The sequence below is a fragment of the Aquirufa sp. genome, from assembly GCF_044239315.1.
Taxonomy (GTDB): domain Bacteria; phylum Bacteroidota; class Bacteroidia; order Cytophagales; family Spirosomataceae; genus Aquirufa.
The window spans coordinates 1-57,671 of record NZ_JBIIBQ010000011.1 but is presented as its reverse complement, the minus strand read 5'-3'; the positions used below and the strand labels follow the sequence as shown (position 1 = coordinate 57,671).

Annotated in this window: 49 protein-coding genes and 2 tRNA genes (1 of these 51 running past the window's edge); 18 read left to right on the top strand and 33 right to left on the bottom strand. The window is 40.3% G+C overall.

Annotation, left to right across the window (positions count from 1 at the left end; all coding sequences use genetic code 11):
• The 4 genes in view from ACILP5_RS05725 to ACILP5_RS05710 are tightly spaced (at most 5 nt apart) and all read right to left on the bottom strand, a layout consistent with a single transcriptional unit that may run on beyond the window.
• Positions 1-425 carry the start of a hypothetical protein gene (locus tag ACILP5_RS05725; RefSeq protein ID WP_395617694.1) on the bottom strand. 448 nt of this gene lie to the left of the window's left edge, so only the first 425 of its 873 coding nucleotides appear in the window; the start codon lies at positions 423-425; its stop codon lies off the left edge, out of view.
• A gap of 3 nt (positions 426-428) precedes the next feature.
• Entirely contained in the window at positions 429-1,412 is a 984-nt protein-coding gene (locus ACILP5_RS05720) for a hypothetical protein (RefSeq protein WP_395617693.1), read from the bottom strand.
• A 2-nt stretch (positions 1,413-1,414) separates the two neighbouring features.
• Entirely contained in the window at positions 1,415-3,079 is a 1,665-nt protein-coding gene (locus tag ACILP5_RS05715) for a hypothetical protein (protein WP_395617692.1), read from the bottom strand.
• A gap of 5 nt (positions 3,080-3,084) precedes the next feature.
• The gene (locus tag ACILP5_RS05710; RefSeq protein ID WP_395617691.1) at positions 3,085-5,949 is read right to left on the bottom strand and encodes a tetratricopeptide repeat protein; all 2,865 of its coding nucleotides are present in this window, start codon (positions 5,947-5,949) and stop codon (positions 3,085-3,087) included.
• A 157-nt stretch (positions 5,950-6,106) separates the two neighbouring features.
• Between ACILP5_RS05710 and ACILP5_RS05705 the strand changes: the two genes are divergently transcribed.
• Positions 6,107-7,870: a M61 family metallopeptidase gene (locus tag ACILP5_RS05705; RefSeq protein WP_395617690.1), complete on the top strand. Its 1,764-nt coding sequence runs from the start codon at positions 6,107-6,109 to the stop codon at positions 7,868-7,870.
• Here ACILP5_RS05705 and ACILP5_RS05700 read toward each other — a convergent pair.
• On the bottom strand, positions 7,867-8,070 hold the full coding sequence (locus ACILP5_RS05700) for a hypothetical protein (RefSeq protein WP_395617689.1): 204 nt from the start codon (positions 8,068-8,070) through the stop codon (positions 7,867-7,869). The two genes, ACILP5_RS05705 and ACILP5_RS05700, sit on opposite strands and share 4 nt — an antisense overlap.
• Positions 8,071-8,102: 32 nt before the next feature.
• Positions 8,103-8,540, bottom strand: coding sequence for a peptidylprolyl isomerase (locus ACILP5_RS05695; protein WP_395617688.1), 438 nt, complete (start codon positions 8,538-8,540; stop codon positions 8,103-8,105).
• 74 nt (positions 8,541-8,614) lie between these two features.
• Between ACILP5_RS05695 and ACILP5_RS05690 the strand changes: the two genes are divergently transcribed.
• Entirely contained in the window at positions 8,615-9,358 is a 744-nt protein-coding gene (locus tag ACILP5_RS05690) for a tetratricopeptide repeat protein (protein WP_395617687.1), read from the top strand.
• Here ACILP5_RS05690 and menD read toward each other — a convergent pair.
• The 6 genes from menD to ACILP5_RS05660 form a co-directional block, all read right to left on the bottom strand.
• Entirely contained in the window at positions 9,344-10,951 is a 1,608-nt protein-coding gene (menD, locus tag ACILP5_RS05685; RefSeq protein WP_395617686.1) for a 2-succinyl-5-enolpyruvyl-6-hydroxy-3-cyclohexene-1-carboxylic-acid synthase, read from the bottom strand. The two genes, ACILP5_RS05690 and menD, sit on opposite strands and share 15 nt — an antisense overlap.
• A gap of 33 nt (positions 10,952-10,984) precedes the next feature.
• Positions 10,985-11,848 carry an RNA polymerase sigma factor RpoD/SigA gene (locus ACILP5_RS05680; protein WP_109323139.1) on the bottom strand — a complete coding sequence of 288 codons (864 nt, stop codon included), beginning with the start codon at positions 11,846-11,848 and terminating at the stop codon, positions 10,985-10,987.
• Positions 11,849-11,908: 60 nt separating this feature from the next.
• The gene (gene pnp / locus ACILP5_RS05675; protein ID WP_395617685.1) at positions 11,909-14,062 is read right to left on the bottom strand and encodes a polyribonucleotide nucleotidyltransferase; all 2,154 of its coding nucleotides are present in this window, start codon (positions 14,060-14,062) and stop codon (positions 11,909-11,911) included.
• A 116-nt stretch (positions 14,063-14,178) separates the two neighbouring features.
• Positions 14,179-14,454: a 30S ribosomal protein S15 gene (gene rpsO, locus ACILP5_RS05670; protein ID WP_395617684.1), complete on the bottom strand. Its 276-nt coding sequence runs from the start codon at positions 14,452-14,454 to the stop codon at positions 14,179-14,181.
• 74 nt (positions 14,455-14,528) lie between these two features.
• Complete coding sequence (locus tag ACILP5_RS05665) at positions 14,529-15,968, bottom strand: LptF/LptG family permease (RefSeq protein ID WP_395617683.1); 1,440 nt, start codon at positions 15,966-15,968, stop codon at positions 14,529-14,531.
• Position 15,969: 1 nt separating this feature from the next.
• A complete protein-coding gene (locus tag ACILP5_RS05660; protein WP_395617682.1) occupies positions 15,970-16,362 on the bottom strand; it encodes an START-like domain-containing protein in 393 nt (130 codons plus the stop codon).
• 146 nt (positions 16,363-16,508) lie between these two features.
• Between ACILP5_RS05660 and ACILP5_RS05655 the strand changes: the two genes are divergently transcribed.
• A tRNA-Met gene (locus ACILP5_RS05655) sits at positions 16,509-16,582 on the top strand.
• 33 nt (positions 16,583-16,615) lie between these two features.
• Positions 16,616-17,083: a deoxycytidylate deaminase gene (locus ACILP5_RS05650; protein WP_395617681.1), complete on the top strand. Its 468-nt coding sequence runs from the start codon at positions 16,616-16,618 to the stop codon at positions 17,081-17,083.
• A 161-nt stretch (positions 17,084-17,244) separates the two neighbouring features.
• Here ACILP5_RS05650 and ACILP5_RS05645 read toward each other — a convergent pair whose 3' ends face one another.
• Positions 17,245-17,757, bottom strand: a complete 513-nt coding sequence (locus ACILP5_RS05645; RefSeq protein ID WP_395617680.1) for a peptidylprolyl isomerase — start codon at positions 17,755-17,757, stop codon at positions 17,245-17,247.
• Between the two features lie 98 nt (positions 17,758-17,855).
• Here ACILP5_RS05645 and holA point away from each other — a divergent pair, with 98 nt between their 5' ends.
• Positions 17,856-18,902 (top strand): DNA polymerase III subunit delta, encoded by a 1,047-nt coding sequence (gene holA / locus ACILP5_RS05640; RefSeq protein ID WP_395617679.1) that lies wholly within the window; start codon positions 17,856-17,858, stop codon positions 18,900-18,902.
• On the opposite strand, the gene ACILP5_RS05635 is transcribed toward holA, so the two are convergent.
• Complete coding sequence (locus tag ACILP5_RS05635) at positions 18,899-19,636, bottom strand: hypothetical protein (protein WP_395617678.1); 738 nt, start codon at positions 19,634-19,636, stop codon at positions 18,899-18,901. The genes holA and ACILP5_RS05635 overlap by 4 nt on opposite strands.
• A 137-nt stretch (positions 19,637-19,773) precedes the next feature.
• Between ACILP5_RS05635 and ACILP5_RS05630 the strand changes: the two genes are divergently transcribed.
• Positions 19,774-19,846: transfer RNA gene (locus ACILP5_RS05630), tRNA-Lys, on the top strand.
• An 85-nt stretch (positions 19,847-19,931) separates the two neighbouring features.
• Here the strand turns inward: ACILP5_RS05630 and bamE are convergent.
• The 3 genes from bamE to ACILP5_RS05615 are packed head-to-tail and all read right to left on the bottom strand — an operon-like array spanning position 19,932 to position 20,991.
• Positions 19,932-20,183 carry an outer membrane protein assembly factor BamE gene (gene bamE / locus ACILP5_RS05625; RefSeq protein ID WP_395617733.1) on the bottom strand — a complete coding sequence of 84 codons (252 nt, stop codon included), beginning with the start codon at positions 20,181-20,183 and terminating at the stop codon, positions 19,932-19,934.
• Positions 20,184-20,235: 52 nt separating this feature from the next.
• Entirely contained in the window at positions 20,236-20,700 is a 465-nt protein-coding gene (locus tag ACILP5_RS05620; protein WP_395617677.1) for a hypothetical protein, read from the bottom strand.
• A 33-nt stretch (positions 20,701-20,733) separates the two neighbouring features.
• Positions 20,734-20,991 (bottom strand): hypothetical protein, encoded by a 258-nt coding sequence (locus tag ACILP5_RS05615; RefSeq protein ID WP_395617676.1) that lies wholly within the window; start codon positions 20,989-20,991, stop codon positions 20,734-20,736.
• 497 nt (positions 20,992-21,488) lie between these two features.
• Here ACILP5_RS05615 and ACILP5_RS05610 point away from each other — a divergent pair, with 497 nt between their 5' ends.
• On the top strand, positions 21,489-21,971 hold the full coding sequence (locus tag ACILP5_RS05610; RefSeq protein WP_395617675.1) for a DUF3237 domain-containing protein: 483 nt from the start codon (positions 21,489-21,491) through the stop codon (positions 21,969-21,971).
• An 85-nt stretch (positions 21,972-22,056) separates the two neighbouring features.
• Here ACILP5_RS05610 and ACILP5_RS05605 read toward each other — a convergent pair whose 3' ends face one another.
• The 6 genes from ACILP5_RS05605 to ACILP5_RS05580 all read right to left on the bottom strand — a co-directional run bounded on the left by ACILP5_RS05605 (position 22,057) and on the right by ACILP5_RS05580 (position 28,330).
• Positions 22,057-23,202 (bottom strand): PQQ-dependent sugar dehydrogenase, encoded by a 1,146-nt coding sequence (locus ACILP5_RS05605; RefSeq protein WP_395617674.1) that lies wholly within the window; start codon positions 23,200-23,202, stop codon positions 22,057-22,059.
• Complete coding sequence (locus tag ACILP5_RS05600; protein WP_395617673.1) at positions 23,177-23,470, bottom strand: DUF3817 domain-containing protein; 294 nt, start codon at positions 23,468-23,470, stop codon at positions 23,177-23,179. Before ACILP5_RS05600 ends, ACILP5_RS05605 begins: the two co-directional genes overlap by 26 nt.
• Positions 23,471-23,505: 35 nt before the next feature.
• Positions 23,506-24,126, bottom strand: a complete 621-nt coding sequence (locus tag ACILP5_RS05595) for a pyridoxamine 5'-phosphate oxidase family protein (RefSeq protein ID WP_395617672.1) — start codon at positions 24,124-24,126, stop codon at positions 23,506-23,508.
• A 49-nt stretch (positions 24,127-24,175) separates the two neighbouring features.
• Positions 24,176-26,677, bottom strand: coding sequence for a LamG-like jellyroll fold domain-containing protein (locus ACILP5_RS05590; RefSeq protein ID WP_395617671.1), 2,502 nt, complete (start codon positions 26,675-26,677; stop codon positions 24,176-24,178).
• Between the two features lies 1 nt (position 26,678).
• Complete coding sequence (locus ACILP5_RS05585; RefSeq protein ID WP_395617670.1) at positions 26,679-27,344, bottom strand: hypothetical protein; 666 nt, start codon at positions 27,342-27,344, stop codon at positions 26,679-26,681.
• A gap of 269 nt (positions 27,345-27,613) precedes the next feature.
• The gene (locus ACILP5_RS05580) at positions 27,614-28,330 is read right to left on the bottom strand and encodes a DUF4197 domain-containing protein (protein WP_395617669.1); all 717 of its coding nucleotides are present in this window, start codon (positions 28,328-28,330) and stop codon (positions 27,614-27,616) included.
• Between the two features lie 209 nt (positions 28,331-28,539).
• On the opposite strand from ACILP5_RS05580, the gene ACILP5_RS05575 reads away from it, so the two are divergent.
• Genes ACILP5_RS05575 through ACILP5_RS05565 form a run of 3 tightly spaced genes read left to right on the top strand, consistent with a single transcriptional unit; the run spans position 28,540 to position 31,110 of the window.
• Entirely contained in the window at positions 28,540-29,910 is a 1,371-nt protein-coding gene (locus ACILP5_RS05575) for a M20/M25/M40 family metallo-hydrolase (protein WP_395617668.1), read from the top strand.
• Positions 29,907-30,710, top strand: coding sequence for a ThuA domain-containing protein (locus tag ACILP5_RS05570; RefSeq protein ID WP_395617667.1), 804 nt, complete (start codon positions 29,907-29,909; stop codon positions 30,708-30,710). Before ACILP5_RS05575 ends, ACILP5_RS05570 begins: the two co-directional genes overlap by 4 nt.
• A gap of 46 nt (positions 30,711-30,756) precedes the next feature.
• Positions 30,757-31,110, top strand: coding sequence for a hypothetical protein (locus tag ACILP5_RS05565; protein ID WP_395617666.1), 354 nt, complete (start codon positions 30,757-30,759; stop codon positions 31,108-31,110).
• Here the strand turns inward: ACILP5_RS05565 and ACILP5_RS05560 are convergent.
• Positions 31,099-32,055: a zinc-dependent alcohol dehydrogenase family protein gene (locus ACILP5_RS05560; RefSeq protein WP_395617665.1), complete on the bottom strand. Its 957-nt coding sequence runs from the start codon at positions 32,053-32,055 to the stop codon at positions 31,099-31,101. The two genes, ACILP5_RS05565 and ACILP5_RS05560, sit on opposite strands and share 12 nt — an antisense overlap.
• Positions 32,056-32,129: 74 nt before the next feature.
• Between ACILP5_RS05560 and ACILP5_RS05555 the strand changes: the two genes are divergently transcribed.
• Genes ACILP5_RS05555 through ACILP5_RS05540 form a run of 4 tightly spaced genes read left to right on the top strand, consistent with a single transcriptional unit; the run spans position 32,130 to position 35,922 of the window.
• Entirely contained in the window at positions 32,130-32,888 is a 759-nt protein-coding gene (locus tag ACILP5_RS05555) for a glucose 1-dehydrogenase (protein ID WP_395617664.1), read from the top strand.
• Between the two features lie 3 nt (positions 32,889-32,891).
• A complete protein-coding gene (locus ACILP5_RS05550) occupies positions 32,892-34,082 on the top strand; it encodes an acyl-CoA dehydrogenase family protein (RefSeq protein WP_395617663.1) in 1,191 nt (396 codons plus the stop codon).
• The gene (locus ACILP5_RS05545) at positions 34,082-35,071 is read left to right on the top strand and encodes a phosphotransferase family protein (RefSeq protein ID WP_395617662.1); all 990 of its coding nucleotides are present in this window, start codon (positions 34,082-34,084) and stop codon (positions 35,069-35,071) included. The genes ACILP5_RS05550 and ACILP5_RS05545 overlap by 1 nt, the downstream gene beginning before the upstream one ends.
• On the top strand, positions 35,068-35,922 hold the full coding sequence (locus ACILP5_RS05540) for a 3-hydroxyacyl-CoA dehydrogenase (RefSeq protein WP_395617661.1): 855 nt from the start codon (positions 35,068-35,070) through the stop codon (positions 35,920-35,922). Before ACILP5_RS05545 ends, ACILP5_RS05540 begins: the two co-directional genes overlap by 4 nt.
• Here the strand turns inward: ACILP5_RS05540 and ACILP5_RS05535 are convergent, their stop codons facing one another.
• The 7 genes from ACILP5_RS05535 to ACILP5_RS05505 form a co-directional block, all read right to left on the bottom strand.
• Positions 35,923-37,980: a penicillin acylase family protein gene (locus tag ACILP5_RS05535; protein ID WP_395617660.1), complete on the bottom strand. Its 2,058-nt coding sequence runs from the start codon at positions 37,978-37,980 to the stop codon at positions 35,923-35,925. It abuts the gene before it with no gap.
• On the bottom strand, positions 37,980-40,442 hold the full coding sequence (locus ACILP5_RS05530) for a PIG-L family deacetylase (RefSeq protein WP_395617659.1): 2,463 nt from the start codon (positions 40,440-40,442) through the stop codon (positions 37,980-37,982). Before ACILP5_RS05530 ends, ACILP5_RS05535 begins: the two co-directional genes overlap by 1 nt.
• A complete protein-coding gene (locus ACILP5_RS05525) occupies positions 40,442-41,806 on the bottom strand; it encodes a Gfo/Idh/MocA family protein (protein ID WP_395617658.1) in 1,365 nt (454 codons plus the stop codon). Before ACILP5_RS05525 ends, ACILP5_RS05530 begins: the two co-directional genes overlap by 1 nt.
• Positions 41,803-43,110 (bottom strand): glycoside hydrolase family 30 beta sandwich domain-containing protein, encoded by a 1,308-nt coding sequence (locus tag ACILP5_RS05520; protein WP_395617657.1) that lies wholly within the window; start codon positions 43,108-43,110, stop codon positions 41,803-41,805. Before ACILP5_RS05520 ends, ACILP5_RS05525 begins: the two co-directional genes overlap by 4 nt.
• Positions 43,111-43,243: 133 nt before the next feature.
• A complete protein-coding gene (locus tag ACILP5_RS05515; RefSeq protein WP_395617656.1) occupies positions 43,244-44,833 on the bottom strand; it encodes a SulP family inorganic anion transporter in 1,590 nt (529 codons plus the stop codon).
• Positions 44,834-45,008: 175 nt separating this feature from the next.
• Complete coding sequence (locus tag ACILP5_RS05510; RefSeq protein WP_395617655.1) at positions 45,009-48,362, bottom strand: HEAT repeat domain-containing protein; 3,354 nt, start codon at positions 48,360-48,362, stop codon at positions 45,009-45,011.
• Positions 48,363-48,370: 8 nt separating this feature from the next.
• Positions 48,371-50,770: a TonB-dependent receptor domain-containing protein gene (locus ACILP5_RS05505; protein WP_395617654.1), complete on the bottom strand. Its 2,400-nt coding sequence runs from the start codon at positions 50,768-50,770 to the stop codon at positions 48,371-48,373.
• 104 nt (positions 50,771-50,874) lie between these two features.
• On the opposite strand from ACILP5_RS05505, the gene ACILP5_RS05500 reads away from it, so the two are divergent.
• From ACILP5_RS05500 to ACILP5_RS05490, 3 genes are read left to right on the top strand one after another with little or no spacing between them, the layout of a single operon-like run.
• Positions 50,875-52,980: a penicillin acylase family protein gene (locus ACILP5_RS05500; RefSeq protein WP_395617653.1), complete on the top strand. Its 2,106-nt coding sequence runs from the start codon at positions 50,875-50,877 to the stop codon at positions 52,978-52,980.
• A 32-nt stretch (positions 52,981-53,012) separates the two neighbouring features.
• Positions 53,013-53,162, top strand: a complete 150-nt coding sequence (locus tag ACILP5_RS05495; RefSeq protein ID WP_395617652.1) for a hypothetical protein — start codon at positions 53,013-53,015, stop codon at positions 53,160-53,162.
• Positions 53,143-53,343 carry a hypothetical protein gene (locus ACILP5_RS05490; protein ID WP_395617651.1) on the top strand — a complete coding sequence of 67 codons (201 nt, stop codon included), beginning with the start codon at positions 53,143-53,145 and terminating at the stop codon, positions 53,341-53,343. The genes ACILP5_RS05495 and ACILP5_RS05490 overlap by 20 nt, the downstream gene beginning before the upstream one ends.
• A 60-nt stretch (positions 53,344-53,403) precedes the next feature.
• On the opposite strand, the gene ACILP5_RS05485 is transcribed toward ACILP5_RS05490, so the two are convergent.
• Positions 53,404-54,210, bottom strand: coding sequence for an SDR family oxidoreductase (locus ACILP5_RS05485; RefSeq protein ID WP_395617650.1), 807 nt, complete (start codon positions 54,208-54,210; stop codon positions 53,404-53,406).
• A 91-nt stretch (positions 54,211-54,301) separates the two neighbouring features.
• Between ACILP5_RS05485 and rlmD the strand changes: the two genes are divergently transcribed.
• Positions 54,302-55,723: a 23S rRNA (uracil(1939)-C(5))-methyltransferase RlmD gene (gene rlmD / locus ACILP5_RS05480; protein ID WP_395617649.1), complete on the top strand. Its 1,422-nt coding sequence runs from the start codon at positions 54,302-54,304 to the stop codon at positions 55,721-55,723.
• 217 nt (positions 55,724-55,940) lie between these two features.
• Here rlmD and dnaB read toward each other — a convergent pair whose 3' ends face one another.
• Positions 55,941-57,533 (bottom strand): replicative DNA helicase, encoded by a 1,593-nt coding sequence (dnaB, locus tag ACILP5_RS05475; protein WP_395617648.1) that lies wholly within the window; start codon positions 57,531-57,533, stop codon positions 55,941-55,943.
• Between the last annotated feature and the right edge of the window lie 138 nt (positions 57,534-57,671).

The following is a 57,671-nucleotide window of genomic DNA, read 5'->3' as shown; positions in this document are numbered from 1 at the left end:
TCATCGATTTTTTCTTCCGGTTCTGGTGTTGGTTTGGTTGAAACAACCGCTGTCTTTTTCGTATTTTCTGAAATACTCACAGGGCTTTTGACTACAGAGGAGATAACTGTCTCTTTCGAACTAGGTGTAGGTTTAGCTTTCGTTACCGCAGCGACTTCTGTTTCTTTTTCAGCTGGCTGTGATTCATCGTTGTTAGGCAAATCACTGGCTTGGTTATAAGACTGTACATTTCCACCACCTTCATCATCTGTTCCATAATTTACTTCGAATCCTGGTTCAGGTAATTCTAGTTTCATTTCTTCTGCAGACCAGATCTTTGCATACCAAAATAACAAAAACAACAAACCTTGTATCACGATCGTGATTGCCAAGGCTTTTCTTTGGTTTTTGCGTTCTAATTGCTGTTGTTCTATGCGTTGATCCATTTCTTATAGTGCCTTATACACCCAAATGTCTACTTTCTTAGACGTCTTTAATTCACTTGCTTTAGCATATCCAAATTCCATCGAATGTTCTGTGCCTAAGCTTATTCGGTAAAATTTCGTCTGGTCGTTTTTTAAAATAATTTCTGCCTGGTCAAAACCTCGTGATTTGAACTCCTTTAGCCCTTTTTCAGCTTGAGATAAGGTTTGAAAACTGGCAGCTATTAAGTAAATAACATCTTGATCCTCTCCTACAGTTACTTCTACAGGTGCATCGATGGTATTTTTCTGAACTGTATCTATCTGCACTGGCTTAGCAGGAGCTGCTGTAGCTTTAACTGAAACCGTTTCTTTTTTCTCGATTTTAATCGGATTTAAAGAACTTTGCGCCTGATTACTAGCGGGCTCGGTTAGGAAAAAAGCACCTAAACCACCCAATATGAATGCAATTAAGGCATATACATATATTGATTTACTTAATTTTACAGGTTGATAATCTTCTGAAACAGTAGTCGGTAAGTCTTCTGCAGTTGGAATTACTTCAAGAGTTGGTTTAACTTCTTTAGGTTGGCGATTATAACCTAGGCCAACAGGAAAAAGACCAAATACACTTAAATCTGCATTAAAATCTGGATTGGGCGTAAAGGATAAACGATTTTCGGAATTTAAAGTAAATGTACCTAGTTCACCGAAAGTCAAAGAGCCTTGTGATACGATTAGAGACTTTAAGTCTTTAGAGATGGCTGCTATTTCAATGGAGGCCTCTTTATGGGAAAGCGATTTATTTATAGCCCATTCTGTCGTTAAGAAACGGTCATCAGTTTTAAGTTTTTCATTAAATGCGACACATTTTCTTTTAGGATATATTTTATTCTCTTTCGCATTGAATTGATAATCTTGTGCATTTACGACGAAACCACCGAACTGTGGTATAATTACACATTCGTGATCGTATAGTAAATGCTCTAGAAAGGTATAAAATTCAGTCATTCTTAAAATGAATATGCGAGAGTTGCTGTAAAGTTAAAACCTTGTGTTGGATAAAATAAATATCGTTGGTAATTTTTTCCAAGTAAGTTATTTGCAGATAAAGCGGCTGTAAATTTATCTGTTATTTGGTATTCTCCTTTTAAGTTGAGATCCAGGATATTATCTAAAACAATCGCCTTTTTTGTTGCTGAATTGTATCCATAAAGTCCTCCCACAAAATACAATTGTGGTAAAATACTGACTTTAGGGTGTACTTTGATTGTATTCATCCAAGTGATTTGAATGTTAGGACGGTGGTAAGCATATAAAAAAGAGCCAAGGTTTCCATAATTAGTATAATCTACTTGAAGATCAGACTGGATTTTATCAGTGACAGACATCTTTACATTAGCTTGTAAAGAAAGTACAGAAACGGCATTATTAGCACTCGAATATAGGATTTCGTATTGAGAAAGATCTGCCGCTGAAGAAGTAAAGAATGCCATGTTAGCGTATTCACCATAGCTTGCTTTTAACTCATAATGTACATTGCGTTCATTAGTGCCTATTAGCCCACCTGATACTATCCATTTTTGTTGGGTATTTTGTAAGTTAATGGTTTGAGATAGCCAAGGATTTAGTAGTAAACTGCTGTGGTATGAATTGAATTGTGTGTCTCCTTCGAATCCAGCGAATAAACGAATAAAGTCATTTGCTCTATACTTTAGTTGTATACTCGGGTAGATTCTTAATTCCTCCTCATTAATTGCATTAATTCCCGCTTGCAGATTTAATCGAGGCAAAAGGTCATAGGAAATGCTAGGTTTCAAACGGAAAAAATTACGATTTATGGAGGTATTGCTGGTGAAGTTTGATAAGACGGCATCTCCATTAATACGTAGCATTAATCCTTCTGAAATGTCATAATTCGCTTTCAAGTAAGAAGATGACATCCACTCTTTCGGAGCTAAATTCCCTGATAAAGAAGAGAATTCAGTTCCAGCCTGGTAGGAGAATCTTTTGCCCTCTGTTTGGCTGTAAATATCTCCATTGAACTTTATTTGGTTATAATTGATGGCAAATGCATCCTCTGGAGTATTCATTGGAAAAACTTCCCTCCCATAGAAATTTGTTGCCGTTCTACGGTAATCGATAGCACCTTTTAATAAAGCTTTAGACCAAAGTGATTGGCTGTAAATTTTCACTTCATTTTCTGAACGACTTGAAAATGCGTTATCCGTGGGTCCAGTAGCATTGGCATCATGATTAATATACAATCCTCTTAGTTCTTTTTCTGTTGGATTATAGCCAAAGTGCCCATTTAATAAGGTATGGCCATAATTACCTGCACCTACTTTAATGGAATTTTTTGCTTTAGATCCAAATGGGGATTTCAACTCCTCTCCTGCTCTAGGTCCAATTATTGATGTCTGAAAAGTGGGTAATTGAATAGAAGATGGCTTAGTCAAGTCAAAACTAAAATCGACTTTTTTATCTTTACTGTAATCAGGAATTTCATTTAGTGCTTCAAAAGAACGACTCATGGTGGGTTGTACTTCTATTTTTCGCACTTTTTCCGAGACAAATTCTTCATTTTGAATAGTTCCCTCCTTTTTCTGTTGACCATAACTAAGCATGGAAATCAGGCCAAGGGGTAAAACTAGCATGATTTTAGATGTAAATCTCATATACATTATTTTTGTAAAAAGTTTTTCATTAGGACTTTGGCTGCTTCAACACTTTCTTTGTCCTCTGAATTATCGATAATGGATTTTAGGGTAGCTTTCGCTTGAGCTACATTTTTCAATTCAATAAAGTTTTTTGCTAAGTGTAAATAGGCTTGTCCTAAAGTAGCATCAGAAACTTCTGCAAATTCATTTCTGAATTTATCTAAAATCATTTCGTTAGAGCTGGCGAAATTTCCCTTTAAGTTATTTAAATGAATGATGTCTAAATAGAGATTAGCCGCTTCCTCTAATCCCTCAGGCGTTTTAACAGCTAAAGAATGGAAATCATTGTAGGCGATTAAGGCAGAATCAATTTCATTTAATTTGATAAAGGATTGCAGTATTCGTTTGTTAGCACGATTGATCACGGTAGAATCTACTCCCTTGTCTTTTAATAATCGGTAATGAGCAATTGCCTCTTGATAAGCAGCTGAATCAAATTCAATATCTGCTACTTTAGAAATAACCGAATTTAATGAAGGATGAACATTTTGCTCAATGACCTTTTTGTAGAATTCGTAGGCTACCGCTTTATTATTGGAACGATTGGCTGCATCAGCAATTAAATAGGTTACCTCAGAAACGCGTTCATCTGCTGGGAAATGCGCGATGAAAGCCTTTAATGGTTCGATTGCTTTACTATATTTTTCACCTAAATAAATACCTTTTGCTGCTTGGTATTCTAATTCTGTCTTCTCTTCCTCGTTTAGACTGCTATTTTGATACATGCTTAAATAGGAACTCATTTCTTCAGGACGCCCTACTTCATTTAATTCTTCTTGTAAACCGGCAACAGCATCTTTAGCAAAAGCCTCTTTAGAGAATTTCTCAATTACTTCTTTGTAGTCTGTTATAGCTTTTTCAGGTTGCTTTGAGTTAGAGTACGATTGTGCTCTTTTCAAGATTGATTCAGCGTAGTAAGGACTAGTAGGTTGATTCGTTATCAAATCTGTAAATCCAGCGATTGCCTCTGCATATTTACCCGTACGGAAAGAAATTAAGTTCTCTTGAAAACTGGCATCATCCCCTAATTTCGTATTAGGGAATAATTTCTTCAAAGATTGAAATGTTGCTTTAGCCTCTGCATCTCGTTCTAAATAGACTAACGTAATCCCTTTTTGATACATCGCATAATCCTTCTCCGTTTTTGCATTTTCAATTGCCTGGTTGTAGTAGGTTAATGCCTCTGTATAATTCTTAGCTACTAAATAGGTGTCAGCTAAACGAAGAATCGCATTTGCATTTGCTTTTCCGGTTGGATTCGCTTTTAATTGATCTACATAATTCTTGAAAAAGGTATTCGCATTTGAAAAATCCTTTACTGAGAAATAGGCATAGGCGATTCCAATACGGTTCCGTTGAAGGAAATCTGCTGCATTTTTCTTTGAAACCAAAGGTTTATAGACCTGAATCGCCCCCTCAAAATCTTTTATTTGAGAAAGAGATTCAGCTTTTCCAAAAGAGGATTCATCCGTTATCTTTTGGTTAGCTGCTTGAGAGATAGCCTTATCAAAGTAGGTTATAGCCTCTTTGTATAGTTCTTTATTGTAGGCCTTTATTCCTAAGTTATAGGTTAGCGTCTGGTAAGCCACTTTCATTTCTTCGGAAATAGGAATGCCTGACAGCATGAGCTGAGTGGCAGGTTCAAGGCTTGTTAATTTTAACATAGCATCCGCTGAAAAACCTTGATAAGATGCTGTAAATGAGCTATTCGGATAAGATTTAGCAAATTGCTCAATTGCTTCTAGCCCCTTATTCCATAACCCTAAATCGATTGAAATGCTGATTGATTTAAATTGAGCTTCTTCTTTTTGTTCCAAATCAAAGTCTAGCTCACCTGCTTGGTTAAACGAACTAGCGGCATCGGATTTTTTACCTAGTTTTAATTGTGCTAATCCCTGCAAGAAATAGGCTTTTTGGCCTAATGAATCTTTTTTCAATAAACCCACAATAGAAGACATCGCTTCCTCGTATTTATCTAATGAATAAAGAGAAAAAGCCTTTTTATAGGTGGCCATTTCATTTTTAGTATTTTTCAAATAGGTTTCATAGCTCTTATCGGCCTTGGCAAACAAGCCTTTCTTAAATTGAATTTCCGCAACTATCAGTGCAATATCTGGGTGTGTACTAGCCATAGGCTCCGCATACTTTAATAACTCGTCCCATTGTTTAGTTTGTTGATAACTCGAAATGATCCAAAATGGCAAATCTTTCCGGTACTTAGAATTTCCATTTGATTTTTTAAAATCGGTAATGGCATCGAGGTATCTTTTTTGTTGATAATTGATTACACCCGCATAATAAGCAGCAGAAAAGGCATATTCCTCATCAGGATCCGATTTTACTTCATTAAAAATGGCTAAGGAATTAGTATAATCTTTCGTCTCAAAATAGGCAACACCTAGTTTGAAACGTGCTTCTACATTTCCTAAAGAGGAATTCTCGAGATACCGAATGGCTTTAGCATAATTACCTAAGTCATAATAATACATACCCATTTTTCTGAAAAGCAAATTACTTTGCGTACTATTCGGGTGATTAAGGTTAAAATGATAACCTAATACTTCTATTTCAGGTTGATTCAAATAAAGCGAGCACAATACTTGGTAATATTCTGCTAAAATCACCTCGTTATTGTTTGAATTAGATTGTCTACTTAAAAAATTAGCAAACTCCTCACGGGCTGCCACGTAGTTTTGCGCTTCAAAATATTCTTTTCCTTGACTAAAATGAATGTGATTATTTTCAAAAGCGAGTGATTGCTGAGAAAATGACGAGAAATATAGGGATAAAAATAGGACGAGGCAGTAAAAGGATGATCTAAATACCATAGGTTTATTGTCAATATACAAGACTAAACAATAATACGATTTTTATGTCAAATAATTGTTTTGGAATTTAGAATTATTTGGAAAAAAATAGCACATGTTAGACTATACGGCTGATTTTTTTAATTTTACTAAAATCTATTTCACAACAAAAATAATTATGAATTTAAAACTACTATTATTCGGTGTTTTACTATCCTTTTCTACTCTAGCAGGACCTATCAAACACCAAATCAGCATGTCGGAGCCCTTTTCTCATTATTTTGAGGTAAAAACGACAGTAGATGTTAGCAAGGAAACGAATTTCATAGATCTTAAAATGGCTGCTTGGACTCCTGGCTCCTATTTAATCCGCGAATATGCAAAAAATGTGGAGTCTGTTTCGGCAGAATCGAATGGTAAAAAAATGGCTATATCCAAGATCAATAAAAATACGTGGCGTGTAGCATTGACGCCTGGATTGAAGCAAATTTCGGTGCATTACCGCGTTTACGCTTTTGAAATGTCAGTACGTACGTCGTTTTTAGATGATACGCATGGCTACATTAATCCTGCTAGTGTATTGATGTATGCCCCTAAATTTGCTGCTCAGCCTCAGGAATTGACCATTATCCCTTACAAAGATTTTAAGAAGGTGTCAACTGCGATGAAAAATGTAGGTGGATTTAATTATGTGGCAAAGAACTTGGATGAATTGATCGACTCCCCTATTGAAATAGGGAATCACAAGGTTTGGGACTTCAAAGTGAATAATATTCCACACCAAATTGCCTTTTATGGTCCCGCTAAAGTGGATTCTGTGAAATTCTTAGCTGATGTGCAGAAGATGGCGGAAGAAGCCCAAAAAGTGGTAGGAGAACATCCATGCGATCATTATCTATTCATTATTCATAATTTAAATCGCGGTGGTGGCGGTTTAGAGCACTTGTATTCGACGACCTGTCAAGTCACTCGTTCAAGCTATGAAACGCCGAAAGGGTATCAAGGTGTATTGAACCTGTTAGCGCATGAATATTTTCATTTATGGAATGTGAAGCGTATTCGTCCTAAGGCTTTGGGACCATTCGACTATGAAAATGAGAACTATACACACAATTTATGGTTCTCAGAGGGTATCACGAGTTATTATGCAGATGTGATTAATCAACGTACGGGAATGGTTTCAACAGCGGATTACATCAAAGGATTAGGCGATGATATTTCTGGTGTAGAAAATACCCCAGGAAATCAGGTGGAGTCTGCAGCTGAATCAAGCTGGGACGCTTGGATTAAGTATTACCGTCCGAATGAAAACTCACGCAACGCATCGGTGTCCTATTATGACAAAGGGGCTTTATTAGGCGGAGTTTTAAATATGTGGATCATACAGCAAACTAAGGGAACTAAATGCCTTGATGATGTTTTCAAAATGTTATACCAAACCTATTATTTGAAAGCTGGGCGTGGCTTTACTGATCAGGAATTAGAAGATGCCTTCTCTAAAGTAGCGGGAACTTCAGCTGCTGAGTTCTTTAAAACGCATATTTATGGGGTTCAGATGCCAGCGTATGCTAGTATGTTCAAAGCGTTTGGTTATCAATTCACCGATGCGAATTTGTCTAAAACTATTCCTTATATAGGGGTTAGTATTGCGGGTGGACGTGTTATATCCCTATACAAAGGAGGTTCTGCCTATGTGGCTGGCCTGAATGTAGGAGATGAAGTATTGAAAGTAAATGGGGCTGATTTCCCAGGAATCGATAAATTATTAGCAGATAAGAAACCTGGTGATTCGTTAGTGTTTTCTGTAAGAAGAGATGGAATGGAGCGTACCTTCCTAGTGGCAGTGCAAAAAACACCTATGAAGGCTTTTGTGATTGAATCGGAGGCTAATCCATCGGAAGCGCAATTGAAATTGCGCCACAAATGGTTAGGAGGTAATTAATAGGTATGTTTTGCCATTTCGGCATACATATTTTTAAAGGTCTGTAAGACGAAATCTTGAAAGGAGGAGCTGGATACCAGCTCCTCTATTTCATTTTGGGAGGAAAAGTCCATCACGGAATATTTGTAACTCTGCTCTAGGTGCGGAGTCTCGAACTTCACAATGTATTTCGAATTCCACTCAAAAAGGGAGATTCGCATCTGTGGATGGGTTATTTCCTTGATAAAATGCATTAGTCTTGAATGATTTTAACGCTTTGGATCTTATCTCCTTCGCGTACTAAATCGATTACTTCTACTCCTTCGATTACTTTACCAAAACAGGTGTGTTTGCGGTCTAAGTGCGCCGTATTGTTACGTGAGTGGCAAATAAAGAACTGAGAACCACCTGTGTTAGGTCCACGATGTGCCATCGATAAAACGCCACGATCGTGGAATTGATTATTTCCTGTTAATTCACATGGAATCGTGTAGCCTGGGCCACCGGCTCCAGTTCCGTCAGGACAACCTCCTTGGATTACGAAATCATTAATCACGCGGTGGAAAGTAATACCGTCATAAAAGCCTTTTTCAGCTAAATCAATGAAGTTTTTTACGTGGATAGGTGCATCCTCTGTGTAGAATTCGATTTTCATTAACCCTTTATCGGTTAACATTTCTGCGTATGCCATAATTTTACATTTAATTAAGCCACAAAGATGCGAATGAAAATTGAATTATTTAAATTGAACTTTCTTTTAGCCCTATGAAATACCTCGTATTACTATTTGCTTCTCTATTTTTAATTAATTGCTCTACCACGACAGATGATGAAAAGCGCGAATCTAGCGACTTCTTCTTACGTGGAAATGCAAAATGGAAGGAAAAAGAGTATCATGAGGCTATCAAATGGTATTCTGAGGCAGTAAAAAAGCGTCCTGATTTTTCGGATGCCTATTATAATCGCGGATTAGTTTATCAGATTCTCGAGAAAAATGAAGAAGCATTAGTAGATTTCTCCAAGGCATTTGCCTTGGATGATAAGTTTGCACCTGCCCTCTTTAAAAAGGCAGAAATGCTTCAAACACTTCAGAGATTTGATGAGGCTGTTCCTGCAGTGGATGAACTGGTGAAATCTTTCCCAGATTCAGCCGCAAATTGGACCCTAAAGGGAGATATTTTACTACAAAAGGAGGATTTATCGGGTTCTCTTTCTTCTTATGACCGATCTTTAGCTCTTGACTCGACTTCCATTGAAACCTTGATTAATAAGGGTGTTGTACTTCAGGAGATGAATGAAATCGATTTAGCAGAAACTGTTTTCAAGAAGGCTTTAATGTCTGGAAAATACCAGGATCTTCTAAATAATAATTTAGGTTACCTTGCAATACAGCGTATGCAATGGGATTTAGCGGCTGCTTATGTGAAGAAAGCACTGGAGAAAGATCCTAAGAATGAGTTATATTTAAAGAATTGGGCCAAAATTCAGGCCAAATCAAGCCTTAAATAAGGACATATATCGCTTCAGTTCAGCCGCGTTTTCGATGGAATTCGTGTGAATTTCTAAGAGTGAAGCTCCCTTATTGTTGAAAAAGGCATTCAGATCTAATTCTTTCTCGTTGTTTGCGGAGAAATAGGTGATTTTAGCGTCTTTTGCCGTATTTTCAGCTGTAAAACTTTGCTGAGTTTCCATGAATTTATCCAGCTCTGGTAGGTCTTTTGCACCCTCTAGATTACGGAATATTCCCCCGCCCCCATTATTGAAAACGATAATGCGTAGATTATATGGAATGTAGTTGTTCCAAAGGGCATTTCGATCGTACTGAAAGGCCACATCTCCAATGATGGAGATGCAAAGTTTCTCTGTTTTTTGGGCAGCTCCTATGGCCGTACTCAGGCATCCATCTATACCGCTGGTACCTCGATTTGAGAATACTTCTGTTTTAGTAAATTTCGCCAAAGTCCAATTAATGTACCTGACAGCCAATGAATTAGCCACATGTACTTCCGTCTCTTGTTTTTCAATGGCCTCAGTAATTGCTTGGTAAATATGGATTTCAGTCCAATTTTTTTCTGCAAAAAACGCTGATTGCTTTTCTTCGATAGCTATATTCCAAGCCGTCCAGTTTTTAGATGTCCAGTTTACGCCTGCGAGAAAGTTTTCAGCGCTCGTGTTTATTACATGGCTTAAACACAAAAAGGGATCCGGTTTTCCGATGGGATTAGGATGGATGAGCCAAGATTGCTTCGGTTTATGCGTCCGTAAAAACTGCTTAATTCGCTTTGAAACAAATGATTTGCCGAAATGGATATGCAAATCAGGCTGCAAAGCTGGCCAGGCCGACTCATTGGCTAATATCAAATCATGCGCTATCGTACTTCCACAGTTTGACGTTGCATCCCCTATGACTGGAATCCCAAAGGCAGACAGCATCTCGAAAATGGAATTATCTTCCATTTGACCCACCGTCACGAGTATTTTCTCTGCAGATGCAATCTCTTGATTGAAATACGTAAAATCCACTTTATTCTTTGTGCTTTGTGCTTTGTGCTTTGCCAGAGTTTCATTTTGGAAAATAGCTGAGCTATTTTCCAAAACAAAACCTGGCTCCGGGTAAAACGGCTCACTAATCGGCACATTTATCTGAACAGGTCCTTTCGGTTCTGCCATGGCAGTCATTGGTGCAACGGTACAATCATCCGTTTCAAAATCATAAAAGGCCTTAGAGTGATTTCCAAAGAGGTTTTCTTGGTAAATCGTCTGTCCATCCCATTGTCCAATCCATTCCTTCGGGCGATCTGCCGTTAAGACGATTAATGGAACCTCTTGGAAGAAGGCTTCTACTACCGCCGGAGCAAAATTCAAACCAGCTGAGCCAGAGGTACAGCAAAGGATGACAGGACGACCCGTTTTTAAGGCAATTCCTAGGCCAAAAAATCCAGCTGAGCGTTCATCTGAGATTGAATAGCATTTAAAACCGCCGTGGCGGGTTAGAGCAATCATTAAGGGGGCATTTCTGGATCCAGGGCATATAACCGCCTCATTTACACCTTGTTGGTATAAAGAGTCTACTAGTTCGATGATGCCTTTTGGAAATGCCATAGCAAAAAAAAGCCTCGTGAGAGGCTTTAAAAATTATCCAAGATATGTTTTTAGTGCTTTGCTTCGAGAAGTGTGTCGTAAACGACGGATCGCTTTCTCTTTAATTTGTCTTACACGCTCACGCGTTAAATTAAATTTCTCACCGATCTCCTCAAGAGTCATTGCGTGTTCGCCATTTAAGCCGAAATACAAAGTAACTACATCTGCCTCACGTTGAGTTAAGGTAGATAAAGCGCGTTGTACTTCACGACGAAGGGAATCGTTAATCAAACCAGAATCTGGTTTGTCTTCAGAATCGTTCTCTAATACGTCTAAAAGCGAGTTTTCTTCTCCTTGAACGAAAGGTGCATCCATAGAGACGTGACGACCTGAAATCTTCAACGTATCTACTACTTCACCCGTAGAGATCTCTAAAACCTCTGCTAATTCTTCTGGAGATGGCTCACGCTCAAATTTTTGCTCTAATTCAGAAAATGTTTTTGAAATCTTGTTCAAAGAACCAACTCTGTTTAAAGGCAAACGTACGATACGAGATTGCTCCGCTAAAGCTTGAAGGATCGATTGACGAATCCACCAAACTGCGTATGAAATGAATTTAAATCCACGTGTTTCATCAAAACGTTGTGCCGCTTTGATCAAACCTAAGTTTCCTTCGTTAATTAAGTCACCTAAGCTAAGACCTTGGTTTTGGTATTGTTTTGCAACGGATACCACGAAACGAAGGTTCGCTTTCGTTAAACGCTCTAATGACAATTGATCCCCATCGCGAATCTTCTGCGCTAGGATTACCTCTTCATCCGGAGTCAATAAATCGACTTTACCGATCTCTTGAAGGTATTTGTCTAGAGATTGACTTTCCCTGTTGGTAATTTGTTTGCTAATTTTTAGCTGTCTCATAAGATCTTACAACAGAATGAAAGCGTCGCGCACGAATGCGCAACGCTAGGATATACTAAATTATTCAGCTGAGGCTGCTGGAGCCTCTGGTTTTTCTGGCTTAGGTAAAAGAACCTTAGCAGATAAACGGAATTTGCCCGTTTTCTTATCTACTTCGACTAATTTAACCTTTACTTTATCTCCTTCTTTGAAAACACCGTCCATCGTGTCGATGCGATCCCATGAAATCTCAGAGATATGTAGTAAACCATCTTTACCCGGTAAAAATTCCACAAAAGCTCCGAATGCTTGAATATTCTTTACTTTTCCTTCGTAAACCTCTCCTACTTCAGGAACAGTTACGATGCTTCTTACCATGCTAACTGCTTTTGCCATTGCGTCTCCGTTAGAAGAGAAGATACTTACATATCCACCATCTTCTTTTTCTTCGATCGTAACAGTTGCCCCTGATTGCTTTTGGATATCTTGAACTACTTTACCACCTGGTCCGATTACCGCACCGATTTGGTCTTTCATAATCTTGATAACTGTCGCACGCGGAGTTTGAGGTTTGAAATCTTCTCTAACCTCTGGCATCGCTTTCTTCATCTCGTTTAAGATGTGTAAACGACCTTCTTTTGCTTGAGAAAGTGCTTCCGCTAAAACTTCGTAAGATAAACCTTGTACTTTGATGTCCATTTGGCAAGCTGTGATACCGTTTTCAGTACCTGTCACCTTAAAGTCCATATCTCCTAAGTGATCTTCATCCCCTAAGATATCTGATAATACGGCGTATTTTCCAGTTTTTGAATCAGAAATTAATCCCATCGCGATACCTGAAACGGGCGCTTTGATTTTTACACCTGCGTCCATTAAGGCCAAAGTACCCGCGCAAACTGTCGCCATTGAAGACGAACCGTTTGATTCTAGGATATCAGAAACGATACGTAACGTGTAAGGGAAGTCTTCCATTTTAGGTAAAACTTTTCTAATCGCACGCATTGCTAAGTTACCGTGACCTACTTCACGACGACCTACCCCACGGTTTGGTTTAACCTCACCTGTAGAGAAGCCTGGGAAGTTGTAGTGCAACATAAATTTGTTGTACCCTTGTGTCATCGGTTGGTCTATGATTTGCTCATCCATTTTCGTACCTAAAGTAACGGTAGTTAAAGATTGAGTTTCACCACGAGTGAAAACAGACGAACCGTGAGGAGTAGGTAAATAATCTACTTCACACGTGATTTGACGGATTTCATTCAATTTACGACCATCTAAACGGTAGCGCTCTTGCAATACTAATTGACGAGCTGCTTCTTTTTCGATGTCATGTAAATAATGCTTCGCTAAACCGATGTTCACCGCGTGATCTTCCGGTAATGAAGCAATAAATTCGTCTACAATCGCCTTGAAACCAGCTTTACGCTCGTCTTTCTTCGGATTTGCTAACTTAGCTACCGCTAAATACTTCTCGTAGTAGTTTTTCCACAATTCAGCACGCAACTCTTCGTCGTGTGTTTCGTGTGAGTAAACACGTTTTTCTGTTTTACCACAAGCTACAGTCAATTCATTCAATGCAGCGCATTGTAATTTGATAGCGTCGTGTGCAATACGTAAAGCTTCTAGCATTTCGGTTTCAGAAACTTCGTCTCCTTCACCTTCAACCATTAAAATATCGTTTGCGTTTGCTGCAACGATTAATTCTAAGGAAGCACCTGCTAATTCGCTTACGCTCGGGTTTACTTTATATTCACCGTTGATTTTCGCTACGCGAACTTCTGAGATAGGACCATTGAATGGGATATCTGATACGGCCAAAGCTGCAGCTGCCGCTAAACCGACAAATGCATCTGGTAATACTTCTGAATCTGCTGAGATCAAGTTGATTAAAACTTGCACATCTGCGTGGTAATCATCTGGAAAAGTAGGGCGCAAAGCGCGATCTACTAAACGAGAGATTAAGATTTCATAATCAGAAAGGCGTGCCTCTCTTTTTAAGAAAGATCCTGGGATGCGTCCGTTAGACGCAAATTTTTCTTGGTAGTCTACTGATAAAGGAAGGAAATCTACTCCTTCTTTGGCCTCTTTGTTAGCCACTACAGTAGCTAACAACATCATATTTCCTGACTTAATAACGACAGCTCCGTCCGCTTGCTTGGCTAATTTGCCTGTTTCAATCGAGACTTCTTTGCCGTCTGGCATCGAAATATGCTTTGTAATGATGTTAAATGACATACGTTTTTGAATAAATTTCACGCAACCTCGCGTGATTTAAGTTTTGTTTGAACGATTCAAACGTTTACAGCGGGGAAATAAAAGAGGGCTCCATCGAAATGAAGCCCTTTTTTTTCTTATTTACGAATACCTAATTCCGCGATAATCGCACGGTAACGTGTGATATCAGTACGAGTTAAGTAATCTAATAAGCTACGACGCTTACCTACTAACTTTAAAAGTCCTAAGCGTGTGCTGTGGTCTTTCTTGTTTTTCTTCAAGTGCTCAGTCAGATAGTTGATTCTGTACGTGAATAACGCAATTTGCGACTCAGCAGAACCAGTATCGATTTTAGACTTTGCTTTCCCTTTTGATTCGAAAATTTCTTGTTTTTTCTCAGGTGACAAATACATCTTTTACCAGTTTAAGTTTTAAATAATTATTTAATTTGCAAAAGTACTCTTTTTATTGCTAACAACCAAATGAATTATTCAGCTGTTTTTGTGCGTCCTAATCTAGTGCGGACTCTATCCCAAACTACCTTGTAGAAGTCTGTTTCGAACAAGCGAGAATCAGCTAAGGAGATCTTGAGGAAGTAGGCACCAATGATTGCCAAAATTAAATTAGCAAGCCACGCTCCTACTTGTAATACCAAGGCTCCTTCTTTGGCCATCTTATCACCTTGCTGAGTAAGAATATACATTAATATAAAGAATGAAACCGCAACAACAACTGGTACACCGAATCCTCCTTTCTTAATAATGGCTCCTAGCGGCGCCCCAATTAAGAACATGACTAAAATAGACATGGCATTAGTGAATTTGTGATGCCATTCTAGATTCGTTTTGTTTAATTTAGTTTCAAAGTCTTCTAAAAGTATTTTATTTGTTTGTGCCGTAGAAATCATATTTTTCGCCTGTTGACCTGCCATATCATAGGGCGAGGATTTACTATCTTTATATCCCTTCTGTAAACGAGGCATAATCCAATCGGTTTTCTTAAAGAATTGCAAGGTTTGCTTGACAGGCGTCATGTAGTAAAGAAAATTAGTGGCAGCACTTTTTAAAAATCCGATCTTAACTTCTGAAATCTTATTAATAAGTGAATCGGCATCATCTGCTAACTGGTTATTGTTTCGCATGATCTCATGATGAGCGAATTGCTGCTCATCCGTTTTGTGGAGATCAAATACCGCAAGAGACATGACTACCTTACTTTTTTTAAATTCGTGCACTGCTAATTCAGTCGGATTCACCGCAGAACCTTGTTCAGCATCTTCTAAGTAGTCTTTGCCATTAAATAATTCAAACACTAAATAGCGCTTGTTCATAATCGTATACATCAGCGCAGAATCTGCTAAAGTAACGTGACGATTCCCATCATTGTGCGTGTGATCATAAATAATCAAGTTCTTCAAGGTCTTATTGTCTGGATATTTTTTGCCCACTTTAATAGAATATCCGGTCAAATCCATGTAAAAGATACCTTCCTTTATATTAAGAGTCGTTTTAGTCGTTTTAATGTCATATAAAAGGCTCCAACCCTTGATATTTGCCCACGGTAAGGCAACATTCATAAACCAAAACATGAAGAGGCTTAAAAAGATTGAGACGGTTAAAATAGGCCTCATGATTCTAAATATGGATATCCCCGCACTTTTAAGTGCTGTCAACTCAAAGTTTTCTCCTAATTTTCCAAAGGTCATCAAGGATGAAAGCAATACCGATAGTGGCATGGCTAAAGGAATCGTAATTAAGGAGAAGTAGAAAAAAAGCTCAACGTAAACAAAGGCGCCTAAATCTTTACCGAAGAGATCAGCAAAATAAAATAACACTAAACGCAAAAGGAAAATGAAGATGACAACGAGTAAGGTCAAAAAAAACGGCCCCAAAAACGCCTTCAGCACTAATTTGTCAATTTTACGCATCCTAGCTTCCGACTATCTCTTTTAGTTTGTCTATTAAATAATCCCATAAATCAGCGGCATCGGCATCTGATTTAAAGGTCGAGGCTCCATCTATAATGGTCAAATAAGTTGTATTTGATACTTCACTTACGTCAAGGCTCATTTCAATTATATGCTTACCAGGCTCAGAATCCCCCTTTTTAAAGTCGAATTTAACGGATTTGTTTGCCTTACCTGGTAAAACTGTCGCGGGATGGTTTTCATTATCCCAATAGAAATGTAATTCAGAGCTTCCACGAACAATTACTTTGTCAGCAAACCATTGTTGTAATCCAGATGGACTACTTAGATAAGGATAAAGCACCTTCGGAGATGCTTTTACCTCATATTCAAAAGTATAAGGAGTTTGTGACATAATTTCTAGGGATTTATTATTTGTAAAACTACCTATAAACAAAGGTATTAACTCTGAGCTAATTCCCAAATCCTGCGCAAAATTAATAAGTATTGTGAAAATATTTGTGTTCTACGGTCGGAACGCTTACCTTTGCGACATAATTTGGCGGGGTAGCTCAGATGGTTAGAGCGTTGGATTCATAACCCAAAGGTCGGCAGTTCGATTCTGCTCCCCGCTACAAGAAATCCCTTTTTGGGATTTTTTTATGTCTATGAAAAAGCCCTCGTTTGATGTGATCTTTATGGAACTGGCTCAGAATCTGGCGCTTCGTTCCCATTGTACTCGTGCTCAAGTGGGATGTGTATTAACGAAAGATACGCGTATCATTTCCATCGGCTATAATGGTCCTCCTGCTGGAACTCACAACTGTGATGACGAATTTGGGGAGGAAGGTTGCCCACGTGATTCGAAAGGAAGTTGTTCACTTGCCTTACACGCAGAACAAAATGCCATTCTATATGCCTCTAAAAATGGCGTATCCGTTGAAGGATCTACTATTTACGTGACCTTATCCCCTTGCATTTCTTGTGCGCGTATTATTTACAGCATGAAAATTAAAAAGGTGATTTATTTGAATTCTTATGCGGCCTACAAAGGACTAGCTTCTGATGAGGGAGTGGATTTCTTAAGGAAGTTTGGGGTGGATGTGGTGGCTTATGCGGATCTTCAATCTTCTTAAAGCATAAAGCATAAAGCACAAAGAATAAAGTTGGAATTAAAAAAGGGATCGAATTTCGATCCCTTTTTTAATGGTATTAGAAACAAAAAACATTTCATAAAACATCGCCGAAGGCGAAGCGATCTTTATTCTTTATGCTTTGTGCTTTATAATCTATGTTTTTAATGATGCACCCCACCCTCTCCGTGCACGTGGCCGTGAGCGATTTCTTCTGGGGTAGCTTCTCTGATTTTTAAGATTTTGCCCTGGAACATTAAGGTTTTCTCTGCTAAAGGGTGATTAAAGTCCATGGTAACGGTTTCACCTTCGATGGAAACCACTAAACCCTGCATGCGATTTCCTTGGTCGTCTGTCATAGGGATGAAATTCCCTATTTGTAAGATGTCGTCTGCGGATTGATCTTCGGCCTGGAAAATGGATTTTGGTAATTCAATGATGGCATTAGGGTCCACGTTACCGTAAGCATCTTCAGCGGAGATGCTGAAATCAAAGGTATCGCCTTCGTTTAGTCCCAAAAGGTTCTCTTCAAACGCTTCAGGAAGGCCACTAAGGCCGTGGATGAAGACCATTGGTTCTTTTTCGTCTACGATTTCTACGACATCTGGTTGTCCGTCTTCGTCTGGAAAAGCAAGTTGGTAAGAGATGAATACAACGTTATTTTTTGCAATTGGCATGGTTTGAGCTATTTTTTTGCCTGCAAACCTACGGGAAATACTTGAGATATTTTTCCATCCCTTTGGTTTTGCCTATTTTTGTTTAAATTAATTAACACATGCAACAGAGCGCTTCAGAGGTTTTAAAGGATATAAAGCAGAAAAAACTGGCTCCTATTTATTTGTTGCATGGCGATGAGCCTTATTTGATTGATCAATTAGTGGAGGCTTTTGAGAAGCAGGTGTTGCCGGAGGATCAGCAGAGTTTTAATCAATTTGTACTTTTTGGCAAAGATCATAGTTTAGGATCTATCATTGCGACTGCGCGTCGATATCCGATGATGGCTGAGCGTCAGGTCGTGATTGTGAAGGAGGCGGCATTTATTGAGGCGATGGCTAAGGCGAAGGAAAATGCGAAGACCAAAGATGATGATTTAAAGGTTTGGGAAGATTATTGTGCAAATCCGACACCCTCTACCCTGCTTGTTTTGACCGTAAAATCCCTGCTTTCTGATAAATCAAAGGTGTTTTCTGCGTTAGTGAAGCATGGGGTGATTGTAACTTCGAAGAAGGTTTCGGAGGATAAACTAGGTGCTTGGTTAGTGGATTATTTAGGCCAAAGAGGGGTAAAAATTCAGCCCGCTACCGTCGAATTGATGGTTTCCTATGTAGGAGCAGATTTATCTCGCATGGCACATGAGGCAGATAAATTAGTAGTGAATGTGCCAGCTGGTTTCGAGGTGGGAGCTACGGAAGTGGAGAAATATATCGGGATCAGTCGGGAATACAACTATTTTGAGTTGCAAAAAGCGATCATCCAGCGCAATACAGAGAAAGCTCAGAAAATAGCCTTTCATTTTGCAGAAAATACGAAGCAAAATCCAGCAGCACCCATGCTGGTGCTATTATTTAACTTCTTCTCAAAGGTCTTACAAGTCCACGATGTGGGAAATGTCTCCGACGGGGAGATTGCAAAGCTAATTGGAGTGAATCCTTATTTTGTGCGTGATTATACGACAGCGGCGAGAAATTACCCTTTAGCTAAAGTCGTTCGCATTATTGAGGCCATTAAAAATGCAGATTTGAAGGTAAAAGGGGTATTGGGAAGCGCGGAAACAGATCGTGAGATTATTTTGGACTTAAGCTTCCAAATCTTGCACCTTTAGTTAATTGGCAAAAAGTCGTCCTCTTTCACGTAGCCTTGCTGGCTTTCGATAATACTATACACCCAGATATCGCGGGTAAACCAGTAATTTATTCTATTTCCCTTCTTTAGAAGGCGTTCTACAGGCGCTGCGGAGGATGGGAAGTCGCGCATGTAGGATTTCTCTTTGGTAATTATCCCATAATTTAAAAACCCGGGAAAATTCGCAAATAAGCCTATTATTGCGATATATAGGATTAAATAGGTAAATTGGCTTTTTCGAATTCGTCTTTTCTTAAAGACAGAGTAGGTCAAAATACTAGCTCCATACAATGCAATAAGGAGTAGGAAACCGAGAATCCAAGGGAAATATTTAAAGTACAACCAATAGATTTGATCCCATAAGCTCATTTCGAAGCCATTCAGGCCTTGCTTCTCTCCTATTTCCTCTAAACGTTTCGAGATTTCAGGTCTTGCGTTCGTAGCTTGAATACTGGATAAATAGTATAATTCCTTCAACCAATCATTTTTCGCTTTCGCGATATAAGCCAGTTTTAATTTGATATTTTCAGTTTGGTTAGGTTTGGTCTTTAAATGGGACACGTAAATTTTCTCTGCACTCAAAAGCCTATTCGCTTTAAACAAAGAATCTGCTAATGCGAGTTGATTTCTATCTATTTGGCTATAAGCCCTTTGGCCAAAACCCAAAAGAAAAATAAACAGAAATGTGATTTTATTTAGACGAATGACTTGCATTATTTAAAAAAGGGTGCTAGTTTTGCACCGCAATAAGGGGAAAAAGTTACTCTTTTGCAAACGAAGGTCAACCAGTGGTTGAACTTCCTTTCGGTTCCAGAGTGAACCATTTTACATATACAAGCCTCGGCTTGAATGATTCCGTAGCTCAGTTGGTAGAGCAATACACTTTTAATGTATGGGTCCTGGGTTCGAATCCCAGCGGGATCACTTATAGAAATAAAAAAACACCGTCAGAGAAATTTGATGGTGTTTTTTTATAAATATACTTTATTCCAAGTAGCAATAGATAGAATTATAGTCCACTTTGGCCTTTTGCCAAAACCTGGCCATTGGAGAATGTAATGGTTATAATATCCATTCCATCTTGCCAAGTAATTACTTCTGAACTTATATTCCCGCCATAATCACCTAAATCTACGTTAGAAGATGCCTGCGATTCTCCTTTACCAAGTATAGCTTCAACTTGTGAAACTGTCATGCCATTTGAAATTTTTTCATAGTTTTCCTTATTTACTTTACTTGTGCAACTAAATAGGCAAAACATAAATGTTACCAGGATAATGATTGATTTTTTCATTTATTATATTTTATTTTATTTAAAGTAACATTTCTAATCCTCCACCGAAGAAGAACCAAAGTAAAATAATAAAGAATATCACATAGAATATCATATTATTAGTTTGACTCTTTTTTAATTTTTTTATGTCTTCCTCCGAGATTTCATAGCCCTCTAAACATTTTGTAAGGAATTCCATAAATTCATCAATATTTTTCTTTGCTTTCAAAATGCTGTCATCATTCGTCATTCCGCCTGTAGACTTTGATACTTCTAATTCAAATATGCAGATATCTTCGTCGGTATTTTGAAATCTGAAATCCATATGCTGACTTAGGAATGCTCCTTTTGCTTCAATTCGCATTGAATTCAATGTTTCATTTTGGTTCATAAAAACATATGTTGGAAGTTTTTCACACAAGTATTTTATTTTATTTTCAACATCCTTTTTTGGAAAATTAAGTGTGAATAACTGTCTTGGTGTTGCAATTGCATTGTTGCTCATAATTTTAATGGTTTAACTTTAGTTTTTTAATAACTAGCACTTGTGGATTAAATTCCCTGATTTTAAAATGTCCTCTGTCCATATTTCATTACTATCACATTTTGGACAGCAGAAATTATCTTTTCCTGAATTGCCACATGACTCACAAGTTGGAATCCATTCAATTTTTTGAATTCCTAACATTACTTTCCAATTAAATGCTTGTTTAGCACTTTGTTTTACCGATTGTTTTGTCATTTCGCCAAAACCCAAGATTTGGCCACATGAAATACATTTAATATCTACTTTCATTACATTAAAATTATGATTTGGCTACTCATTTGGCTTTTCGCTTCCGCCCCGTTTTTTATTGTGATTCTAGCTTCACATTATTAGTTTCTTCAAAAAATTATAATATTTATTTTTTAAAATCAATTATTTTATTGAATAATTATTTAACGGTATATTCTTAAATCAAATTATTCTTTAGGTTATTATTCAAGTAATCTCCATAATACTTCTGAGCATAGGATAATGCTTTTCGATGCCCAGCGAGGTTCAGTTAGAACCAATCGATCTAACCTTTACATAGCGAAATATCATACAATTCCAGACTATTTCTACATCCATCCAACTTTTTCAAGTTTTAAATTTTACATAAATTGAAATAATTTAAATTTCTTAAGATCAACAATAGCCTCAGAGAAATCTGAGGCTTTTTTTATGTCTCAATTTGAGAAAAATGAAGAATTGCTATTTTTAGTTTCGAAAAGATATTTATATTAGGGCTTTATTTAACCCAAAAACTCATGAAAAAATTACTATTGGCTCTAGTTTGTGCTTTGTGTCTTAGCCTTCCTTCGGTTGCGCAAGAATTGAAAAGCAAATTGCTTTTTGAAGTAACATTTAATCTAAAACCTGGCGTAGAAGTCGGACAAACTTTGGCCGGAAAAAGAACCATATATCCGGTGAAGGATGGCTTTTTTGAGGGTCCTAATCTTAAAGGGAAAGTATTACCTGATGGGGCTGATTGGTTTCTTCAGTTAAATGAAACTTCTAATAAAATTGACGTAAGGGTTACTTTACAAACGAATGAAGGTGAAAATATTTATGTGACTTATCAAGGATTTTTGAACTTAAACGCTGATGGGACTTATTATTTTAGAACAACACCCTATTTTGAAACGAGCTCTAAAAAGCATGCTTATTTGAATAATATTGTAAGTGTAGGCGTAGGGACTATAGTTAAACTAGGAGAAACAGTCTCTTATAAGGTGTATCAAATTTTGTAATTAGCAGATAATGAAGCCCCAGAGATATTTGGGGCTTTTTTTATGCAATTACGGTTAATTCATTTTTTCCCACACTACTTTTGAACTACTTAGCACTCAACATTAACAACCTCCCCCCATCTTCCACACTCACGTAAATTTTACCACCAGGGCCCATTTTTACATTTCGTATGCGGCCGTTATTTTCGAGTAAAATAGTCTCATTGCTCGGTACTCCATTGATCATTTTTATCATGAGTAAATGTTTCCGTACAAGGCTTCCCATGAGTAAATTGCCATTCCAATCTTTAAATGAAGGGTGATTTATAAAGGTTAAACCCGATGGTGCGAATGCCGGAGTCCAACTTTTTAGTGGTGCCACAATTCCAGTTGCATTATGTCCGTTGCTAATGGTTGTTCCATTATAATTAATGCCCATGCTATACAAAGGCCAACCGTAATTTTCTTTTGCTTGAACACGGTTAAGTTCACAACCACCACTAGGTCCATGTTCATTTACAAAAAGTTGATTTGTTTTAGGGTCAAAAGCCATTCCTTGCGGATTACGGTGACCATAACTGTATAGGGTGGAACGCGCAGTTTGGCCTGGTAATAATGGATTATCAGCTGGTATACTTCCATCCAGATTCATGCGATGTATTTTACCCCACATGGAAGTTAATTTTTGGCTATTTTGATGTGGACTTGTTGCCCCGCCAAGGCTTCCTCCCCCTCCTTCTCCCACACTCCAATACAATGTACCATCCGTTCCAAAGGCAATTCGACTCCCATAATGGCCATTCCAGGTCGAAGCCGATTCAGTGGTATGTAAGACCTGCCAGTTGCTCGCAGCGGTTCCATTTAAAGTGAACCTTGCCAGCACAAGAAAGCCGCCTGAAATGCTATACGTGGTATATACACTTTTGCTAGAGGCATAATCCGGAGAAATAGCCACATCTAGTAATCCTCCCTGCCCTGCAGCTGAAATATTTGTTGGTAAGCCTGAAATGAGTGTATTGCTTTGCGTAGTCGGGTCAAACAAGCGCAATGAACCTGTTTTTTGGGTAAACAGAATAGTGCCATTGGGTAAAAAATCATAGCCCCAAATTATCCCCTGATTGTTTAACAGCGTGGTGACCGTAATTTCAGGAGCACCAGTTAAAGGAGCAGTAACAGGTTCATCCTCTTTTGAACATGAAACAACAAATACAATTGCTAAGATCCAATTACCTAAATAGTGCTTTATCCGCATAAAATGTGCCAAAAGGTATGAGTGAAGCTAAAAAAGCACCGACTATTTTGGTAAAGTTCCATCGATGAATAAATGAAACTTGAAGTACTAAAACGACGTAAAGAACAAAAAGAATTCCGTGTGCTAAACCCACCACGTAATTAGGCTGCGGCATACCATACTTGTATTTTAAAATCATCGTAAAGCCTAAAAGTAAATACGAACAACCTTCTAAAAAGGCTACAATTCGTAGTCGTCCTAATGCCGTTTTCAATAAATTATTGACCATTGTATTAATTATGAGGTAAAGTATTTACTGCTAATTTAAGGAATCATCCATTGAAAACTTCCATCGGTATAATCAAAAAAAGCCCTTCTATGCCCCGCATGATTCAACCACAACCAATCGATGGAATGTACTTGGATAGAAACAATGCCAAAGTTAGAATAACCCATTTCACTTTCGGCTAAAGTAAAGTTTTCTTGCTCTATTTCTTCAGAAAGCCCGCTGGTAGGAATTTCCGCGAAACTAGAAGGACTGTGAAGCGTTAAGTAACACCTACGGCTAGAGGAGGTAGTATTTTTCCAGGCCTCAGCCGTTAAGTCGTTCTTATAATGCAATACAGCCTTTCCCTTCACTCGTAGTTGAATCCGATCTCCGGCATCATAAAATAAAGCGCTAATCGATGGATTTAGGGATAGTTCTTTCCACTTAGGACTTCGAATGTCGGTGTGAAATCGTAATTCCCTTTCTTTGGCCAAAGCCTTACGCAAAACCACTGTCCTTAAACTTATTTCTCCCTTATCCATCGTGGCGACGCAAGGGGTATGAAAAGGGTTCCTGCTTTTAACGGCACCGGTAACTAAACGTACCCAAATATCTTGCTCTAAGTCCTCTAGACTAAAGTTGATTTTTTCGGTGTTAATCTGGGTACTGTTTTCCATTTTGGTAAATTAAAATTTCAATTGAATATGATCCTCAAAATGGGTGCATTTACAATCCATAATTCCCCCTAAGGACTGTAAAATTTGTATTTATTTCATCTGCGCTCAATGCTCTGTTATAAACACGCATACTGTAATAGGTACCAGGACAAGCATCAGTGAAGGAGGTGCCTGCATTGGTATGTCTTGCACCAAAATAAAGTCCATTCGTACTAAGTCCTCCAGAAGGTGCAGTGAATGTGCCAGTTGAAATGCTTACTCCATCCCTATACAAGGTGTAGCTTGTTCCATTAACCACAAAATCCCATATATGAACTGTATTAATACCGGATACAGAGATGCTTACAGGCCCAGTAGAACTACCCAAATTTAGGGTGGTGTTTGAAAGAAAATAGGCTATATACCCTCTTCCGGCATTCCATGATTCATTCCCCCATAATGTAGCCCAAAAGGTAGATGGATTCAAGGAACATGCAACACTTACTGTAAACGTACTGGATAAATTATTTGGCAAAGAAATATATGAAGTTGATGAGGTGGTATATCCACCACCATTAGCGGAAGTATACGTAGGAGACCCATTTAAGGTTGCATTATTACCATTACCTGAGGCATCAGTCCAGGTAGTTCCTGAACTTGGAGGACTGATTAAATTTGCTACAAGACCATCCTGAATAATACTATATCTTATTTTAGTATTGTTGAAATTTTGTGATATGTCAGCAGCCGACAATGCTTTATTATATATTGCTGTAGTTGCTATTTTACCTTGCCAATAAAACCCTTCTGGTGAGGTGCCTGAACTAGCCTCGGCTCCTACAAAAATACTATTGGATGCGTAAGTCATAGTTTGATTAGCACTTCCATGATCATCCGTACTAGCTAAACTACCATCAATGTATAATTTTGCATACCGACCATCAAACGTTGTAACAAAATGATGCCATCCGCCAAAATTACTAACTGAAGCAGACGGAATTAAATATTTACCACCGGCATATATATAACTATAAAAAGTTCCATTCCAAATATTATGGGAATATCCTCCACCTTGTGTACAAGATAAGGCACATTTATAACTTGAAGATGTACCAGCATTCCAATTATCGGCATTTAACCATTGTTCTATTGAAATAGCAGTTGATGGCTTTAAACTAGCTGTATTTACTCGAGAGGCGTATTGAGTCGTGCCGTTGAATGTAAAAAACCCATTTGCATTATAGGTGGGTGAACCAACTAAAGTAAAATCCGATACGTTAGTAGTTAAATCTTTAAATGTAGCTCCGGTTCCTTGATACGATTTGATATTAGCAGGATCTAAACGAAGTACTAGACCATCATTTATGTAATTATTTGGCTTTACGAGCATTCCTAAACGTAAAGTAATATGATTTGTCCATAACGTTGGTAAAATTCTAATGGACTTGGTAAAAACATTCGATGGGAAATTCAGTCTAACATCATCTAATGAATTACTATTCACAGTCGCGTCTGTTAAAACTCTAGTCCAGGGAGCGCTTCCCGTTAAAGAAGTTTCAACATGTGCTCTGGATACCCATTGTCCTCCATTGTTTGCCCTTCCTTGAACAACAACTCCTTTTACATAGGCAGGTTCATCATAATTCAAGGTAATCCATTGATTCACATCATTTGATGCAGCAGCCCAGCCTAACCGCGTATTGTTTAACCAAGGCGTATAATGATCTTGACTAAATGTTGTTTCACCAATCCATGCACTTGATATTCCCCAATACGTTGGATTCGAATTCGTAGATGGGCTATGAATCGTATAATCAAATTCGTCTTTTCGGGTCTCGTATTCGGATAAAATCTCTTTATCCGTCAACGGTAAATTATGGATTTTAAATTGGGCCAAATGAAAATTTCCATAGTTGCCTGCTCCCATATTGGTAGTTTCTCCCGCTCCAATGGCATAGTTTTGACTGGTGGGTGGTATTTCTCTTGCGCCCGCTTGAGTGCCTTGTAAAACCCCATTTAAATACCCTTTTACCGAAGTTCCATCATAAACTAAAGCGATGTGATGCCATTGATTTAAAGATACAGCTGAGGAAGATGTGATGATGGGTCCATTCCAAATTCGATATTTGATGAAACCATTTAGAATTTCAACATTGGTCGCATGCCAACCACCACTCGGAACTTGTGAATCTAACTCGCTGACCACAACGCCGGTGGCTGTCAATGGGTAGAACCAAAAGCTCATGGTAAAGCTCCTTTGTGTGCTCGTATTGACTGATTTGAAATAGGTTCGAATGTTTGGCGTAGCCAAATATTGATTGGATCCATTGAAAGAAATAAAACCCAACGAATTCATAAAAATAGGTGAATTATACAAGGAGGGATTACCTGAAGAAGTTCCCGCTAAATTAGTGGCTGTTGTGGCTCCTCTGGTGAATCCAGCTGATTTTGAAAAATCATAATTCACTACCAAATTATTCTTTGGCAATAAAGATGTCTGAATGGGTAAACCCATTTGTGCTAAACTGTAAAAGGAAATTAGCGTTAAGATTAAAGCAATTAACTTTTTCATATTAATTACTCATTTCCCCTGTCACAATAATGCTGTTGCCACCCAAGTGGAGGATACTCACTACTGAATATTGACTTGCCGTCTTACTAAATCCTGTACGATTTAAATAAGTACCTGAAAAGGTAATTTGCCCCGCTCCCATTTGAACCACCGTGCAATTAAAGCCAGTTGGTAAACCAGTTGGTATCGTTACTGTAATGGCTGAAGCGCCTGTGGATTGAATGACTTTACCATTATCTGCTGCAGTTATGGCGTAATTAGCAGTGATGGATGCCACATTCGCCGTGAATCCAGAAATAGAGGATGTATTCGAATTACCTCCTATAAGTGCGCCAGTCGTCGAAATGTTTCCTAAAGAATACGAAATGTCATTTCCCGAACGTGTCCAATTACTATTTACGCGTGTCCATGTGGGAGATACGGAAGTTCCTGAATTTACATAAAAACCTGTTTCTGAATCTGTTTGATACACTAATAAACCGGTAGCTGGGGTAGTTATTGCCGCACGCTGAGCCGCTGTCATTCGAGGAATAAGCAATCCTTTATCGGTGGATGCGATTTCTAGTTTAGCTGAGGAGTTAGGTGTAGTTGTCCCTATCCCTGTTTGGGAGAAAGATTTAACTGAAACCAGTAGCAAAACAATAAACGACCAGAAAGTTAGTTTCATCCTAAAATTTAAAACACCACATCAAATGTACTTGGCTTGGTATTTATTTCCAAAATTATTTATTCACTAACCTTTGGGATTTTTCATTTATTAAGTGGACCAAATAAGTGAATGGCAACACCACCATCCAACAAAAAATGGACATGAAAAAGATATCAGTCAAGAAACTACTGAGGCTGATGACGGGGTCAGAATCAATAAGACCTAAGACAATGGTAATGGATAAGGAAATTAGATAGCTAATTGAAAGGAGTTTCTTGATTTTCATTTTACTTATTGAATACCCGCTTCAACAAATCAGTCGTTCTCGCCAAAGGATTAGCCCGAATATCTTTCTCTTGTTTTGCTATTTCGCTATAGATTCCTTCCATGGCTTTTTCAGTCACATACGCACTTAAATCAGGATTGATCTTTTTATTGCTAAATGGGATGGCATTGTAGGCCGTGATGGCCTTTTCCCAGTATTTTGTGGCATTTACTTTGTCTAAAGAGGTTTTGACGATGGGATTAAATGTCGATTTTAATTGATCCGTGGTTTTTGAACGTAAATAAGTTGTAGCAGCTATTTCGTCGCCACGCAAGATGTTAATTCCATCGGTGATGGACATCTGCTTGATCGCATTCACAAAAATTGGTGCTGCGGTGGTCGAGGCATCTTCTGCGGCCCGGTTTAAACTAAGGATCAAATCATCAGCTAATTGATTTAAGCCAACGCTTCTCAGAGTGCTTTCTACTTTTGCTGCTTCAGGTGGCATTAAGATTTTCAATGCAGCATTTTTAAAAAAACCGTCCGGTTTAGCTAGGTTTGTGCACCCTTTCTCCGCGCCTATTCTCAGCGCTTCTTTTAAACCATTGGCGACATCGTCTGAACTTAAGGATGAGCCACCTGATGAGACAATTTCAGTGGCTTTTTTAAGTAGACCTTGGAAGGATTGAGCTTTGGCATTAATAGAACAAAGCGTTAAGAGAATTAGTAGTTTTTTCATTTTTTAAAAATTTCAAAGTTCAAAGCAAAAAGTTCAAAGTTGGAATCCCCTACGGGGATGACTTAAGGAAATATTTCCTTCCGACTTCGGACTCACTCCCTCCGGACTACCGGATACCGGATACCGGATACCGGATACCGGATACCGATTACTATCCACCAATTTACCGAATAATTACTATCTTTAAACACACTTTTTATTAAATGACTATGAAATTACGTTTCCTCCCTCTCCTATTACTTCCCCTATTTTCTAGCGCCCAGGCAAACACAGACTCCCTCTTCATTAAGAAGATGTCAGATGAGATTATGACAAACGGGAAGGCCTATGACTTATTGTATGAGTTGACCAAAAAGATTGGTGGTCGATTAGCCGGTTCTCCGCAGGCACAAAATGCGGTGGTTTGGGGTAAGAAAAGTTTAGAGGCTATCGGTGCGGATAAAGTGTTTTTGCAGCCGTGTAAGGTGCCTAATTGGAAAAGAGGTGGGAAAGATTTTGCAGCGATTGTGGGGGTGAATGGGGAGGCGAGAATGCAGCCTTTGGCGGCTTTAGCCTTAGGAAATTCGATGGGATCGAATGGATTAATTGAGGCAGAGGTTGTTGCGGTGGCTAGTTTCGAGGAATTAGAGAAGCGCAAGAACGAGGTGAAGGGTAAGATTGTGTATTTCCACAGTATTTTTGATCCGACGAAGATTCAGACGTTTAAGGCTTATGGAGAGAGCGGTGTTTTTCGCCGTTCTGGTGCGAGTAAAGCCGCGAAATATGGGGCTGTTGCGATCATGATTCACTCGTTAAGTACGGCGCCGGATAATGAGCCGCATACGGGTAGCATGAGTTATGATGAGGCATATCCAAAGATTCCAGCGGTGGCTTTAGGCCCGGATGATGCTCAGCTATTGTATTCTTTGGCCAAAAAAGGAACCATCAAAGCCCAACTACAAACCTACGGTTTCTTCCTTCCAGACGCAGATGACAACAATGTGATCGCCGAAATCCGCGGATCCGAGTTCCCAGACCAATACATCACCTTGGGCGGCCACTTAGATAGCTGGGATGTAAACGAAGGCGCACACGATGACGGCGCCGGCATCGTCCAAACCATGGAGGTATTGCGCGTCATGAAAGTCTTGAACTACAAGCCTAAGCGCACGATCCGTTTCGTCTTATTCGCAAACGAGGAAAATGCAGCGCGTGGTGGAAAGGAATACGCAAACCAAGCTAAACTTAACAAGGAGAACCACATTTTTGTCATCGAAAGTGACGAAGGCGGCTTCACCCCTCGTTCGATCGGAATTACTGCCCCTCCGGCTCAATTCGCTCGATTCCAAACCTGGACTCCCCTATTGAAACCCTACGGATCTGAGATTACTTTTGGCGGCGGCGGTACGGACATCGCCCCGATGGCAGACATCAATAAGCAATCCATCTTAGCTGGACTTATCCCAGATAGCCAACGCTATTTTGACTTACATCACGCGAAGACGGACGTATTCGAAAACGTGAACAAAAGAGAACTACATTTAGGCGCCGTGAACATGGCAGCCATCATCTATTTAATTGATAAATACGGCGTAAAATGAGATTAACGACATTATTTCTGCTTTTTGCTTTCGCGACTTTTGCGCAGAAGACTACTTATTCAGTTCTTGTCTACACGAAAAATGGCCCTGGCTATGTGCACGATAACATTTCGTCTGCCGTGGCAGCTATCCAGAAATTAGGCGCTGAAAAGCGTTTTAAAGTCGAGGTTTCGGATAATCCAGGGGTATTTGAGGAACAGAATTTGGCCAAATACAAGCTCATCATCTTCACCTCCACAAACAACGACGTCTTCGACACAGACACTCAGCGTCTCGCTTTCCGCCACTACATCGAAGCCGGCGGTGGATTCGTAGGTGTCCACTCCGTAACAGGCACAGAACGCAAATGGGACTGGTTCAAAATGATGGTGGGCGAAACCTTCACTTGGCACGCAAAATTCCAACCTTTCTCCGTCATCAACATCGACCCCGCACACCCATCCATGAAAGGCGTGCCCACTAAATGGACAAAAGAAGACGAATGCTATTTCGGCGCGGAACTCTACCCAGGCATCAAAACCCTACTAATGCACGATGTTTCCACCTTAGATCAGGCTCAAAAAGACTTAATCACAAAACACAAGGGCATCTACGGCCGCTATTTCCCAGCAGCCTGGACCCAACACTTCCAAGGCGGCCACATCTGGGTCACCACCCTAGGCCACGCAAAGGAAAACTACCAAGAACCTACCTACCTAAACCACTTGTGGCAAGGCATCAACTACATCGCTGGCCAAGTGAAGGGGATCGATTACTCGAAAGCTATATCACAAGGTAGAGATGAGGGGTTGAAGTTTTAATGGATTTCTTTTTCCTTTTTTTGGGAAAAATACCCATTTTTGCAACATGATTAGAGTATTATTCCTTTTAGTAACCTTCGTGTTCGTCTTAAATTCGTGTAAAAAGTCTTCCGCTGAGGTAGCTTCTGAAGTACGCGAGTTGTGGTTGCAAAATCTTCAAAAAGAGCAAGTTACAGGCGTCAGTGTTCTCGATGTTTCTCTCATTCAAAAGAGCGATTCGCTCTATACCGGAGTACTTAAAACGAAAGAACCTGATGGTACTTTTATCTATAATTTAGAGGTAATTGTCGCTGGAGATAAGCTCTCTTACGAAGTTATAGGTGATGGTATTCCGACCGACGGCCGAAATACCCACGAACCCGATGACCAGCCTGCTGAGCTGGACTCCTTACACCAATAAAATTTTTCCGGTTCTCCCCTGTTTTTGATAAGCAATTAATGCCTCTTTGAACTGAGCTAATGAATAAGTAGCTTGAATATCTACTTTTACGTCGTGTTTCAATAAATGGGTGAAGACTTCTTTAATAGCCTTCTGAATTCCTTCATTGCCTAGTTTCTCCCACCAAGAGCTTAACCACCAGCCTTCTACACTGAGGTTTTTAAAGATTAATAATCCAGAATTCAACGGAATCGGTTCGAGGCTTAATAGGCCAAAAACAAGCATCTTTCCACCTGGTCTAAGGCAAGTCAAGGCTTTGGCCCCCTGATCCCCTCCTACCGCATCGAACACATAGTCCACTCCTTCTGGGAATATTTCTTTTACCTTCTTTGTTAAACTTTCTGTCGCTACATCGATCACAGCTGTCGCACCTAAATCCAATAAGGTCTGCTTCTGATCCTGTCTTCTCACCGTAGCAATGACATGAATGCCCCGCATCGCCGCTAATTGAATGACTACTTTACCCCAAGCCGAGGCCCCAGCCGTGATTAACAAAGTACCTCCTTTGCCTAATCTGGATGTCTCCAACATACCATAAGCAGTAACTGGATTCACAAAAGCTTGACAAGCTACCTCATCCGACATTCCATCCGGAATGGGAATTAATCCTGCATCCGATACGCAAGTATACTCTTTCCAAGTACCGATTGAAGTAAAAAGCACGCGAGTTCCTGCAGGGAACTTAGTCGATTCCTCCACTACACCCGCTGCCTCAAAACCAGCGCTACTAGGTAATTTAGGAGTGATGCCATATAGCCCTTGGACAAACATGACGTCAGATGGATTGATATTGCGAGCTGTGATGCGAATGAGTGCTTCTCCTTTAGCTGGAGTTGGCTTTTCGATTTCTTCTAGTTGTAATACATTTTCAGGTAATCCGGTTTCGTAGAATACGACTTGTTTCATGACGTCTTTTTTCAGGTGGTGATAGCGTAAATTACCATATTATTTTTTTAAATTGTTTAAAAATAGACTAGAATATGCAGGCATTTTCATTGAAGAATCAAGTAGCCCTCATAACGGGCGCTAGTAAAGGAATAGGTTTTAGTATTGCGGAGTTTTTTGCGGAGGCTGGAGCAAAGGTGGTGATTAGTAGCAGAGACCAAACAACATTGGATTTGCTGGCCCAGGAATTACGCGCTAAAGGATATGAAGCGACGGGTATTGCCTGTCACGTGGGGAAGATGGATCAGTTAGCTCACTTAGTTTCGGCGACGATTGCTACGTATGGCCAAATCGATATTCTAGTGAATAACGCGGCGACGAATCCGACTTTTGGCCCTATTCACGATACAACGCTGGACGCATTTGATAAGATTATGAATGTGAACCTGAAGGCTCCATTCGAGTTAATGCGTTTGTGTTTACCTCATTTACAGAAATCTTCGAATGCCTCTGTGATTAATATTAGTTCTGTGGGTGGTATATCTCCTGAGCCAGGGCTGGGTATCTATAGTGTGAGTAAGGCGGCGCTGATTTCGATGACGAAGGCTTTTGCCAAAGAATGGGGCGACTTCAATATCCGCGTGAATGCGATTTGTCCGGGCTTGATTAAGACGAAGTTTTCAGAGGCGCTTTGGTCCAATGATAAAATCCTACAACATACGTTGCGTCAATTACCCATTAAGCGGATAGGCACGCCCGAGGAAATCGGTGCTACCGCTTTATACCTTGCCGCACCAGGAGCATCCTACACGACTGGCGCAGTCATCACCGCTGATGGCGGCTTAACTATTTAATGTATGTTTGAATCAGATAAAGCGCTTGAATTAGTGCCTCGCTACCGCGACTTTCTTGAAAAATATATTATTCCATTAGAACAAGGAGCCATTTATGGTTCATTTAGGGCTCATTTGCCTCAATTACGTGCACTGCGTGCTAAAGCAAAAGAGATGGGATTATTCACCCCTCACTTGCCTGTATCCCATGGTGGCTTAGGATTGAGTCTCGTAGAATTCGCTTCGATCTCTGAGGTGTTAGGCACGAGTCCTTTGGGCCATTACGTATTTAACTGCAATGCGCCAGACATCGGTAACATGGAGTTGATGCATCAGTTTGCGTCGCCTTATTTACAGGAGACCTATTTACGACCTTTAGAGCGTGGAGAGATCCGTTCTTGTTTCGCCATGACGGAGCCAGAGCATGCGGGAAGTAATCCGGTGCACATGTCTACGATTGCTGTTCGTGACGGAGATGAATATGTCATTAATGGTCATAAATGGTTTACCTCTTCTGCGGATGGGGCTTCCTTTACGATTGTGATGGCGGTAACGAATCCTTCAGAGGAAAATAAATACGCGCGGGCAAGTATGATTCTAGTTCCTTTAGATACACCCGGCTATCGATTGATTCGCAATATTTCCATTATGGGCGATGAAGGCGAAGATTATCTTTCCCATAGTGAGGTGGAGTTTGTGAATTGCCGGGTGCCGGTGTCTCATTTGATAGGCGAAGAAGGGTCGGGCTTTCAATTAGCTCAAGTGCGCTTAGGACCGGGACGTATTCACCATTGTATGCGTTGGATCGGTATTTGTGAGCGTGCCTTAGGAATGATGTGTGATCGCGCGATCGAAAGGGAATTAAACCCGGGTCATTCACTTGCGATGCAGCAGACGATCCAAAACTGGATCGCTGAAAGCGCCGCTGAAATTAAGGCCTCTCGCCTATTAGTGCTCAATACCGCTCATAAGATTGAAAAAGACGGCGCTAAGGCCGCAAAAGAAGATATTTCGACGATTAAGTTCTTCGTCTCCGATGTGTTGATGAAGGTTGTAGATCGGGCGATTCAAGTGCACGGCGGTTTGGGAATTACGGATGATACGCTCTTATCGTTTTGGTACCGTCACGAACGTGGGGCTCGAATCTATGACGGGCCGGATGAGGTGCACAAGACCGTTTTAGCCAAGAGCATTCTTAAATCACGCAAGGGTTAATGGAAGGGTTTGAAAAATTACCGTCCTATTTAGGTGTTCCATCCGTGGAGATCACCGCTTTTCCGGGTGGATTTTCGAATCTGACCTATGAAGTGCAGGTTGGAGACGCTTCCTACGTTTTACGTAGACCGCCTCATGGATTGAAGATTGCCAAAGCCCACGATATGATTCGCGAGTTTCGCGTCTTACAAGCTTTAGAGAAGGCCGGTTATACCAAGATGCCACATCCCATATCAGCTTGCGAAGACGAGTCCATCATCGGTGCTCCCTTTTTCCTAATGGAGAAAGTGGAGGGAATGATCATTCGGAATCGTCCGCCTGTGGAGGCTTCTCCGGAATTTTTCCGTAGCCTTTCTCAATCTGCACTGGATGTGTTAATTGAATTACACTCGCTGGAATTAAACGATTCTGGTTTAGGCGCCCTAGGCAAACCCGAAGGATATTCCTTACGCCAAGTACAAGGCTGGGCGGAACGTTTTCAGAAGGCGAAGACGTCGGAGGTTCCTTCGATTGAGGAGGCATTTCAATGGCTATCGAAGTCTATTCCATCAGAGTCGGATGTAGCCTTTATTCACAACGATTTCAAATACGATAATTTGGTCATTTCTAGCTCAGGAGAAGTGCAGGCCGTATTGGACTGGGAGATGGCGACGGTGGGCGATCCATTGATGGACTTGGGAACGACTTTAGCCTATTGGGCGGAGGCAGAGGATGAAGATATCTTGAAGATGTTTAATCTGTCTTATGTGCCAGGGAATTTTACGCGTCTTGAGTTAATTGCCTATTATGGAGCTAAGACAGGACGCGATATGAGTGAAATGAACTTTTATTATGTTTTTGGGCTGTGTAAGGTGGCTACCATCGCGCAGCAGATTTACCAACGTTTTAGTTTAGGGTATTCGAAAGACCCTCGATTCAGTGTATTAAATCAAGTAGTGGAGGCCGCCGGTAGAATGGCGACAAAATGTATTCAAACAGGTCAAATATGAAAATCAACAAGGTTTGCATCTTAGGTGCAGGGACATTAGGTACAAGAATTGCCTTGCAGGCTGCTTTGTCAGGCTTTCAAGTAACGGTATATGATATAAATGCGGAGGCTTTTGTCTCGTCTAAAAAAGTGATGTCGAAGATCCTTCGAATGCTCTCATTAAATGATGAGGTGATAGCGTCTATTCATTTCACTACGGATCCAGCAGAGGCTGTAGCAGATGCGGATATTATTTCGGAGTCTGTGACCGAGGAATTACCCTTGAAACGTCAAGTTTGGGCTCAGTTTTCCGCTCTAGCGCCGGCTAAAACGATTTTCACGACGAATACCTCGTATTTATTACCTTCAATGCTCGTAGACGTGGTAGATCGCCCTTCCCTATTTTGTGCTTTCCATTTTCACGATGTGTTTTATTCTAAGGTGGTGGATATTATGCCGCATCCGGGGACCTCTGAGGACGTGGTGACTTTACTAGAAGATTTTGGTAGGGCGTTAAAGCAAGTACCTGTGATCGTTAGAAAAGAGAATCCGGGTTATGTATTCAATTTTATGCTGATGGCGGTGATAGGAGCTGCTGGAAAGTTAAGGACTAAAGAAGTGGCGAGTATCGAGGATATTGATAAATCCTGGATGGTGAACTTTCATATGCCGATGGGGCCTTTTGGCATACTAGATAGTATCGGATTAGATACGGCCTGGCACGTGACCCATAATCAACAAGACGCGGGTTCTCAGGCTTTTGCTGCCTTGTTGAAGACTTATATCGATGTGGGAAAGCTAGGAGAAAAAACAGGGGAAGGATTTTATAAATACCCTGCCCCTGCCTATAAAGACCCTGATTTTATCGTCTAATTATTCCGGATGATAGATTTTCTCGGCGTTCTTTAACACTTCGTCTTTATCGAGCGTCATACGCTTTGTTTTCTGTGCCTGGTATAGTTCGCGCTGATCTGCATAGTGCTTTGACTCTGGATGAGAACTAGCGCCAAAGGTATTAACCGTCTCAATCAGCGGCGAACCACCGTCTTTAGGAAACTTCACAAAACCAATATAGGCATCGCCAGAAATCATTTTACGTTTCGATTCTCCAAAAGGCTCGGACATCACCGCCGCTAACACATCCGGCATACCTGCCTGTGGCCAATCTTGGTCTCCCCTTTTCAAACGTTGAAATTCTCCTAATGTCACGTCTAATCGGCCGTAGTTTTTCATCAAGAAATCATGTACGTATTGCACTACTTCAACAGCTTCTGTTTCGGTAAAAGGTTCTTTAGAACCAGTATGCCTTATTTTAGAGGCTCCGTAATACAAGATATTATAATACAAAGCACCTACACTCTCGATGTTTGTTACGTGATCCCACTCTTTTAATCCCTTGATGATGGTAGCTAGTGCAGGATACTTAGAGGCGTCTAGTGTAAAGAGAACTGAGGCATCGTATCCATAGGGATATAAAATCTTCGCCGGCAATTGGCGATCGAATTTAATACGCTTTAAATCTTCTAGACTAATCTTATCGTAGGTGTCGATAAGTTCTTTAGCACGCTGAGAACGGTTATTGTGGTAGGTCTCGTATCCGTCGTACTTATCGAAATTAGCAGGATTCAAATTCTCATTCACGGCCGTCGCCATAAAGGGCGAGTGATTTGTATTGTATAAATAGCCTGCAGCCGGATTCAAATGCTGTGGTAATTCGCTTAGAGGTTTGAATTTTTCCCAAAGTGTCTCCCGCGTATTTCCAGGCAGCGTGGAGGCCCAGTTGTATTTAGCATTACGATACGGCATCTTGCCATTCGAGATATAGAAGATATTGTCCTCCTTGTCCGCATACATGATGTTGAACATAGGCAGGTGGTTCTGATTCAGCGCAGCTTTGAATTCCGTGAAGTTCGTAGAGCGGTTCATAGCATACCATTGCTGTAAGGCACCAGCATCCATTAAGGAAGGAAGACGAATAGAGAAATAGGTCCCATTAGGCGATTTCACCGTAGGGCCATAGATAGATTCATATGCCGTCTTAGAGACCGGAATAGGAATGCCTTTGATACTCAGTTTGATCTTTCTTTTTACTAGAGGCAACCATTCGCCATCCACTTTGTATTGACCCGGATGCGCTTTGTCCGTCTGCAATTGATATACATCGATTTTATCTTGAAAGTTGACTGTATGCGCCCAAGCCAGATTAGGCGTGGTACCATGGAAGATCAAAGGGCCACCCGGGAAAAGACCACCCAAGATATTCCAACCTTCCTCACTCTGTACATGGGCTTCGTAGAAAGCCGTAGCTCCTTCGATGGGCTGATGCGCGTTTATGACTAACATCGGCTCGCCTGTGGCAGATTTCGAGCCTTTAATGGCAAAAGCATTACTACCTTCTCCCGTAAAGCCAGGCAGTGAGGGAATGGAACCATCTAAAATCTTAGGCAAGGTCTTATCCACCCCACAGAAGATCGCCACAGAGAACATCGTAGTAGCGATGTAGTCTTCTAGTGCGATTGGGAAAATGTGTTTATTCAAAATCTCAGACGGATGGGCTTTACCATACGCTTCTAGACCTAGTAAATAGCCCTGCACTAATTGCAAGAACTTGGGATCCATCGATTTGATCTGCTGATCTACCACCTTACGCGTATTCAATAGACCAAAAACGAAATCTACCGGTGCTCCTTTTTTGCCTAAGTAAGTTCCTAATTTACCTTTTCCCGTTAGGATCAGCGTTTGAATCGTTTTAAAATCATCCTCTGAATGCGCCCAGGCTAAGCCATAGGCTACTTCAGGATCAGTAGGCGCAAAAATATGGGGTACACCATAGGTATCACGTGCGATGGTAATCTTATCCTTTCGGATGAGGGGTTGCTGAGCTTGAACTAGTAAGGGTAAAAGGCAAAGAGCGAGTAGTTTAAATTTCATTAATTTGGTTTTGCAAGTAAGTTAGCTAATAAGCGGTAAGCGCCAGGAACTCCGGCTGGTATTTCGCGGAAGAACACAAGTCCTGTATAGATGAATTGTCCTTTTCCGTATTTGGTCACAGCGATGTTACCCTTGTTCTCGGATTCATTTGGATCTGAGAATCCCAATGGAAACTCGAAATGGGTATCCGGTGTTTCGGCCGTGTAAATACTACGTTCCTGAATCCATTCTTCGAAATCTTTTTCTGTGATTTTGTTCGGGCTGTTTAATAACGCGTGATTTGGCAGTAGAAAATTAGGCTTTGCCTCTTCTTTCGTAATCCGGTTGCGGGTTACTTGCAACGGATAAGGTGACATGCTGGACTTCATGGGTCCTAAGAAACTGGCCGTATTGTATTGCACTACATAATTTCCCCCGTTCTCGATGTATTTCATGATTTCGGTATAGGCATTCGCCCAGTAGTCATTTGTATTATAAGCTCTCACTCCTGTCATCACCACATCGTACTTCTTTAAGTTCCCTGCTGTCAAGTCTTTCTCTGTTAAGAAGTCTACTTCGTAGCCCATCTGTTTTAATCCTTCTGGCACTTTATCACCTGCGCCCTTGATGTAGCCTAATCGATTACCTTTCTTGACAAAGTCAATATGCAATAAGCTCAAGTTTACGGTCGAAAAATAGCGTTGCGTAGGAATATGGGCATATTCGATGGTTTGTATTTCCAAAGAATCTACCCAATTCTCATTTCCAGAGCTGATATGCAATTGCAAATTTGAGCTAAGCTTTCCTTCTTTCAAGCTCGTTTCTGTGAAAGAAATAGGCCATTCGCGCTTTTCCCCTGCTTTCATGCCCTCTTTCAGAGGAATAAGGGCTAAAGAGGTTCCACCGGATTTTACGTCTATGCTACCTGGCTTCAATGCGGCCATCGCTGTGATGGCGATTTGGATGGTTTTAGTGGCTTTGCTTCCTTTTGGTAATAAAACGACATTTGAACTGAGGGTAAAGACCGTTCTAGGGCTGATGGTGATAGGTTGCAAGATTTCTCCTTTTACCGGATCCACGATCAATTCTTGAACCGGTCTTTCTACTTTAAATTCCTCTCCTGAAATAGTGAATTTCGCGGAGGCCACGTAAGCTGGATCTACGCGCGCCTGCCCTATTTTTTGCTGGTCAGAAACATTAAAGTGTCCGGTAGATTTTGCTTGTTGAATCCAATAGGGTTGAGTAATCGCCGCGGAGGCATTGATACTGCGCTGTAATGGGTATTTTTTATAAGGTTGTAGTTTGCCTGCAAATGTGGTGTCTTGTCCGGCGAATGATACGGATACATTTTCTACCGAAATAGGTGCACGCACGATAAATTCGGTCTTAATGTTCAGTTTTTCCCCCGTGGCAATGATTCCTTGAGTCGTTGTTGCGCCTAAGTAAATACCCGCTGCTTGTACTACCCAAGCGTCGATTTCAGCTATTTTTTTCAGCGTCCAAGGGCTCGAAGGAAGCGCTTTGATGGATTTTTTAAGTCCAATTAATGCAGAAATACTTTCGTAAGGTTTCGACGGATTATAAGCTCCAATAATGGGTGTGATTAACGCGTCAATACTTGGATTCACGCGATTCCAGGTAGCATCTACGCCATCCCATAAAAATTCTTTAGGAGCCTCTCCACCAAGTGTAGCGAAATATTCAGTGCTTCTTCCTCTATCTACTGCAAAACCAAAACCCTGTGACTTGTGCTGGCTTCTACTGAAAGCAGCTAATTCACCCGTGCTTTGGCCTAAAAAAGGTAAATAATCGCCAATATCAACTTTGAACTGCGAATCACTAATGGTCGAATTTCCTGGTGATCCTGGGAAACGGAAGGTATTCCATAATAGTCGTTTTGCCTGCCAAACGTCCACTCCCTGCTTCAACTGTTCTGGGAACATCTTCGGATCAGCCGCAGCTTTAAATGCCTCGATTGCTAATGCCGCGGAGGCTGAATGATGGCCGTGGCCGGCTCTTGCATCTGGTGGAAAGCGGGTAAAAATGATATCAGGGCGTGTTTTACGGATCACCCACACTAAATCAGATAGAATTAAATTCTTGTCCCAAAATCCCAAAGCCTCATCTGTTGATTTTGAAAAGCCAAAATCAAACGCCCGCGAAAAGTATTGATTCGCCCCATCGATGCGTCTCGCTGCTAGTAACTCTTGGGTTCTAATTAATCCTAATGGTACGCCTTGTTCGTCTCCGATGAGGTTTTGGCCACCATCTCCTCGCGTACACGCAAAATAGTTGGTTTCCCAATGTTGTTGCTGCGCAAACCACGTTAACATGTGCGTACTTTCATCGTCCGGATGTGCTGCTACGTGTAGAACAGAGCCTAAAACACGTAATTTCTTCAGGTCCTCGCCTAGTTGAGCAGAATTACGTTGTTGAGCCAAAGCAGGAATGGCCAATAAGGCAAATAGGATAATCTTTTTCATCAGTTTAACATGTTTCGGTTCCAAGGTCCACGGTAATTTCTCGCAAGTAAGGCTGTCGCTTCAGGATCGTTTAAGACCGTTTTTGTACCCGGATCATAGGAAAGTGGACGACCTAATTTCATCGAGAGATTAGCTAAAATACAAGATGCCGTAGAGATATGTCCCTCAGAGATATCTGCAATGGGCTTAGATCCTTTATCAATCGCGGCTAAAAAATCCAACATATGCCCCCTTGTAGCAGGCGCAGCGTTCAACTCGATACGGTCTTCTTTTAAATCCTCTGGGTATTTCTCCTTCTCGTAAACGACATCCATGTGTAATTTAGGTGCTTTAGAATCCGTAGGAGTGAAATCATATTTCATGGTGCTCATTCTTAGCGTCCCTTTTTCTCCGTAAATGGTTAATCCCCATGGATATTCTGGGTCTGGAGGAGTACCCCAGGTTCTATGTTGCCAAACACAATTCAAGCCATTGTATTCAAATACGGCCGTTTGGGTGTCAGCGATGTTTGATTTTCCTTCTTTTTGGACATAAATTCCTCCTTCAGAACTCACTCGATTAGGCCAGCCTAGATCTAACATCCAACGTGCCGTATCGAACATGTGAATACACATGTCGCCCATAATTCCATTTCCATATTCCTCAAAAGTTCTCCACCAGCGCGTATGCGGCAAACCGTCATAAGGACGTAATGGAGCTGGTCCAGTCCACATTTCATAGTCAAAAAAGTCTGGTACCGCCTGCACTGGAGGATTTCCGTTATTTCGCATTTGGTAGTAGCAATACATTTCTACATGGGCGATTTTACCCAAAAGACCTTTATCAATAATCTCCTTTTTTGCCTGAATTAAGTGAGGCGTACTTTTTCGTTGCGTTCCTACTTGAACCGTTTTACCGTGTTTTCTGGCCATCGCGACCATCGCCTCTCCCTCTAAAACATCAACAGATATCGGTTTTTGCACATACACGTGCGCGCCTGCTTTCACTGCGTCAATCATCTGCAAGGCATGCCAATGATCCGGACTTCCCACGATAGCTATATCCAATTCGTTTTCCTTCAACAATTGACGGTAATCGCCGTAGAGTTTAGGTGTTTTTCTCGACGTTTGCCTTGCTGCCACCAATTTACCCGCTTCCGTTAACATGTTTCTATCTGGATCGCAAAGGGCCACCACTTCTACCGGCGCTACCTGCATCAATCGAAATAAATCACTTTTCCCGTACCAACCGGCACCGATAAGTGCAACGCGAAAAGGTTTAGCTGGATTCACTAAATCTAATCCATAAGCTCCAAAAGTCGACAAAGCTAAGGCAGCCGAAGCCCCCTTCATAAAATGTCTGCGGTTAATGTTAAATGTGTTCATAGGATGATAGTTACAACCGATTCAGCCGGTATTTCTAGGTTTAGTTTTTCAATAGTAATGTTTTTCTTGCGGCCCTCATTTTGAACGATGATGGCTATTTTGCCATCCAGACGTTTAAATGCGGCCGCTTGAATACCTTCAGGCGTTGCTATGCCTAAACGAATAGAGCCAGCGGGTACATATCTTGCCGCTTGCATTACAATATAATAAGATTGATTTCGAATGATATCCTGACCTGAAATGGTTAAAGCCCCTACACATTCTGTACAACCTCCTGGAGTGTGTGGACCATAGGCGGGATCATTGGCTAAATTCCATTCAATAGCCGTTTTCGCGTGATTGTTCATTGCCCCCAAAACGACATTCTTCACATGCCACATAAAGTCTCCAGTAAAATCCCCCTTGCTACCCGTCCACTGTTCTGTAAAATAGACATCCTTATCTGGGTGTGCCTCTTTTACTTTACTTAAGGCAGAAATATCCCCATTGTATAAATGAAAGGCAGATCCACTGACATATTTTCTAGTCTCGGGATCATTTAATAAATCGATGGCATATTCCGGATGATCACAATTATGATCGTAGACAATGATTTTTGTGGTGATATGTTGTTTTTGAAAAACGGGACCTAGCGCTGTTTTTATGAATTTTGACTGCATTTCAGAACTCATGTACATGCTGGGGTTATTGCCCGGATGTAATGGTTCGTTTTGGGGCGTTAAGGCCCAGATAGTAATACCTTCCTTCGCCATGGCTTGGATGTATTTAGCTAAATAAGTGGCATAGGTCGGGTAGTATTTTTCCAAAAGAGATCCCCCTTTACTCTCCCCATTATCCTTCATCCAAGTAGGTGGAGACCAAGGGGTCGCCATGATTTTAATGTCCGGATTAATGGCGATGATCTGCTGTAATAGTGGAATTAAATCGGCCTTTGAAGGCTCCAGGCTAAATTTTCTAGGTTTGTCTTCGTACGAAAATACGGTAGCATCTAAATCTGTCGCTCCTATCCCTATTCTTAATACGGATATTCCATTCTTACCAAATAACTCCTGCAATAAGGCCGCTCTTTTTGTCGGTTCAAGTTGTTGTATCAACTGCGCGCTTCCACCCGTTAGTGTAAAACCGAAACCGTCGATGTTTTGGAAGGTTTTTTCTACGAATACACTGACTTTTGCCCCTTTGAAGTCGGAGTCAAGTTCGTCCGTTTTTTGAAAAAATGATTTTTGCTTGGGTAAACTTAGGAATACCTCTGCCTGTGAAAAACAGAATAAGGGCAAGCTTATCAGCAGCAATAGTTTTTTCATAGGTTTAAATTTCATTAAAGGTATCGAATATTTCCAAAAAAATAAACCGCCTTTTTAAGGGGCGGTTTGTCATTTCAGGAGATCGTCCTTCGGACATAGTCGCGACTGCGTCGCTTAGTCGTCTTCAGGACTATTAATCCTTTTTCCGTTTCATCGCTGCAGCCTTATGACCAGAGAGAGATTCATGTGATTCAAGACCAATTAGCGCGACCGAGCCACCATTCTGCTCATATTCTACCTTGAATTGCTCTAAATTTTCCATTACCGAATGATCTACAAGATGGGTTCTAGAAAGATCAATCGTCACCTGAAATCCAGCGGGCAAGGCCTCTAATTTCCGTTTGATACCTAAATAGTTCGAGAACACGGCTGCATCAGATATTTCAATTAAGTAGGCATCTTCTGTGAAGGAAACTTCAGTAGGTGCGCTAAAAATAGCTTTTAATGGCTTACCATTGAATAAATTGACCAAAATTTCGGTTACAATACCAGCTCCTATGCCTGCGAGTAAATCAACCAATAAAGTGAAAAAAATCGTGACCAGGAAAATCAACAATTGCTCCTTTCCTTTTTCAAAGGTGTGGATAAATACTTTCGGGTGGCTTAATTTAATTCCTACTGTAATTAACATCGCCGCTAATGCTGTATTGGGAATTAACTCAATAAAACGAGCCGCTAAAAGTAAAAACGCTAAAATGAAAAATCCGTGAAAGAAGTTTGCCCATCGTGTTTTGGCCCCATTAGCAATATTTGCAGACGAACGAGCAACCTCTGAAATCATGGGTAAGCCCCCTAAAAAGGCAGCCAGGGTATTTCCGATTCCGATGGCGATTAAATCCTTATTTGCATTAGATTTACGTTTAAATGGATCGAGCATATCCATTGCTTTCACCGTCAAAAGTGATTCTAATGTACCTACTATGGCTAACATAATCACAAATTTGATAAAGATGCCTGTTTGAGCGAACCCGTCAAACGAGGCGTTTATTTTGATATTATCCAGTAAATTCCCAATCTGAACAAGGGCATATTTTGGCTCTGTTGTTTGAAAGTTCAGCCATAATTCGGCGGGAATAGCAATGGCTAAAACGACAAGTGGTGCCGGTACTTTTTTGATGATAGGATTCTTGATATACGGCCAACCCATCATGATGATTAAGCTGATTGTTCCGATTAAGGTAGCTTTCGGATCCAAATTGGCAATAAATTCTGGAATGGAAGCGAACAATTCCAAAGGCTCTTTCCCTTTAGCTAATATCGGATTTACATCTAAAAATACAGGTATTTGCTTGCCTACGATGATCAAACCTATCGCCACTAACATGCCTTGAACGGCAGAGAGTGGGAAGAAATCCATCATTTTACCTAATTTGAAAACTCCAAAAAGAATTTGAACTAAACCAGCTACCACCATAGCACCGAGTGCGAGGTGCCAGCCTTGTTCTCCACCCCCAAATTCAGCTACAGAACCTGCTACAATAACAATTAATCCAGCTGCTGGCCCTTTAATCGTTAAACGAGATCCACTAAAGAGACTGACTATAATCCCACCAATGATAGCGGTTAATAGTCCCATAATTGGAGGAAATTCGGAGGCTTTCGCGATACCTAAACTTAAAGGTAAAGCTAATAAGAAGACAATAAATCCAGAGGCTGCGTCTGATGCGAAGTTCTCTTTTAATCCGGCTAGGCCATCCTTAGGTAATTCTAAATTATTCTTCATTTGCTTGAGTACCTCAAAGTTATTAAAAATATCGCTTTGAAAATGGAGCGTGTGGTCATTATATTAACCCGCTTGAAATAAAAAATTCCATAAAACCGTGGTCAAGTGACTCGGTTTTATGGAAAGTTGATTGATTTTTTAACTTAATCTGAGTATACTACCTGTAAATACTCTACTACTTTAAGGATGATAGGTATTCCACCACATTTCTAATTTCTCTTTTACTCATCAAAGCCCCCATCGGCGGCATACCGGATGGAAGGTTTTCTCTCGATTTTATACGCGTTACTGGAATGCGCAATGGCTCAGCATCATTTGTTTTCAGTTGCACGAGTTCATCCGTTTCTGAAATGATGGATCCTGAAACCTCTTGGCCATCCGTTAAAACAAAGTTTGTTGTACCATATCCTGGCGCAATGCGTGCACTTGGTTCGATTAAGGCTTGCAATAATTGCTCTCTCGTTAAACGTGAAGCCACTCCTTTTAAGTTAGGACCCACATTTGTACCTTCTCCTCCAACGATATGACAGCGAACGCATTGTACAGTTGAATTGTATTGGAAGATATTTCGTCCGTCTGCAACAGAGCCCCCAAACAAGGCTTCTTTGTATTCATCCGTCAAGGTTCCTTTTACTTTTAAAGCATCTAATTTTGCGATTAGTTTTTCCTCATTCGTGGCTTCCACCGCTTCCATTAGGTCTAATTTAATACCTGTAGGCAATTTGTTATCGACCATTTTTTCGATTAAATCGGCTAAAATGGCAGAGGTATTAGCTGGCTTCATTTTGGCCATACTTTGTAATAGCGCCTGTTGTTCAGATTGAGAACCTTTGTCAAAAATAGGTTTTGTGATAGCAGGCAATTGAGACGCTGAGATTTCAATCTTATTTAAATTACTCAAGGCGATACCACGCACAATTTTACTCGTATCATTCATTCCTTTTTCTAAAATGAAAGCCAGTTTAGGTGTATTTAAGTCTGCCAATGAACTTAAAAATGCCGCTCTCACTTTAGAATTAATATGTTGTGTGAAAAGCGAAATTTGCGTCTCTGAGAAACTAGTTAAATTTAACTCAGCAATCAACTTTGCCGTTGCAACTAATACATCAGGATTTTCTGATGCTAAGAAGGACGGAATCTTGGATTGAATTCGAGCAATTACATCCGCTGGATTGCGATCTAATGGGCCTCTATGGCGACCATCGACGCGATCCATAACCGAAGGATTAGCCCATGAACCTAAAGTTGCAATCGCTTCTGCTCTCAAAGCCTCAGGAATGCCATTTCTTTCTGAATAAGCAATCAATAAATCAATCTCTTTTGCCGTTCCCACGCGTAAGCAAGCATTGATTGCGCGGCGAATAATTACAGGATCGCTTATTCGTGTATCTGCTAAACTAGCCGCTAATGCCGGCAAAGCAGCCTGAATAGATTCGTCATCATTAATCGCTCTCGCCGCCTCAGCAACAATGTACTGATCTGAATCAGCTAAAAAACCTTGTACACCCGTATGCGCTAAACGGCGTAAAACAAGCACCGCTGCGATGCGCAATGAACGGTTAGGCGAGTTTTGTAAAGCTAACATAGGCTCCGCTTTTCCAATTCTGCTTAAGGCTAATACAGCCGCATGGCGGATATATACATCTTTATCTGCATTTTTTTCAATTTGCTGCAATAAAGCTGGAATTGCCTTTTCAGATTTAACTCGTCCTAGAGCTTGCGAAGCAAAAAATGCCACTCTAGGATTAGCAGATCCAACTAATGGAATTAGCTGATCAGCAGCTGAGGCATCAAAAATATCACCTAAAACCTTAGCAGACTGTGCTATGATTTCTTCATCTGAATCAGTTAAAAGTGGCTGAATAGAGGCTGCAGATTTTAATTGGCCTAAACCCCAAATTCCATGAACGCGGGCTAATTGATTTTCCTTTTGCTGTACGGCCTTCTCAAAAATAGCTGTGGCCTTTCTCTCCGCTAACTCATATTGAGCCTTTAAGCGAACGCGTTGATCCGCATAGAATAGCAAATCATATAAAGAGGTCAAACTTTGCTTTGAATAATCTTGTTGAATGTATTTTTTCGTCTGCTCGCGCTCCGCCTTCAAATCATTCTCTTTATCCTCCACATCGATTTTCCAGATGCGACCATAGTTTTTCGTATCCCATCCAAAAATCCAATCTGAGGCATATAATGCTCCTTCAGGGCCAAAACGAATTCCCGTAGGCAAAATGCCACTTATAACATCTTCCTCTGATTTGAAGTCAAAAGAGGCACCTTTAGGTTGTAGATCAAATGACCAGATATGTGATTTATTTGCATTACCCACAAATTCCACTAAGAAGAATTTATTCGTCCAACGCTTCCCTAAAGCTGTTCCTGGGTTCCAAAGCATTCCTGTAGGACCGTTGTGGAAATTACGAATGGGTGGAATAATATAGGCTGCTTGACCTTCCCAACGAGGGATATATAGTTTCTCATCCATCCAGACATGGTACAAATTATTGCGTGGATCGGTATACTTACCATACTGCCAGTTCGAACGCCATCCAGCGTCAGAACCTTCTACGACGTGTACTAAACGCTCACTCTCCCCTGTATGATCTCCATCGTTATCAGCACTGATTAAATTTCCATAGTTATCAAAAACAAATTCGTGTGTATTTCGTAAACCGCTCGCATATACTTCAAACTCAGAACCATCTGGATTTGATCTTACAATCACTCCAGAATTTGGGTGTTTGTATTTTTTGCCATCTTTAGCCGTAATATTGGCTCCTATGTCTCCTATTTGCCAGTAGATTTTTCCATCTGGACCTTCTGTTAAACCAGACATGCCATGACCTCCAAAACCAATATGAACTGCGTAGCCAGTTGAGATAGATTCCGGGTTTTTCCATTGCCCATTATTGTGTTTCAAACGCATTAAATCTGGTCCAATAGCCACAAAAGCATCTTTTTTACGCACTAACAAGCCACCAGCTACGTCTGTTACTTCTTCATTAAACCCGTTGAATACTCTGGTCGATTGATCTGCATATCCGTCCCCGTTCAAATCCTCTACCTTGTAGATTTCTTCTTTCTCCACTTTTAAATCCAACCAATCATGAGATCCGTCACCATTCATATCGGGTAACCAGGTATTTTTCGCACTGTTTTCTGGAGCAAAATTGCGGCGTAAAAAGGCTCTTCTATCCTCTACTGATTGAAAACCAATTGATTCAGTCATCCAATCCCGGTGGCCACGAATGTCAAATTCAGAGGCCTTGTTACGGTTCGTGCTATTAACAAAAATAGCCCCTTTGTCATCCACCGCAATGGCTACTGGATCCTGTAGCAGGGAATCAGATGCCCACAAATCAATTTTTAACCCTGGAATGATCTTGATGGGTTGTTTGTCCTTTATAGCTTTCGCGTTTTCGACCACCTTACTTTGATCCTCATAAATTATTTTAAAGGTATCATCTTTGCCTTGTTTGCTACAAGACCATAGTGAAATAAAGGTGCAGGAATATAGTAATAAACGTTTCATAGATGTAATTAGTTTTCTTCGTCCATCATACTGCGGCGTTGTTTTGCGGCCTGTTTGGTGGTTTTGAATCGGTAATTAAAAGTCAAATTAAATGAGCGTAAACGCCCTTGAGATTCACCCCTAGTAAAGAATCCAGATCCATCTCTGGGATCAATTAAAGTTGATTCATAGCGGTTAATTCGCGAGTTAAAGATATCTAAAATACTTAAAGTTAGTGTACCATTACCCTTCATAATATCTTTTGATGCTGATAAATCCATCCAGCTCATGTATCCTCGGGATCCTTGTGGAGTTAATTGCGGGGCTTCATAATTAGCCCGAATTTGAAAATCAGTCGCCCCTATTTTAATTCGAGAGCTATGTCTGGCAAACCATGAATAGGTATCACTTTTGAACGCTGAATTAATATTTGAGGCATCTGCGATGGCTCTGAAGGCATTAAAACTGAGGTCTGCTTTATATACTTTGGAAAAGTTCCACGAGCTTGCAATTTCTATGCCCATCGATTTTTGATTGGATAAGTTAGCAGGCAAGGTCCTTGCGAAACCTAAGCTATCTACTGTTCTAAATCGTTCGATTTTGTCAAATGTTTGGCGATAATACAAAGAGCTACTTATGCTTCCTTGATCAAAGTATTTCAAGTGTCCCAAATCAAATGAATTGGTGAATTCGGGATTTAGATTCGGATTTCCAGAGAAGAAGTTTCGGTTATCTGAGAAAGTAACAAATGGCGTTAAATCACCGTAAGTAGGCCTTCTAACCCGTCTTGAATAGCTTAACTGAAACGAATTATCCGGTGTGATCGTATAGGTAAAATGAGCACTAGGAAACAAATTGGCATAGTTTCTAGGGTTCTTCTCCTTTGTTTCTTCTAATTCAGTTTGGATATCTGTCGTTTCTGCTCTCAATCCGAATTGGTAGGAAAATTTCTTTGCCTTATTTCCAAATATTAGATAGGCGGCTGAAATATTTTCTTGATAATTAAATACATTATTTAGACCCTGAACAACGGTAAAAATACCTGAAGGCTGCTGTTCTGTTACGATAAAATCGTTAATCATATTTCTGAAACTAGTACGCAGACCCATTTCCAGTTTTGCGTCTTTACCTATAGGATTTACATAATCTGCCTGAAGTATCCATTGGCGTTCAAATTCATCATTTAAGGCCTTTTGTACTAAGGAAAGTTCTTCAAAAGGAGATCCATCTGGCTTTTTTCCTATCTGGGTATACAATTGATCTGATCGTTCCCAATAATCTAAATAGCGTAAATCAGCTGTAAATTCTCGCCCTTTTTTTGCGTAGCTTTTTTTGAATGTTAACGCATATTCTCCATTCGGTTCTGCTTCTTTCTCATCTTGCTGGCGATACGTGTCACTATAAAGTTTGGACAAGTTTTCACGGTAATCTAAGTAAAAAAAGTCTGTGATCCGTCTCACATCCGTACGTCTGTAGATGTAGGAGGCCGTTAATATGGTTTTATCGTTGAAGAAATAATCAGCCCCACCTCTAACGTTATTTACTAGACCTGTGACGTTATTGGATGAATTCTGATTTAAATAATTTGTTTGTTTCCCCGTATAAACTTCTTGATAAATACGGTTTCTTCCTGGCGTTCTACGGTAAAAAGCACCATAATTAACAAAGAAATTGAATTTGTTTTTGCGGTAGTTAACGATGGCCGTTCCTCCAAAATTCTCCGGATATCCTGAAGTCGTTTCAATCGCACCATTAAACCCTTGGTTTTGGTTTTTCTTTAAGACGATGTTAATGATACCAGCCATCCCTTCCGCTTCATAACGAGCGGATGGATTCGTGATGATTTCTACCTTATCGATCAGATTTCCTTGCAAGGATTGCAAACCAGATGAACCATTTATTCCCGCTAGCGTAGAGGGTTTTCCATCGATCAAAATACGCACATTGTCACTCCCGCGCAGTTTTATCGCCCCTTCTGGGTCTACTTGGATTGAAGGTAAGTTTCCTAAAATTTCAGAAGCCGTTGCTCCTTTATTCGCTAAATCTGTCCCAACATTAAATATGCGTTTGTCGAGGTTGAGTTCCATGGACGCTTTTTGGCCTTTCACCACTACCTCATTTAAGGTTTGATTGCTTTCTTTAACCGTAATTTCCCCCAGATTAATGGAAGAATTAAAGGATTGATTAGCCATCTTAAGAGGCTCATAGCCAATACTTTCGATCAATAAATCATATACGCCTGGAGCTATTTCCAGGCTAAATTTACCCTTGTCATTGCCGATTGTACCGGTAACTAGTGACGAGCCTTTAAATAGGCGAATACTTGAAAAGGGAACATTGATTTCCCCTTGAATTTTAATTTTAGTTTGAGCAATTATGCTAGTGGAACACAATAGAATGAGTATCGGTAGAAGCCGAAAAATTTTCATAAGCTAGGTTTAGAATTATCTTGTAAGATAGAAAGACAATTTTACAAAGTTTATACCCCCCTGACCCGATTTTATTCTTATTTTTAGACTATTAACAACTGAATATGAAAAAAGTACTTCTCTTATTATTCATCTCCTTTGTGAGTCAAGCGAATCCTTATCAGGAACAGGCTAAACGAGTAACTATCCACCGGGATCAATGGGGAATCCCCCATATTTATGGAAAGACGGATGCTGATGCGGTTTTTGGCCTTATGTATGCGCAATGTGAAGATGATTTCGCTCGAGTGGAAATGAATTACATTGAGAAATTAGGGCGGATGTCTGAAATAAAAGGAGAGAAAGAACTCGCTTATGACTTATATATAAAGTTGTTAATCGATGAAAATGAGGCCAAAGCAGAATACAAAACAAGCCCTCTTTGGCTAAAAAAACTTCTAAATGCTTACGCAGATGGAATAAACTATTATTTACAAAAACATCCGGAGATAAAACCCCGACTCATTACTCATTTCCAACCCTGGTTCCCCCTTTTATGGACGGATGGGTCAATAGGCGCCATTTCAACAGGCGATGTGACCGAGCAAGAAACCGCTCGTTTTTATGGATTGTCCTCTCAGGTGGCTAGTGTAAAATACCAAAATCCAGACGAGAAATTAACGGGTTCAAACGGATTCGCTATAGGTCCTTCCTTATCGAAATCGGGTAATTCAATGCTCTATATCAATCCACACGTTACCTTTTATTTCAGACCTGAGGTCCACGTGGAAAGCGAAGAGGGTCTTTCTGTATATGGTGCCGTTACTTGGGGGCAATTCTTTATCTATCAAGGGTTTAATCCATATAACGGCTGGATGCATACCTCCTCAGAAGTGGATGTAGCGGATGCTTATATAGAGACTACGCGCGAGCGGGAGGGTCAGATGGAATACTTGTTAGATGGAAAATGGATTCCTTTCAAAACGAAATGGATTACACTAGGGTCTAGAAAAATCAAAACGTATTTTAATCACCGAGGCCCTGTTTTAGCGTCTAGAAATGGCCAATGGATTTCTGTTCGCTCGTATAATCGGGCCAGAAAAAGTTTAGTACAAAGCTGGTTACGCACGAAAACCAAAGGTTTCGCTGACTTCAAACGTGTGATGGAAATGCGTGCAAACACGTCTAATAACACGGTTTATGCTGACAATAAAGGGAATACGGCTTATTGGCATGGAAATTATGTGCCACGGAGGAATCCAAAAATTGATTGGGGAGTGCCACAAGATGGTTCTACATCGAAGAACGATTGGCAAGGATTACATAACTTAGATGAAATCGTGCATAGCTATAATCCGGCTTCTGGTTGGATTCAAAATTGTAACTCCACTCCATTTACCGTTTCTGGTCCATCTAGTCCTCTTCGTTCTACTTATCCCGTCTATATGGCACCTGATGGAGAGAATTTCCGTGATCGAAATGCGGTTCGCCTGTTTTCTCAAACAGGTAAATTAGATCTTACCGGGTTGATTGGGCTTGGATATGATCGTAGATTAATGGCTTTTGAGGTTTTATTGCCTTCTTTAATTCAGGCCGCTGAAGGAGAATCTGGTTTAGAAGAATTAGTGCAAGAATTGAAAAAATGGGATTATAACGCCTCTACTACATCTATTGCTCAAACGATTGCCATACGTTGGGGATTAAAAATTATGCCTAAAATTCCGAAAGCGATGCAGTTTGGGGGTGAAACGGATGTGGTGCAAAACTTCGAGCAGTATGCTATGACAGGATCTAAGCAAGAAAAGTTACAAGCCTTAAAAGACGTGGTAAAAGAACTGGAGAGAGATTTTGGTACTTGGCGCGTTGCTTGGGGTGATTTGAATCGTTTTCAACGTGTTTCGAATGGAGATATATTTCAGATGGATGATGCTAAATCGAGTATCCCAGTACCCTTTGCTTCGTCTGCCTGGGGACAGCTTCCTTCTTATACAAGTCGTTCCATTCAAGGTTCGAAAAAGTGGTATGGAGTGAATGGAAATAGCTTTATTGCTGCCGTGGAATTTGGCCCTAAAATCAAGGCTTATTCTCTTTTAGCTGGTGGTCAAAGTGGTAATTCTACATCACCTCATTTTTTCGACCAAGGTAAAATGTACTCGGAAGGAAAATTCAAGGATATTTATTTTTATAAATCAGACGTATTGAAGCATGCCGTGTCCACTTATCATCCTTAAATCTTTGTATATTTAAAACTAAATCGTGCCTAATGCCTAATCAGATACAAGCCGGATTCGAATTTGAAGCTATTTTTCAAGAGGCTGCGATAGGTATTATAGTAACAAACTCCCATTTTGAGATACTCTTATCGAACAAATTCGCAGATAATCTTTTTGGATATGCGGTGGAAGGCTATTGAGTCGAAAAAGCATGTTTATTCAGCCATGACTTCTAGTTATGCGCAGTTCCTAGTTTTTGAGCGAAAGTATTTTCAGCAGTTAATCGATGAATTCGATTTAGCTCTTGCCTACTTTGAATTTAAAAAAGCTGAATACAACGAATTTTTGCTAAAGGTTCAGCAGAAATACGCATCGAAATAAGAGTTTAGAGTGGTATTTAATTGGGTTTCGGCTCCCTTTTGCTTTTAGCGAATGGGAGCTTTATTTTAAAGGGCTGTCTTTCTCCTTTTTTAGGGTATTGTAGACTAAACGATCTGTGAAGCCATTTAGCCATTTGTTCAAGAATACGGTCAATTTTCCTTGTAATGTTAAAACGAGGGTTTTCTTTTTAGCTACGTAAGCCTCTGCAATTCGAGACGCCACTTCCTCCGCAGACATCATTTTGCCTTCATCTCGCATCGAGTCCCCTGTGACTTTACCTTCACTATTTAAGGAAGCTGCTCTGATATTAGAGGCAGTGAATCCAGGGCAAGCGATTAAGACATGAACACCCGTTTCTAATAATTCTGTTCTCAGCGCTTCTAGGAACCCATTCATCGCGAATTTAGAGGCTGAATAACCGGTTCTAACGGGCAATCCGCGGTATCCTGCGATAGAAGAAATACCTATGATTCCTCCTTTTACGGCCTTGATATAGGGTAACGCGGCATGAGTGGCATAGACAGTTCCCCAAAAATTAATATCCATCACTTGTTTCAGAACGGATAAGTCTACCGTTTCAAACATTGATCTCATGGAGATACCGGCATTATTGATTAATAAGTCGATGCGGTCATATAGTTCCACTACTTTCGCAACCATTGCCCTGGTTTGTTCTTCAGAGGCGGAGTCGCACACAATTGCTTTAGTAGAAATTCCAGCTTCTTTTAATTCAGCTTCTGCCTCTAATAAATTCTTTTCATTTCTTCCAGTTATGACGATATGTGCCCCTTTTCTACCATATTCAAAGGCTAATGCCTTTCCTATTCCTGAGGAAGCTCCCGTAATGATGACTACCTGATTTTTCATGCGACTAATTTTGCTTACGAAGTTAAGGTTTTATCTTGAATTGGTTGGCTTGCCCGTATAAAGCCGTATTTTTGTGCACATTTTTAGCAGCATGAGTAAGAAAAAAGAAAAGAAAGCCCCAGTGGTGTTGGAACAAATTGCCATTTTGGATTTTGCCGCCGAAGCGAAGTGTATTGCCAAAGTGAACGATGAAGTGATTTTTGTACAAGGCGCCGTCGCTCCTGGTGACATCGCTGATTTACGCATTTTAAAGTCGAAGAAAAGTTTCAAGCAGGCTCAGGCCATTAACATTCAACCGCTCTCAAAACACCGCACAGAAGTAGCTTGTAGCCACTTTGGTATTTGTGGTGGGTGTAAATGGCAACACGTTTCTTACGAATCCCAAACAGCTTTCAAGGCTCAGCAAGTCAAAGATAATTTGACTCGCATCGCTAAAGTGAAATTGCCCGAATTTCAACCGATTCTCAGTTCCGAGGAAACTTATTACTACCGCAATAAATTAGAATTCACCTTTTCTTGTGCACGTTGGCTTACGGAAGATGAAATTGGCAAGGAAGATTTAGGATCAATGAATGCCCTTGGATTCCACGTTCCGGGCCGTTTTGATAAAATACTACCTGTAGATCACTGCTATTTGCAGCCGGATCCTTCAAATGCGATTCGTAACGGAGTACGCGATTTTGCAGAATCGAATAGTATTTCTTACTATGAATTAAAGAACCAGCAAGAAGGTGCTTTGCGAAATTTAATCATCCGAAATACCGTTACCAACGAATGGATGGTGACGGTTCAATTTGCCTACGCGACGGAAGTTGAAATTAAATCAGTTATGGAGTATTTGAAAGCTACATTTCCGATGATCACCTCCTTGAATTATGTGGTTAACCAAAAAGGAAACGACACTTTCCACGATTTAGAGGTTGTTTGCTACCATGGAAAACCCTTCATGGTAGAAATAATGGAGGATTTAAAGTTCCAAATAGGTCCCAAATCCTTTTTCCAAACTAACGCTAAACAAGCGCTTAAGCTTTACCAATTAGTTCGTCAATATGCTGATTTACAAGGTAATGAAGTAGTCTATGATTTGTATACTGGAACGGGAACGATTGGCTTATTTTTAGCGAAGTACGCTTCCAAGGTAGTGGGACTTGAATATGTAGAAATGGCCGTTGAAGATGCCCGTATCAACGCAGAATTAAATGGCATTAAAAATGCTACTTTCTTCGCAGGAGACATGAAAAAAGTCTTAACTGAAGAATTTATCGCTATCCACGGAGCCCCAGATGTCATTATCACGGATCCACCTCGCGCTGGAATGGATCTAGATGTAGTGAATCAAATTCTAGCTGTAAAGCCCCAAAAAATCGTTTATGTCTCTTGTAACCCAGCCACACAAGCCCGCGATTTAGCCTTATTAGATGTAGCTTACGAAGTGGATGTCGTTCATCCGGTAGATATGTTTCCTCAGACGCATCATGTGGAGAATATTGTTCGATTGAAATTAAGAGCATAAATCATTTCATTTCGCGATTCCGAAATTGTGCTACGTATTTACTTAAAGCACAAAGAATAGAGCTAAAGCACAAATAAGGAAGCAAAAAGTGCGATTTACCGCCCTTTTTGTATTTCAGAAATGTATCCCCGAAGGGGATTCCAACTTTGTGCTTTGTGCTTTGCTATTTGTGCTTTGTGTTTTGTAATTGCTGTGCAATTATAAAACAATGCAATTTTTAAAACGGAGTATTCAACGGATCATAATCTTCCGGCGGTAAATTCATCTTGCTGCCCTTGAAAACAGCATCATTTCCTGACTCGAATGCCGATGTTTGATCTCCAAGAGCACTTAAATCGAAATTACCCCCCTCATTATTTGAGAAAGGTTGGAAGTCAAGGTCACAATATTTGGTGAATTTACCGATGAATTTCAGCCAAACATTGTCAAGAGAACCGGAACGGTTTTTGGCCATAATAATCTCTCCCATGCCAGTAATCGAATTTCCTTGATCATCCGCAGTAATACCATAGTATTCAGGGCGGTAAATGAACATAACCTGATCGGCATCCTGCTCAATGGCTCCGGATTCACGAAGGTCAGAAAGTTGTGGTTTCTTATTACCTCCACGCGTCTCAGTAGAACGATTTAACTGAGAAAGTGCGATAACTGGCACATCTAACTCTTTAGCTAATTGCTTCAAGGCACGGGAAATTTGTGCAATTTCTTGCTCACGATTACCACTTGCCCCTTTTCCTGAACTATCGCCGGTCATTAATTGCAGGTAGTCGATGACGATGAGGTCGATGCCTTTTTGGGCTTTCAAACGACGACACTTTGCTCTTAATTCTAAGATTGATAAGGCAGGTGTGTCATCAATGAACATATTTGCCTCGAATAATTTATTAATCTTCGAATGCAATTGCTGCCACTCATGTGGTTCTAACTTTCCTTTACGGATTTTTTCAGCGTCGATTTCTGCTTCAGCAGAGATAATACGATTAACAAGCTGAACTGCGCTCATTTCTAGCGAGAATAAAGCAACTGAATGACCAAAATCAACCGCCGCATTTCTACAAGCAGACACGACGAAGGCCGTTTTACCCATACCTGGACGCGCCGCAATAATGATAAGTTCTTGTCTTTGCCAGCCTGAAGTTAGACGATCTAAATCCGTAAATCCGGATGGAATACCTGTCAAGCCACTTTTTTGTAATTGTTTCTTCTCTAATTCATCCACCGCTTTCTTCAAAATATCCGACATACTCTCGTAATTCTTACGAATATTTGATTCTGCAATGGTGAAGAGCTCCTGCTCCATCTTATCTAACAATTGAAAAACATCGGAGGTATCTTCGTAAGATAAGCGCTGGATTTCAGAGGATATTTGGATAAGCTGACGCTTAAGATATTGCTCAATGATGATTCTGGCGTGGAATTCTACGTTAGATGTTGAACTTACTCGCGAAGTTAACTGAGCTAGATAACTAGTGCCTCCCGCTTTTTCTAGCGAGCCATTTTGCTTCAAAAAGTTGTTAACGGTTAATAAGTCAACGGGTTGTGAAGCTTGAAATAAACCTTGAATAGCCTCGAAAATTAATTGATGACCTTCCTTGTAAAAAGTGGCAGGTCTTAATAATTCAATAACGTTAGCTAGTGGCTCTTTTTCTAACATTAATGCACCTAACAACGCTTCTTCTAAGTCTACTGCTTGTGGAGGTAACTTCCCAAGACCTAGATCGCTTAAACGAGTAGGTCCTGACTGAGAACGTATTCCAGCAGGTGACTGATTTCCTTTTTTATAAATGGATGAAGGGGTGTTAGATTCCATATCACAATTTTACGTTAAATTTTCAAAATTATCTTATTATCGAAGGTATTAAATTTCAAGAATTTCTTATTTTTACCTCTGTACGATTTAAACCCATTTTTACTTGTTAGAAAAAATAATTTCCCTCTCTGAGGTCTC

What these genes read in the sequence shown, in the direction of transcription:
- ACILP5_RS05580 (WP_395617669.1), bottom strand. Translation starts at nt 28,330, where the DNA reads ATGAAAAAACTACTAATTCTCTTAACGCTTTGTTCTATTAATGCCAAA.
- ACILP5_RS05695 (WP_395617688.1), bottom strand. Translation starts at nt 8,540, where the DNA reads ATGGCATACGCAGAAATGTTAACCGATAAAGGGTTAATGAAAATCGAA.
- ACILP5_RS05590 (WP_395617671.1), bottom strand. Translation starts at nt 26,677, where the DNA reads ATGAAAAAGTTAATTGCTTTAATCTTAACGCTAATTTCCTTTTACAGT.
- ACILP5_RS05530 (WP_395617659.1), bottom strand. Translation starts at nt 40,442, where the DNA reads ATGAAAAAGATTATCCTATTTGCCTTATTGGCCATTCCTGCTTTGGCT.
- ACILP5_RS05540 (WP_395617661.1), top strand. Translation starts at nt 35,068, where the DNA reads ATGAAAATCAACAAGGTTTGCATCTTAGGTGCAGGGACATTAGGTACA.
- ACILP5_RS05645 (WP_395617680.1), bottom strand. Translation starts at nt 17,757, where the DNA reads ATGCCAATTGCAAAAAATAACGTTGTATTCATCTCTTACCAACTTGCT.
- ACILP5_RS05490 (WP_395617651.1), top strand. Translation starts at nt 53,143, where the DNA reads ATGCGGTGGAAGGCTATTGAGTCGAAAAAGCATGTTTATTCAGCCATG.
- ACILP5_RS05610 (WP_395617675.1), top strand. Translation starts at nt 21,489, where the DNA reads ATGAAAAAATTACTATTGGCTCTAGTTTGTGCTTTGTGTCTTAGCCTT.
- ACILP5_RS05515 (WP_395617656.1), bottom strand. Translation starts at nt 44,833, where the DNA reads ATGAAGAATAATTTAGAATTACCTAAGGATGGCCTAGCCGGATTAAAA.
- ACILP5_RS05535 (WP_395617660.1), bottom strand. Translation starts at nt 37,980, where the DNA reads ATGAAATTTAAACTACTCGCTCTTTGCCTTTTACCCTTACTAGTTCAA.
- ACILP5_RS05700 (WP_395617689.1), bottom strand. Translation starts at nt 8,070, where the DNA reads ATGCGAATCTCCCTTTTTGAGTGGAATTCGAAATACATTGTGAAGTTC.
- ACILP5_RS05525 (WP_395617658.1), bottom strand. Translation starts at nt 41,806, where the DNA reads ATGAACACATTTAACATTAACCGCAGACATTTTATGAAGGGGGCTTCG.
- ACILP5_RS05665 (WP_395617683.1), bottom strand. Translation starts at nt 15,968, where the DNA reads ATGCGTAAAATTGACAAATTAGTGCTGAAGGCGTTTTTGGGGCCGTTT.
- ACILP5_RS05555 (WP_395617664.1), top strand. Translation starts at nt 32,130, where the DNA reads ATGCAGGCATTTTCATTGAAGAATCAAGTAGCCCTCATAACGGGCGCT.
- ACILP5_RS05595 (WP_395617672.1), bottom strand. Translation starts at nt 24,126, where the DNA reads ATGGAAAACAGTACCCAGATTAACACCGAAAAAATCAACTTTAGTCTA.
- ACILP5_RS05600 (WP_395617673.1), bottom strand. Translation starts at nt 23,470, where the DNA reads ATGGTCAATAATTTATTGAAAACGGCATTAGGACGACTACGAATTGTA.
- ACILP5_RS05560 (WP_395617665.1), bottom strand. Translation starts at nt 32,055, where the DNA reads ATGAAACAAGTCGTATTCTACGAAACCGGATTACCTGAAAATGTATTA.
- holA (WP_395617679.1), top strand. Translation starts at nt 17,856, where the DNA reads ATGCAACAGAGCGCTTCAGAGGTTTTAAAGGATATAAAGCAGAAAAAA.
- bamE (WP_395617733.1), bottom strand. Translation starts at nt 20,183, where the DNA reads ATGTTTTGCCTATTTAGTTGCACAAGTAAAGTAAATAAGGAAAACTAT.
- ACILP5_RS05570 (WP_395617667.1), top strand. Translation starts at nt 29,907, where the DNA reads ATGAGATTAACGACATTATTTCTGCTTTTTGCTTTCGCGACTTTTGCG.
- ACILP5_RS05505 (WP_395617654.1), bottom strand. Translation starts at nt 50,770, where the DNA reads ATGAAAATTTTTCGGCTTCTACCGATACTCATTCTATTGTGTTCCACT.
- ACILP5_RS05575 (WP_395617668.1), top strand. Translation starts at nt 28,540, where the DNA reads ATGAAATTACGTTTCCTCCCTCTCCTATTACTTCCCCTATTTTCTAGC.
- rlmD (WP_395617649.1), top strand. Translation starts at nt 54,302, where the DNA reads ATGAGTAAGAAAAAAGAAAAGAAAGCCCCAGTGGTGTTGGAACAAATT.
- ACILP5_RS05690 (WP_395617687.1), top strand. Translation starts at nt 8,615, where the DNA reads ATGAAATACCTCGTATTACTATTTGCTTCTCTATTTTTAATTAATTGC.
- pnp (WP_395617685.1), bottom strand. Translation starts at nt 14,062, where the DNA reads ATGTCATTTAACATCATTACAAAGCATATTTCGATGCCAGACGGCAAA.
- ACILP5_RS05485 (WP_395617650.1), bottom strand. Translation starts at nt 54,210, where the DNA reads ATGAAAAATCAGGTAGTCATCATTACGGGAGCTTCCTCAGGAATAGGA.
- rpsO (WP_395617684.1), bottom strand. Translation starts at nt 14,454, where the DNA reads ATGTATTTGTCACCTGAGAAAAAACAAGAAATTTTCGAATCAAAAGGG.
- ACILP5_RS05705 (WP_395617690.1), top strand. Translation starts at nt 6,107, where the DNA reads ATGAATTTAAAACTACTATTATTCGGTGTTTTACTATCCTTTTCTACT.
- ACILP5_RS05650 (WP_395617681.1), top strand. Translation starts at nt 16,616, where the DNA reads ATGAAAAAGCCCTCGTTTGATGTGATCTTTATGGAACTGGCTCAGAAT.
- ACILP5_RS05495 (WP_395617652.1), top strand. Translation starts at nt 53,013, where the DNA reads ATGCCTAATCAGATACAAGCCGGATTCGAATTTGAAGCTATTTTTCAA.
- ACILP5_RS05715 (WP_395617692.1), bottom strand. Translation starts at nt 3,079, where the DNA reads ATGAGATTTACATCTAAAATCATGCTAGTTTTACCCCTTGGCCTGATT.
- ACILP5_RS05500 (WP_395617653.1), top strand. Translation starts at nt 50,875, where the DNA reads ATGAAAAAAGTACTTCTCTTATTATTCATCTCCTTTGTGAGTCAAGCG.
- ACILP5_RS05660 (WP_395617682.1), bottom strand. Translation starts at nt 16,362, where the DNA reads ATGTCACAAACTCCTTATACTTTTGAATATGAGGTAAAAGCATCTCCG.
- dnaB (WP_395617648.1), bottom strand. Translation starts at nt 57,533, where the DNA reads ATGGAATCTAACACCCCTTCATCCATTTATAAAAAAGGAAATCAGTCA.
- ACILP5_RS05620 (WP_395617677.1), bottom strand. Translation starts at nt 20,700, where the DNA reads ATGAGCAACAATGCAATTGCAACACCAAGACAGTTATTCACACTTAAT.
- ACILP5_RS05545 (WP_395617662.1), top strand. Translation starts at nt 34,082, where the DNA reads ATGGAAGGGTTTGAAAAATTACCGTCCTATTTAGGTGTTCCATCCGTG.
- ACILP5_RS05710 (WP_395617691.1), bottom strand. Translation starts at nt 5,949, where the DNA reads ATGGTATTTAGATCATCCTTTTACTGCCTCGTCCTATTTTTATCCCTA.
- ACILP5_RS05635 (WP_395617678.1), bottom strand. Translation starts at nt 19,636, where the DNA reads ATGCAAGTCATTCGTCTAAATAAAATCACATTTCTGTTTATTTTTCTT.
- ACILP5_RS05520 (WP_395617657.1), bottom strand. Translation starts at nt 43,110, where the DNA reads ATGAAAAAACTATTGCTGCTGATAAGCTTGCCCTTATTCTGTTTTTCA.
- ACILP5_RS05680 (WP_109323139.1), bottom strand. Translation starts at nt 11,848, where the DNA reads ATGAGACAGCTAAAAATTAGCAAACAAATTACCAACAGGGAAAGTCAA.
- ACILP5_RS05585 (WP_395617670.1), bottom strand. Translation starts at nt 27,344, where the DNA reads ATGAAACTAACTTTCTGGTCGTTTATTGTTTTGCTACTGGTTTCAGTT.
- ACILP5_RS05615 (WP_395617676.1), bottom strand. Translation starts at nt 20,991, where the DNA reads ATGAAAGTAGATATTAAATGTATTTCATGTGGCCAAATCTTGGGTTTT.
- ACILP5_RS05720 (WP_395617693.1), bottom strand. Translation starts at nt 1,412, where the DNA reads ATGACTGAATTTTATACCTTTCTAGAGCATTTACTATACGATCACGAA.
- menD (WP_395617686.1), bottom strand. Translation starts at nt 10,951, where the DNA reads ATGGCATTTCCAAAAGGCATCATCGAACTAGTAGACTCTTTATACCAA.
- ACILP5_RS05510 (WP_395617655.1), bottom strand. Translation starts at nt 48,362, where the DNA reads ATGAAACGTTTATTACTATATTCCTGCACCTTTATTTCACTATGGTCT.
- ACILP5_RS05605 (WP_395617674.1), bottom strand. Translation starts at nt 23,202, where the DNA reads ATGCGGATAAAGCACTATTTAGGTAATTGGATCTTAGCAATTGTATTT.
- ACILP5_RS05550 (WP_395617663.1), top strand. Translation starts at nt 32,892, where the DNA reads ATGTTTGAATCAGATAAAGCGCTTGAATTAGTGCCTCGCTACCGCGAC.
- ACILP5_RS05565 (WP_395617666.1), top strand. Translation starts at nt 30,757, where the DNA reads ATGATTAGAGTATTATTCCTTTTAGTAACCTTCGTGTTCGTCTTAAAT.